Origin of the sequence: Escherichia sp. AM3 (genome assembly GCF_032029835.1) — a bacterium.
Classification (GTDB): Bacteria; Pseudomonadota; Gammaproteobacteria; order Enterobacterales; family Enterobacteriaceae; genus Escherichia; species Escherichia coli.
The window spans coordinates 1-57,671 of the sequence record NZ_JAVUPQ010000014.1; the positions used below are offsets into that span (position 1 = coordinate 1).

54 protein-coding genes, 1 tRNA gene and 1 pseudogene (1 of these 56 running past the window's edge) are annotated in these 57,671 nt (G+C 51.0%); 13 read left to right on the forward strand and 43 right to left on the reverse strand.

Annotated features, from left to right (window positions below; genetic code table 11):
* Positions 1-114: 114 nt before the first annotated feature.
* Positions 115-1,050: a D-allose transporter substrate-binding protein gene (gene alsB, locus RTW80_RS08220; RefSeq protein ID WP_016241773.1), complete on the reverse strand. Its 936-nt coding sequence runs from the start codon at positions 1,048-1,050 to the stop codon at positions 115-117.
* 58 nt (positions 1,051-1,108) lie between these two features.
* Positions 1,109-1,999: a D-allose utilization transcriptional regulator AlsR gene (gene alsR, locus RTW80_RS08225; protein ID WP_000083216.1), complete on the reverse strand. Its 891-nt coding sequence runs from the start codon at positions 1,997-1,999 to the stop codon at positions 1,109-1,111.
* Between the two features lie 358 nt (positions 2,000-2,357).
* Here alsR and rpiB point away from each other — a divergent pair, with 358 nt between their 5' ends.
* Together rpiB and yjdP are read left to right on the forward strand one after the other, a co-directional pair.
* Entirely contained in the window at positions 2,358-2,807 is a 450-nt protein-coding gene (rpiB, locus tag RTW80_RS08230; RefSeq protein WP_000716794.1) for a bifunctional allose-6-phosphate isomerase/ribose-5-phosphate isomerase RpiB, read from the forward strand.
* 68 nt (positions 2,808-2,875) lie between these two features.
* Complete coding sequence (gene yjdP, locus RTW80_RS08235) at positions 2,876-3,205, forward strand: DDRRRQL repeat protein YjdP (protein WP_000819746.1); 330 nt, start codon at positions 2,876-2,878, stop codon at positions 3,203-3,205.
* A 146-nt stretch (positions 3,206-3,351) separates the two neighbouring features.
* On the opposite strand, the gene phnP is transcribed toward yjdP, so the two are convergent.
* The 16 genes from phnP to RTW80_RS08315 all read right to left on the reverse strand — a co-directional run bounded on the left by phnP (position 3,352) and on the right by RTW80_RS08315 (position 15,234).
* Entirely contained in the window at positions 3,352-4,110 is a 759-nt protein-coding gene (gene phnP, locus RTW80_RS08240; protein WP_000059908.1) for a phosphonate metabolism protein PhnP, read from the reverse strand.
* A gap of 1 nt (position 4,111) precedes the next feature.
* A complete protein-coding gene (gene phnO / locus RTW80_RS08245) occupies positions 4,112-4,546 on the reverse strand; it encodes an aminoalkylphosphonate N-acetyltransferase (RefSeq protein WP_001110490.1) in 435 nt (144 codons plus the stop codon).
* Entirely contained in the window at positions 4,533-5,090 is a 558-nt protein-coding gene (gene phnN, locus RTW80_RS08250; RefSeq protein ID WP_000971886.1) for a ribose 1,5-bisphosphokinase, read from the reverse strand. Before phnN ends, phnO begins: the two co-directional genes overlap by 14 nt.
* On the reverse strand, positions 5,090-6,226 hold the full coding sequence (gene phnM / locus RTW80_RS08255) for an alpha-D-ribose 1-methylphosphonate 5-triphosphate diphosphatase (RefSeq protein ID WP_063119316.1): 1,137 nt from the start codon (positions 6,224-6,226) through the stop codon (positions 5,090-5,092). Before phnM ends, phnN begins: the two co-directional genes overlap by 1 nt.
* On the reverse strand, positions 6,223-6,903 hold the full coding sequence (phnL, locus tag RTW80_RS08260) for a phosphonate C-P lyase system protein PhnL (RefSeq protein ID WP_000611405.1): 681 nt from the start codon (positions 6,901-6,903) through the stop codon (positions 6,223-6,225). The genes phnM and phnL overlap by 4 nt, the downstream gene beginning before the upstream one ends.
* A 110-nt stretch (positions 6,904-7,013) precedes the next feature.
* Positions 7,014-7,772: a phosphonate C-P lyase system protein PhnK gene (gene phnK, locus RTW80_RS08265; RefSeq protein ID WP_001075514.1), complete on the reverse strand. Its 759-nt coding sequence runs from the start codon at positions 7,770-7,772 to the stop codon at positions 7,014-7,016.
* Positions 7,769-8,614, reverse strand: a complete 846-nt coding sequence (gene phnJ, locus RTW80_RS08270) for an alpha-D-ribose 1-methylphosphonate 5-phosphate C-P-lyase PhnJ (protein WP_000002303.1) — start codon at positions 8,612-8,614, stop codon at positions 7,769-7,771. The genes phnK and phnJ overlap by 4 nt, the downstream gene beginning before the upstream one ends.
* Positions 8,607-9,671: an alpha-D-ribose 1-methylphosphonate 5-triphosphate synthase subunit PhnI gene (phnI, locus tag RTW80_RS08275; protein ID WP_001295388.1), complete on the reverse strand. Its 1,065-nt coding sequence runs from the start codon at positions 9,669-9,671 to the stop codon at positions 8,607-8,609. The genes phnJ and phnI overlap by 8 nt, the downstream gene beginning before the upstream one ends.
* The gene (gene phnH / locus RTW80_RS08280) at positions 9,671-10,255 is read right to left on the reverse strand and encodes a phosphonate C-P lyase system protein PhnH (RefSeq protein ID WP_000171628.1); all 585 of its coding nucleotides are present in this window, start codon (positions 10,253-10,255) and stop codon (positions 9,671-9,673) included. Before phnH ends, phnI begins: the two co-directional genes overlap by 1 nt.
* Positions 10,252-10,704, reverse strand: coding sequence for a phosphonate C-P lyase system protein PhnG (phnG, locus tag RTW80_RS08285; protein ID WP_000542790.1), 453 nt, complete (start codon positions 10,702-10,704; stop codon positions 10,252-10,254). Before phnG ends, phnH begins: the two co-directional genes overlap by 4 nt.
* Positions 10,705-11,430: a phosphonate metabolism transcriptional regulator PhnF gene (gene phnF, locus RTW80_RS08290; RefSeq protein ID WP_063119315.1), complete on the reverse strand. Its 726-nt coding sequence runs from the start codon at positions 11,428-11,430 to the stop codon at positions 10,705-10,707.
* A gap of 20 nt (positions 11,431-11,450) precedes the next feature.
* The gene (gene phnE, locus RTW80_RS08295; protein ID WP_001193500.1) at positions 11,451-12,230 is read right to left on the reverse strand and encodes a phosphonate ABC transporter, permease protein PhnE; all 780 of its coding nucleotides are present in this window, start codon (positions 12,228-12,230) and stop codon (positions 11,451-11,453) included.
* A 105-nt stretch (positions 12,231-12,335) separates the two neighbouring features.
* A complete protein-coding gene (gene phnD / locus RTW80_RS08300; protein WP_000992002.1) occupies positions 12,336-13,352 on the reverse strand; it encodes a phosphonate ABC transporter substrate-binding protein in 1,017 nt (338 codons plus the stop codon).
* A gap of 24 nt (positions 13,353-13,376) precedes the next feature.
* Positions 13,377-14,165, reverse strand: a complete 789-nt coding sequence (gene phnC / locus RTW80_RS08305; RefSeq protein ID WP_001193397.1) for a phosphonate ABC transporter ATP-binding protein — start codon at positions 14,163-14,165, stop codon at positions 13,377-13,379.
* Between the two features lie 132 nt (positions 14,166-14,297).
* Positions 14,298-14,741, reverse strand: coding sequence for a VOC family metalloprotein YjdN (gene yjdN / locus RTW80_RS08310; protein WP_001131339.1), 444 nt, complete (start codon positions 14,739-14,741; stop codon positions 14,298-14,300).
* Positions 14,742-14,898: 157 nt separating this feature from the next.
* On the reverse strand, positions 14,899-15,234 hold the full coding sequence (locus tag RTW80_RS08315; protein ID WP_001300891.1) for a zinc ribbon domain-containing protein YjdM: 336 nt from the start codon (positions 15,232-15,234) through the stop codon (positions 14,899-14,901).
* A gap of 401 nt (positions 15,235-15,635) precedes the next feature.
* Between RTW80_RS08315 and crfC the strand changes: the two genes are divergently transcribed.
* The 4 genes from crfC (at position 15,636) to pmrR (ending at position 20,706) form a co-directional block, all read left to right on the forward strand.
* Positions 15,636-17,864: a clamp-binding protein CrfC gene (crfC, locus tag RTW80_RS08320; protein ID WP_312718865.1), complete on the forward strand. Its 2,229-nt coding sequence runs from the start codon at positions 15,636-15,638 to the stop codon at positions 17,862-17,864.
* Complete coding sequence (locus RTW80_RS08325; RefSeq protein WP_063119313.1) at positions 17,861-18,739, forward strand: diguanylate cyclase regulator RdcB family protein; 879 nt, start codon at positions 17,861-17,863, stop codon at positions 18,737-18,739. The genes crfC and RTW80_RS08325 overlap by 4 nt, the downstream gene beginning before the upstream one ends.
* A 263-nt stretch (positions 18,740-19,002) precedes the next feature.
* Positions 19,003-20,505, forward strand: coding sequence for a glycine betaine/L-proline transporter ProP (gene proP / locus RTW80_RS08330; RefSeq protein ID WP_001298520.1), 1,503 nt, complete (start codon positions 19,003-19,005; stop codon positions 20,503-20,505).
* Positions 20,506-20,616: 111 nt separating this feature from the next.
* Positions 20,617-20,706, forward strand: coding sequence for an LpxT activity modulator PmrR (gene pmrR / locus RTW80_RS08335; protein ID WP_000797657.1), 90 nt, complete (start codon positions 20,617-20,619; stop codon positions 20,704-20,706).
* On the opposite strand, the gene pmrB is transcribed toward pmrR, so the two are convergent.
* From pmrB to melR, 7 genes are all read right to left on the reverse strand, one after another.
* Complete coding sequence (gene pmrB, locus RTW80_RS08340) at positions 20,682-21,782, reverse strand: two-component system sensor histidine kinase PmrB (RefSeq protein WP_001052132.1); 1,101 nt, start codon at positions 21,780-21,782, stop codon at positions 20,682-20,684. The two genes, pmrR and pmrB, sit on opposite strands and share 25 nt — an antisense overlap.
* Positions 21,783-22,451: a two-component system response regulator BasR gene (gene basR / locus RTW80_RS08345; protein ID WP_000697915.1), complete on the reverse strand. Its 669-nt coding sequence runs from the start codon at positions 22,449-22,451 to the stop codon at positions 21,783-21,785.
* Entirely contained in the window at positions 22,448-24,091 is a 1,644-nt protein-coding gene (gene eptA, locus RTW80_RS08350; protein WP_001295384.1) for a phosphoethanolamine transferase EptA, read from the reverse strand. Before eptA ends, basR begins: the two co-directional genes overlap by 4 nt.
* A gap of 103 nt (positions 24,092-24,194) precedes the next feature.
* Positions 24,195-25,532, reverse strand: a complete 1,338-nt coding sequence (gene adiC, locus RTW80_RS08355) for an arginine/agmatine antiporter (RefSeq protein WP_000093154.1) — start codon at positions 25,530-25,532, stop codon at positions 24,195-24,197.
* 136 nt (positions 25,533-25,668) lie between these two features.
* A complete protein-coding gene (adiY, locus tag RTW80_RS08360) occupies positions 25,669-26,430 on the reverse strand; it encodes a DNA-binding transcriptional activator AdiY (protein ID WP_001217060.1) in 762 nt (253 codons plus the stop codon).
* Between the two features lie 324 nt (positions 26,431-26,754).
* Entirely contained in the window at positions 26,755-29,022 is a 2,268-nt protein-coding gene (gene adiA / locus RTW80_RS08365) for an arginine decarboxylase (RefSeq protein ID WP_001381593.1), read from the reverse strand.
* A 198-nt stretch (positions 29,023-29,220) separates the two neighbouring features.
* Positions 29,221-30,129 carry a transcriptional regulator MelR gene (gene melR / locus RTW80_RS08370; RefSeq protein WP_001090758.1) on the reverse strand — a complete coding sequence of 303 codons (909 nt, stop codon included), beginning with the start codon at positions 30,127-30,129 and terminating at the stop codon, positions 29,221-29,223.
* 282 nt (positions 30,130-30,411) lie between these two features.
* On the opposite strand from melR, the gene melA reads away from it, so the two are divergent.
* On the forward strand, positions 30,412-31,767 hold the full coding sequence (gene melA / locus RTW80_RS08375) for an alpha-galactosidase (RefSeq protein ID WP_000986601.1): 1,356 nt from the start codon (positions 30,412-30,414) through the stop codon (positions 31,765-31,767).
* A gap of 102 nt (positions 31,768-31,869) precedes the next feature.
* Positions 31,870-33,291: a melibiose:sodium transporter MelB gene (gene melB, locus RTW80_RS08380; RefSeq protein ID WP_000028114.1), complete on the forward strand. Its 1,422-nt coding sequence runs from the start codon at positions 31,870-31,872 to the stop codon at positions 33,289-33,291.
* Positions 33,292-33,429: 138 nt separating this feature from the next.
* Here the strand turns inward: melB and RTW80_RS08385 are convergent, their stop codons facing one another.
* The 5 genes from RTW80_RS08385 to RTW80_RS08405 all read right to left on the reverse strand — a co-directional run bounded on the left by RTW80_RS08385 (position 33,430) and on the right by RTW80_RS08405 (position 40,164).
* The gene (locus RTW80_RS08385; RefSeq protein ID WP_000198740.1) at positions 33,430-34,059 is read right to left on the reverse strand and encodes a DUF2238 domain-containing protein; all 630 of its coding nucleotides are present in this window, start codon (positions 34,057-34,059) and stop codon (positions 33,430-33,432) included.
* Between the two features lie 122 nt (positions 34,060-34,181).
* Positions 34,182-35,828 carry a class I fumarate hydratase gene (fumB, locus tag RTW80_RS08390; protein ID WP_000066696.1) on the reverse strand — a complete coding sequence of 549 codons (1,647 nt, stop codon included), beginning with the start codon at positions 35,826-35,828 and terminating at the stop codon, positions 34,182-34,184.
* Positions 35,829-35,905: 77 nt separating this feature from the next.
* Entirely contained in the window at positions 35,906-37,246 is a 1,341-nt protein-coding gene (gene dcuB, locus RTW80_RS08395; protein ID WP_000899522.1) for an anaerobic C4-dicarboxylate transporter DcuB, read from the reverse strand.
* 570 nt (positions 37,247-37,816) lie between these two features.
* On the reverse strand, positions 37,817-38,536 hold the full coding sequence (gene dcuR / locus RTW80_RS08400; RefSeq protein ID WP_000611288.1) for a two-component system response regulator DcuR: 720 nt from the start codon (positions 38,534-38,536) through the stop codon (positions 37,817-37,819).
* Entirely contained in the window at positions 38,533-40,164 is a 1,632-nt protein-coding gene (locus RTW80_RS08405; RefSeq protein ID WP_001216477.1) for a sensor histidine kinase, read from the reverse strand. The genes dcuR and RTW80_RS08405 overlap by 4 nt, the downstream gene beginning before the upstream one ends.
* 180 nt (positions 40,165-40,344) lie before the next feature.
* Between RTW80_RS08405 and yjdI the strand changes: the two genes are divergently transcribed.
* From yjdI to ghoT, 4 genes are all read left to right on the forward strand, one after another.
* Positions 40,345-40,575 (forward strand): 4Fe-4S mono-cluster protein YjdI, encoded by a 231-nt coding sequence (gene yjdI / locus RTW80_RS08410; RefSeq protein ID WP_000371704.1) that lies wholly within the window; start codon positions 40,345-40,347, stop codon positions 40,573-40,575.
* Between the two features lie 11 nt (positions 40,576-40,586).
* Positions 40,587-40,859, forward strand: a complete 273-nt coding sequence (locus RTW80_RS08415; RefSeq protein WP_000405647.1) for a GNAT family N-acetyltransferase — start codon at positions 40,587-40,589, stop codon at positions 40,857-40,859.
* A gap of 226 nt (positions 40,860-41,085) precedes the next feature.
* Positions 41,086-41,382, forward strand: coding sequence for a type V toxin-antitoxin system endoribonuclease antitoxin GhoS (gene ghoS / locus RTW80_RS08420; RefSeq protein WP_000398619.1), 297 nt, complete (start codon positions 41,086-41,088; stop codon positions 41,380-41,382).
* A gap of 27 nt (positions 41,383-41,409) precedes the next feature.
* A complete protein-coding gene (ghoT, locus tag RTW80_RS08425) occupies positions 41,410-41,583 on the forward strand; it encodes a type V toxin-antitoxin system toxin GhoT (RefSeq protein ID WP_001173343.1) in 174 nt (57 codons plus the stop codon).
* A 118-nt stretch (positions 41,584-41,701) separates the two neighbouring features.
* Here ghoT and lysS read toward each other — a convergent pair whose 3' ends face one another.
* The 12 genes and pseudogenes from lysS to aspA form a co-directional block, all read right to left on the reverse strand.
* Positions 41,702-43,219 carry a lysine--tRNA ligase gene (gene lysS, locus RTW80_RS08430; protein WP_001295087.1) on the reverse strand — a complete coding sequence of 506 codons (1,518 nt, stop codon included), beginning with the start codon at positions 43,217-43,219 and terminating at the stop codon, positions 41,702-41,704.
* Between the two features lie 236 nt (positions 43,220-43,455).
* Complete coding sequence (dtpC, locus tag RTW80_RS08435; RefSeq protein ID WP_000856835.1) at positions 43,456-44,913, reverse strand: dipeptide/tripeptide permease DtpC; 1,458 nt, start codon at positions 44,911-44,913, stop codon at positions 43,456-43,458.
* Between the two features lie 58 nt (positions 44,914-44,971).
* Positions 44,972-47,119: a lysine decarboxylase CadA gene (cadA, locus tag RTW80_RS08440; protein WP_001295383.1), complete on the reverse strand. Its 2,148-nt coding sequence runs from the start codon at positions 47,117-47,119 to the stop codon at positions 44,972-44,974.
* Positions 47,120-47,198: 79 nt separating this feature from the next.
* Positions 47,199-48,533, reverse strand: a complete 1,335-nt coding sequence (gene cadB / locus RTW80_RS08445; RefSeq protein WP_000092909.1) for a cadaverine/lysine antiporter — start codon at positions 48,531-48,533, stop codon at positions 47,199-47,201.
* 364 nt (positions 48,534-48,897) lie between these two features.
* Positions 48,898-50,436 carry a lysine decarboxylation/transport transcriptional activator CadC gene (gene cadC, locus RTW80_RS08450; protein WP_001187173.1) on the reverse strand — a complete coding sequence of 513 codons (1,539 nt, stop codon included), beginning with the start codon at positions 50,434-50,436 and terminating at the stop codon, positions 48,898-48,900.
* Between the two features lie 259 nt (positions 50,437-50,695).
* Positions 50,696-50,855 (reverse strand): annotated as a pseudogene (locus RTW80_RS31300) (integrase); the annotation flags it as partial.
* Between the two features lie 197 nt (positions 50,856-51,052).
* Positions 51,053-51,128 (reverse strand) — tRNA-Phe (locus RTW80_RS08455).
* Between the two features lie 106 nt (positions 51,129-51,234).
* Complete coding sequence (locus RTW80_RS08460; RefSeq protein WP_001188520.1) at positions 51,235-51,810, reverse strand: transcriptional regulator; 576 nt, start codon at positions 51,808-51,810, stop codon at positions 51,235-51,237.
* Between the two features lie 36 nt (positions 51,811-51,846).
* The gene (dsbD, locus tag RTW80_RS08465; RefSeq protein WP_000068902.1) at positions 51,847-53,544 is read right to left on the reverse strand and encodes a protein-disulfide reductase DsbD; all 1,698 of its coding nucleotides are present in this window, start codon (positions 53,542-53,544) and stop codon (positions 51,847-51,849) included.
* The gene (gene cutA, locus RTW80_RS08470; protein WP_000883400.1) at positions 53,520-53,858 is read right to left on the reverse strand and encodes a divalent cation tolerance protein CutA; all 339 of its coding nucleotides are present in this window, start codon (positions 53,856-53,858) and stop codon (positions 53,520-53,522) included. The genes dsbD and cutA overlap by 25 nt, the downstream gene beginning before the upstream one ends.
* Positions 53,859-53,973: 115 nt before the next feature.
* Positions 53,974-55,275 carry an anaerobic C4-dicarboxylate transporter DcuA gene (dcuA, locus tag RTW80_RS08475; protein ID WP_000961959.1) on the reverse strand — a complete coding sequence of 434 codons (1,302 nt, stop codon included), beginning with the start codon at positions 55,273-55,275 and terminating at the stop codon, positions 53,974-53,976.
* Positions 55,276-55,392: 117 nt separating this feature from the next.
* Positions 55,393-56,829 (reverse strand): aspartate ammonia-lyase, encoded by a 1,437-nt coding sequence (aspA, locus tag RTW80_RS08480; protein ID WP_000069437.1) that lies wholly within the window; start codon positions 56,827-56,829, stop codon positions 55,393-55,395.
* Positions 56,830-57,165: 336 nt separating this feature from the next.
* On the opposite strand from aspA, the gene RTW80_RS08485 reads away from it, so the two are divergent.
* Positions 57,166-57,642 (forward strand): FxsA family protein, encoded by a 477-nt coding sequence (locus RTW80_RS08485; protein WP_001267448.1) that lies wholly within the window; start codon positions 57,166-57,168, stop codon positions 57,640-57,642.
* Positions 57,643-57,657: 15 nt separating this feature from the next.
* Here RTW80_RS08485 and yjeH read toward each other — a convergent pair whose 3' ends face one another.
* Positions 57,658-57,671, reverse strand: the 3' end of a protein-coding gene (yjeH, locus tag RTW80_RS08490; protein ID WP_000015853.1) for an L-methionine/branched-chain amino acid transporter. Its footprint extends 1,243 nt past the window's final position; 14 of the gene's 1,257 nt are visible here — the last part of the coding sequence; its start codon lies off the right edge, out of view — the gene reads right to left on this strand; its stop codon occupies positions 57,658-57,660.

Consider the following 57,671-nt stretch of genomic DNA (forward strand, 5'->3'; position numbering starts at 1 on the left):
GCTGATAGAAACAGAAGCCACTGGAGCACCTCAAAAACACCATCATACACTAAATCAGTAAGTTGGCAGCATCACCGACACTTCATTAGCATCATCATCCGGCATCATTCAGTTTTATTGAGTGACCAGGATTGAATCGACCAGTTTAAATTCCGGTGCTTTATCCAGCGGGATAACCTTGCCGGATTTCTCAGCGTCAACCATCAGCTTCAGACCCGTTGCGCCGATATCCGCCGGGTTCTGGGCAACCGTCGCGGTCATTTGTCCGGCTTCCACCATTTTGCGGGCTTCCGGAATGCCATCTGTACCGACGACCAGCACTTTTCCCGTTTTTCCGGCGTTTGCGACTGCCTGAGCAACACCCATTGCCATCGTGTCATTCGCGCAATAGATCGCTTTAATATTCGGATTACGTTGCAACACGTTAGTGGCGACATCCAGTGCTTTAATGCGGTCCCAGTCGGCAGGCTGGCTGGCGACAAGCTTGATCTGGCTTGCTTTTTTGAAGGCTTCGGTGGCACCATTACGACGCGCTTCACCGGAGGCGTTACCGGCTTTACCCTCAATGATTGCGACTTCACCACCTTCAGCGCCCAATTTGTCAATAATGAACGACGCGCCTTTCGCCCCGACAGCAACGTTATCGGTGGTGACAAAAGCTTCCACATTGCCGCCAGCTTTTTTCAGATTATCCATGTCGATTTTTTCATCGAGATTAACCAGATAAATGCCTTTTTTCCATGCGCGGGCGACAGGCATGACCAGATTCACTGAGGATAATGGAGCGAAGGCGATACCTTTGTAATTTTTATTACTGAGATCTTCAAATAACTGCAATTGAGATTGAAAATCGCCTTCTGAAGGAGAGGCAAAAATATCAACGCTGACGCCCAGTGTTTTTGCTTCATCTTCAATGCCTTTTTTCATATCTACCCAAAATGGGTTGGAGAGGGTTTTCAATACGACAGCATATTCGGCGGCAGCAAAAGCGCTGGTTGACAACATTAAGCCCACGAGTGTGTCGCTGAAATATTTCAGATATTTATTCATAATAATGTTCTCACGGTAAGGGGACAGGTAACTCCGCGATGGCGGAATTACCTTTTTCTTATTTCAGTGCGCCTGGTGAGAAGAAATCAACAATTGCGCCGGTTTTTTGCATATTAATATTAGCTTGTTCAATGTTGAGCTGGGCGACAGAGACAAAAAAAGCGTCCAGCAAAGTTAGTTGTAATATTCTTGCCGAGGCATTACGACCTAATAACGGCGTTTCCGGGGCTGGTGAGCAAATAATATAATCGGCCAGTTTCGCTATCGGTGAATGGTAGCTATGGGTTATACAAATAATCTTTGCCCCGTTCTTTTTTGCCAGTTCTACGGCCGCTTTTACATCACTGGTTCGCCCGGAATGGGTCACTACCAGCACAACATCTCCTTCCTGTAACAACGAAGCGGACATCATCATGATGTGAGCATCAGGATAGGCCTGACAGCGTACGCCAATGCGCAAGAACTTGTGCTGTACATCAGCACAGATAGCATTTGATCCTCCGGCACCGTACAAATCCCGCTGTCTGGCCTGATAGAAAAAGCGGGCGGCACGGTGGATCTCATCAACGTTGACGATCGACTGACCTTCCATAATGGTGCGTAAAGTGATGTTAAATACCTTATTCACCACATCCTGCGGCGCTTCATCAAAAGCCAACTCGGAAGGCAATACCTGTTCTGACTGAGAAAAATAATCTTCCAGCGCACTGCGTAAGTTACGAAAGCCGCTAAACCCCAGCAGCTTTGATACCTTAACTATCATCGCTTCAGATACCGCCAGAGCTTCTGCGACATCTTTAATTGCGGGTGCACAACTCAGGTTACCGGGTTTGAGTAACCACTCCACGATGCGGCTTTCATTTTCTGTCATTCCTTCCTGCTTCATTCGCAGGTAAGGCGCTAACCCTATACCGTTCGGAAGCGCTGAATCAAACTCTGACTGGCTCATCACGTTCTCTTGTCCTTGAATTGAAGACGCCACTATATCACCACAGCAAGAACAGAAAAGATGCTGGCTACTTCACAATAAAATAAAATTTATAAAGTTTATTTTATTGTGAACAATGGCGAGTGGCTTAAAATTTTATTTCATTTAATTAGTTTAAAAACATGATGTTATTTGTTTTTCTGGTTTTTTAGATGATAGATGTTGCTGGATGGTGAGTGTCTTTAACGCTATTGCGCTGTCAGATGTAACTCTGTAAAACAGATCAGGAAGGCGTAATTCATCGATTTTGGGTGTTTTTAATTCATTAACATCACAAATGTTTTTTGATTGTGAAGTTTTGCACGGACGGGGAAGATGAATGAAAAAGATTGCATTTGGCTGTGATCATGTCGGTTTCATTTTAAAACATGAAATAGTGGCACATTTAGTTGAGCGTGGCGTTGAAGTGATTGATAAAGGAACCTGGTCGTCAGAGCGTACTGATTATCCACATTACGCCAGTCAAGTCGCACTGGCTGTTGCTGGCGGAGAGGTTGATGGCGGGATTTTGATTTGTGGTACTGGCGTCGGTATTTCGATAGCGGCGAACAAGTTTGCCGGAATTCGCGCGGTCGTCTGTAGCGAACCTTATTCCGCGCAACTTTCGCGGCAGCATAACGACACCAACGTGCTGGCTTTTGGTTCACGAGTGGTTGGCCTCGAACTGGCAAAAATGATTGTGGATGCGTGGCTGGGCGCACAGTACGAAGGCGGTCGTCATCAACAACGCGTGGAGGCGATTACGGCAATAGAGCAGCGGAGAAATTGAGATTCATCCACTACTTGCATGGATGAGTAATGATTAATGTGGATAGAGTTTCTTTTTGAGGTTGGCTAATGAAACGCTTTCCGCTATTTCTTTTATTCACCCTGCTCACGCTGTCCACCGTTCCGGCCCAGGCCGATATTATCGACGACACCATTGGCAATATTCAGCAGGCGATTAATGACGCTTATAACCCTGACCGTGGGCGAGACTATGAAGATTCGCGCGACGACGGCTGGCAGCGTGAAGTGAGCGACGATCGGCGCAGACAATATGACGACCGCCGCCGCCAGTTTGAAGATCGCCGCAGGCAGCTGGACGATCGCCAGCGCCAGCTTGATCAGGAGCGTCGGCAACTGGAGGATGAAGAGCGGAGAATGGAAGATGAGTATGGGCGATGAGGTTGGGTATGGAGCAGGCATCGCCCCTCACCCCAATGGGGAGAGGGAGAAAACGAGCGCAATATTCAATATCGAGCACAATCGGTCCCCTCGCCCCTCTGGGGAGAGGGTTAGGGTGAGGGGGCCAGCGCGCACATTCCCTCTCATCACGCCACCCCAATCTCCATCCCATCAAACCCCACCTCAAACCCTGACGGTAGTGCGTTTTCCATCAGCCACGCATCAAACTGGTGGCTGATATGGGTCAGAATCACCCGTGGCGAGCGGATAACCTGATTCAGCGCAAGCACGGTATTTAAATCACAGTGATTACGCGGTGCATCCGCGCGCGGCGGGTGACTGCAATCCATCACCATTACCTGCGGCTGATTATTGCGTAAAAATTTCAGCGTTTTTTCCGGCAAGCCTGCGGTGTCAGACAGCCACGCCACCCGGCTGTGTGCCGTTTCCAGCAGATAACCGAAGGTCAGTTTTGAGTGGTTGAGCGGCAGGGGCGTGACCTGTAACCCCTGCAAATCAAACACCACAAACGGTTCCACCGTGTGGCTGAAATCAAGCAGGCCCGGATGTTTAAACAGATCGTCGCAGCCCTGTTCATCCGGCGGGCCGTAAACCGGGATCGGATCGCCAACGCCCCAGCGCAGCGGAAACAGCCCCTGGACGTGATCCATATGATAATGCGTCAGCAAAAACTGCTGGAACGATCCGGGCGACCAGCGATCGGCGAGATCGTGCAGCCCGGCGTCGATCAGGGTGATTGCGTCGTTAAACTTCACTACGCCGCTGCACGGTTGGCGGCGATACTGCGGCGAGCGCCGCGCTCTGGCGCAGGCCGCACACTCGCAGCCCCATGCCGGAACGCCCTGTGCGCCGCCGGTGCCGGTGAGCGTGAGGGTCAGGCTCATGTTACAGCGCCTTGGTGAAGCGGAAGTGGCTCTGCTCGTAGCCTTCGCGCAGATAGAAACGGTGCGCGTCGTGGCGCTTCACGTTGGTCGAAAGTTCGGTCATTTCGGCCCCGGCCTGGCGGGCTTCTTCTTCTGCCCACGCCAGTAACTTACTGCCGACGTTCAGACCGCGCGCCTGCGGCATTACCACCAACTCCTGAATTTCGCCGATCCAGTTGACATGATGCAGATGAAACTGCAAATGCAGGCCGATCATGCCGACAACTTCGCCATCAAGCAGCGCCAGATGGTAGCGCATGTTTGGGTCGCGCAGATTGGCGTTAAAACCCACGCGAAACGCGTGGTGGTCAAACTCCGCCTGTTTTAGCTCACAAATCAGCGCGTAAACCGCGTCGGTGTCGTACTGCGTGGCCGGGCGAAGCTCACAAGCAGGCATGGTGTTTCTCCTTCTGATGGATCAGCGTCAGCAGCGTGTCGACCGACTGGCGCAGGCTGCCGTCATTGTTGAGCGTATGGCAATCCTGTGGAGTATAGCGGGCGGCGCGCGCCAGGCGGGCGTTAATTTCACTGGCGTTTTCACGGCCACGGTTTTCCAGGCGCTGGCGGAGGATCTCCGGCGAAACCTGTAAACAGACGGGCAGCAGCGCCGATTGATAGCGCGCCCGCGCCTGCGGCAGATGGGCGCGTGAGCCGTTGACCAGCACGTCGAATCCGGCGTGCAGCCAGAGATCAATCTCGACGCCGACGCCATAATACAGACCGTTAGCGTGCCAGCTTAAGGCCAACAGATTTTGCCCCGCGCGGGTAAAAAACTCCTGCTCGCTCAGGGCGATATGGTTTTCACTTCCGGCGCTGGCATCGCGCGTGATGTAGCGATGCGCCACCAGTAACTGAGTTTGTTCCCGCAGGCGGAGTTCCGCCAGCAGGCTGTCTTTCCCGGAGCCGGACGGCCCCATTAACCAAATCAGTTTTCCCATCATCAGAACACCCTTTTACCCTGACGCCAGACGTGGTCGATATGAATATGATTGTCCTTGCGATGCGCCAGCACCAGGTCGGCGCGTTTGCCCTCGCCAATCACCCCGCGATCCTGGAGATTAAGCGCCTGCGCTGGATTTTTAGTCACCAGCTTCACCGCCTGCGGCAGCGTAAAGCGGTTGCTCTCGTCATCGGCGACGCGAAATGCCGCATCGAGCAGGCTGGCGGGGTAGTAGTCGGAAGAGAGGATATCCAGCAGGCCAAGCTGCGCCAGTTCACTGGCCGCCACGTTGCCGGAGTGCGAGCCGCCGCGCACAATATTCGGCGCGCCCATCAGCACGTTCATGCCATGCTTGCGCGAGGCTTCCGCCGCTTCGAACGTGGTGGGAAATTCGGCGATCACGCTGCCAAGCTGGTGAGATTCAGCAACGTGGGCGTGGGTGGCGTCATCGTGGCTGGCAAGCGCAATTTTTCGCGCGCGGCACAGGGCGGCGATGGATTCGCGATTCGGCTGCGACCAGCGTGCGGCGAGCGCCAGTTGCTCTTCTTCGTACTGCTGCATCTGCGCATCAGTGAGGGAGTATTTGCCCTGATAATATTCGCGATACTTCTCGCGGTTGGAGAACTGGCGCTGGCCCGGCGAGTGGTCCATCAGCGACACCAGCGTCACCGGCTCGCGCTGCACCAGTTTTTCAAACAGCGGCAGCGTGGTGTGATGCGGCAGTTCGCAGCGCAGATGCAGACGGTGCTCGGCGCGGTTGACGCCGCGTTTCTGCGTCTCTTCGATGGCGTTGATCATCTTCTCCAGATTCTCCAGCCGATCGCCGCCGTCGCGCACGTCGCCAATTGCCACGGCATCCAGTACGGTGGTGATGCCGCTCGCCACCATCAGCGCGTCGTGGCTGCTCATCGCCGAGTGGGCAGGCCAGTCAACTTTCGGGCGCGGGGTGAAGAATTTATCCAGATTATCGGTATGCAGCTCAATCAGCCCCGGCAGCAGCCAGCCGCCTTCGCCGTCCATCGCCTCCGGCAGGCGGCTCTGGCTTTCGGCAAAGGCGCGGATTTCGCCGTTCTGCACCTCCAGCGAACCGCTTACCACCTCGTTTTCCAGCACCAGCTTAACGTTATTGATAATCATGAAGAGGCTCCCATTGGGTGCAGGCGGTCGGCGACGTCATTACGTACAGCTTCGTCATGGAAGATGCCTACGATGGCTGCGCCACGGGTTTTGGCTTCGCGAATCAGTTCCACCACCGCGGCGCTGTTTTTGGCGTCCAGCGAGGCGGTAGGTTCGTCAAGCAGCAGAATGGGGTAGTCGACGATAAAGCCGCGGGCGATGTTGACGCGCTGCTGTTCGCCACCGGAAAATGTCGATGGTGCCAGGTGCCACAGGCGTTCCGGCACGTTCAGGCGGGTGAGAAGACGCGCGGCTTTAGCGGCGCAGGCTTCACGCGGAACGCCGGTATCGAGCAGCGGCTGCATCACCACTTCCAGTGCTGAGATACGCGGGATGACGCGCAGAAACTGGCTCACCCAGCCGACGGTGGTTTTGCGGATTTCCACCACTTTGCGCGCTGGCGCGGTGACCAGGTCTACCCACTCGTCACCGTGTTTGATCTGGATTTGACCTTCGTCGGGTAGATAGTTGGCGTACAGCGAGCGTAGCAGAGTTGATTTGCCGCTGCCGGAATGGCCGTGGAGCACCACGCATTCGCCCGCGTTGACGGTGAGCGAGGCGCGATTGAGGACGGGCAGGCGCACGCCGTTTTGCTGGTGCAGGATGAAGGTTTTACTGACGTTTTGTACGTTAATCATTTTTCGCCTCGTGGTTCGGGTGTCGGATGCGACGCTGACGCGTCTTATCCGACCTACGGGGAGCGCATTTGTAGGCCGGATAAGGCGTTTACGCCGCATCCGGCACCGGCTCAATTCTGCAAAACCGATGACACCAGCAGCTGTGTATACGGATGATGCGGGTCGTCGAGCACGCGGTCGGTTAACCCACTCTCCACCACTTGCCCCTGCTTCATCACCAGCAAACGGTCCGCCAGCAGGCGGGCGACGCCTAAATCATGGGTGACAATCACCACCGCGAGGTTCAGCTCCACCACCAGGCCGCGCAGCAGGTCGAGCAGGCGGGCCTGCACCGACACATCCAGCCCGCCGGTCGGTTCATCCATAAACACCAGCTTCGGATGCGTCACCAGGTTGCGGGCAATCTGCAAACGCTGCTGCATACCGCCGGAAAAGGTGGTCGGCAGGTCGTCGATCCGGTTGGCGGGAATCTCCACCTCTTCCAGCCACTTCTGCGCGGTGGCACGAATATCGCCGTAATGACGTGCCCCGGTCGCCATCAGCCGCTCGCCGATATTGCCGCCTGCCGACACCTGGCGGCGCAGGCCGTCGAGTGGATGCTGATGCACCACGCCCCATTCGGTACGCAGCAGGCGACGGCGGTCGGCCTCGCTCATTGCATACAGCGAACGGTTCTCGTAGTGAATTTCCCCCTGCTGCGGCGTCAGGCGCGCGGAGATCGACTTCAGCAGCGTGGTCTTCCCGGAGCCGGATTCCCCGACAATGCCCAGCACTTCCCCCGGCCATAAATCAAAAGAGACATCGCTAAAGCCTTTGCCCGGCGCGTAAAGGTGGGTCAGGTTATTGACCGAAAGTAACGGTTGATTCATTGGTTTTTTGCCTCGCTCTGTTGGCGGCAATAATCGGTATCGGAGCAGACAAACATGCGGTTTCCGGCGTCATCCAGCACCACTTCATCAAGATAGCTGTGGGTCGATCCGCAGATGGCGCATGGCTCATCCCACTGCTGAACGGTGAACGGGTGATCGTCGAAATCGAGACTTTCCACGCGGGTAAACGGCGGCACCGCATAGATGCGCTTCTCGCGCCCCGCGCCGAACAGTTGCAGGGCGGGCATCATGTCCATTTTTGGGTTATCGAATTTCGGGATCGGCGACGGGTCCATCACGTAGCGCCCATTTACCTTCACCGGATAGGCGTAGGTGGTGGCGATATGACCGAAGCGGGCGATATCTTCATACAGTTTCACCTGCATCACGCCGTACTCTTCCAGCGCGTGCATGGTGCGGGTTTCCGTTTCGCGCGGCTCGATAAAGCGCAGCGGCTCGGGGATTGGCACCTGGAAGATAATTATCTGATCTTCGGTCAGCGGCGTTTCGGGGATGCGGTGACGCGTCTGGATAACCGTCGCATCGTCCGTACGTTCCGTGGTGTTTACCCCGGTCACGCGCTTGAAGAAGTTGCGAATCGACACGGCGTTGGTGGTGTCATCCGCGCCCTGGTCAATCACCTTCAGCACGTCGCTTTCGCCAATCACGCTGGCGGTAAGCTGAATGCCGCCGGTTCCCCAGCCGTACGGCATCGGCATCTCGCGCCCGCCAAACGGCACCTGATAACCGGGGATCGCCACCGCTTTTAAGATGGCGCGGCGGATCATGCGTTTGGTCTGCTCGTCGAGGTAGGCAAAGTTGTAGCCGCTCAGATTAGCCATGGTTCTGCTCCTGTTGCAGACGTTTGAGTAGCTCCAGTTCGGCCTGGAAATCGACGTAGTGGGGGAGTTTGAGGTGTGAGACAAAGCCTGCGGCTTCGACGTTGTCGGCATGTGCCAGCACGAACTCTTCATCCTGCGCCGGGCCTGTCGCGTGCTCGCCGTACTCCGGGGCTTGCAGAGCGCGGTCGACCAGCGCCATCGCCATCGCTTTGCGCTCGCTCATGCCGAACACCAGCCCGTAGCCGCGCGTGAAGTGCGGCGGCTCACCCGGCGGGTCGATAAAACCGTTAACCATTTCACACTCAGTCATCAGCAGTTCGCCGACGTTCACCGCAAATCCCAGCTCTTCCGGCACAATCGACACGTCGATATAGCCGCTGCGGATCTCGCCTGCGAACGGGTGATTGCGCCCGTAACCGCGTTGGGTGGAGTAGGCCAGCGCCAGCAAATAGCCTTCGTCGCCGCGCATCAACTGCTGCAAACGGGAGGAGCGTGAGCAGGGGTAAACCGGCGGCGTGCGGGTGATGTCATCCGGCTGTGCGCCGCTATCCTCTTCAAACTTCGCCAGCCCCTGACGCGCCAGCAGGCTGAAAACGTGCGGCGACGGCTGCTGTTCGCTGTCGGCGGTGGTCAGCGTCGGCGCTTCGCCGTTTGCCAGCAGGGTAAAATCGAGCAGGCGATGGGTGTAGTCGTAGGTTGGGCCAAGCAGCTGGCCGCCGGGAATGTCTTTATAAACGGCGGAGATACGGCGTTCGAGACGCATCCCGGTGGTGTCGAGCGGCTCGCTTACCGCCAGCTTCGCCAACGTGGTGCGGTAGGCGCGCAGCAGGAAAATCGCTTCAACGTTATCGCCGCTGGCCTGTTTCAGCGCCAGCGCCGCCAGTTCGCGGTCGGCAATGCCGCCTTCGGTCATCACGCGATCTACCGCGAGGTTAAGCTGCTGTTCAATCTGGGCGACGCTCAGTTCGGGCAAATCGGTATCGCCTCGGCGTCGGCTCTCTTGCAGGGCGTGGGCGGCGTCGATCGCCTTCTCGCCCCCTTTCACGGCAACGTACATCAGCACACCTCCACATGAGTGGTTCGCGGAATAGCCAGCAGGCGCTCGCCACAGGTCAGGATCAGGTCGATGCCGAGCGGGAACGGATGCGGGCGCTCGGTGAGTTCGTGCAGAATGCACTCCGGCAGCTGCGGAGCGATCATTCGTTCTTCGGCAATACCCGCACCAGTAAGGCGCAACATGCGTCCGCCGCTCAGGCTGGCGACCTGTAAAATCAGCGTCGCACCCGCTTCCGGCGCAACGGCGGTGCCGGTGGAAAGGGCGTTGAGCTGTTCGCTGGAAATCGCCTCATCCGTCACCGCGAAGGTCGCCTGTTCCGGCTGGCTGACCAGCGGCGCGTTGGTATGAAAACGCAGGCTCTGGTTGACGATATCGTTATTTAATGGGGTAGAAAGCCACACCGGCGTGTCGTTATCGGCCAGCGTCAGCAGCACGCTGGTGGTGGCGATATTCAGCGGTTGCCAGCCGCGTTTGAGCTGATGCAGGGCGACAATCACGCCCGGCTCGCTCATGGCCTTTAACAGGCGACGAAAACTGTGCTGGGCATCCTGCACGGGAAGCATAAAAGCGGTTTCCAGGGTCATGCGTTGTCTCCGCGAACCATCGTAAAGAAGTCGACCCGGCTGGCGTTCACTTCGGCCTGGCGTGCGGCAATGCGTGCCATACGGTCAGCGTCCAGCGGGGCAATAAGGGTTTCTGATAAGTTTTGAAAGTGGCGAGATTGCTGCATCAGCGCGTCAATCAGCGCGCAGCGTTCGGCGTGCTGTTTATCACGCCCCTGCACCCAGCTGTAGCCGAGCGTGCCGTCAGTCAGGCGCACGGCGGCGCGGGTCAGCGTGGCGTCGCCGGCAAAAAAACGTTCGCCGGTGCCGCCCATCCGCGCCTGAATCTGTACCAGGCCAGTTTCAGCGGCGCGGATCACCTCATAGTCGGCGGTGATGTTTAGCGCGTTCAGGCGTGCTGCCAGTTCAGCCGGTTGGCTGTGCGCCAGCACGGACATCCAGTGCTGGCGGGTCGCGGTATCTGCGTGCATTCAGTGCTCCATAGTGAATTCAATCATGTCGGCGCGCGTCAGGCTGACGGAGTACTCCGCCGGGCTGCTTTCACCGTCACGGTGGTTAAGGGTGCGCACGCACAGCAGCGGCGACATATTCGGGATTTCAAGACGCTGGCACTCTTTGGCCTGGGCGCGGCGGGCGCTGATCCGCGTCTGGCTGCGGCGCAGCGCAATTCCGGTTTGCTCGCGCAGAAAATCGTGCAGCGAGCCGCTGTCGAAGCGTTGCAGCGTCGGCCAGAGGGTGAGGTCCGCGAAGTAGTGGTCGATTAAACAGAGCGCGACGCCGTTGACACGACGCAGGGTGCGCAGGTGGATGACGTTCTCCCCCTCGGTAATCCCCAGTGCGTCAGCGACGTGGCTGGACGCGGGGCGCAATACCGAAAGCAGTTTTTCGCTGGTGGGATGGCTGCCCTGATCCAGCAGATTCTGGCTAAAACGCGCCTGGGCGTTGAGCGGGTAATCGAACGGGCGCATCAGCACCAGCACGCCGACGCCCTGACGGCGCTGTACCCAGCCTTTTTCTATCAGTTGGTCGATGGCGCGGCGCAGGGTGTGGCGATTCACCTCAAAGCGCGCTGCCAGTTGCTGCTCGGCGGGAAGATAGTCGCCGCAGCGGTAGTGTTGACGAAGCTCCTGCTCAAGTTTTGCGGCTATCTCTTGATAGCGTGTTGGGTAGCTGGTCGGATGTGTAGACAAGTGCATAGATATCAATGCCTCGCTTATCAGATAAAGTGCTTACGCAACCGTTGAGAGAGGAAATCCAGCAGGCTGACCGTGACGATGATAAGCACCATCAGGGCGCAGGTTTGTTGGAACTGGAAACCGCGAATCGCTTCCCACAGGGTGACGCCGATCCCGCCTGCGCCGACCATGCCGACGACGGTCGCCGAGCGGACGTTGGATTCGAAGCGATAGAGGGAGTAGGAGATCAGCAGTGGCATCACCTGTGGCAGCACGCCGTAGAGGATCTCTTCGAGCTTGTTGGCACCGGTGGCGCGAATGCCTTCCACCGGGCCAGGTTCAATTGCTTCTACCGCTTCGGAAAGCAGCTTGGAGAGCACGCCGGTGGTGTGGATAAATAGCGCCAGCACGCCAGCGAACGGTCCGAGACCGACGGCGACCACGAACAGCATGGCGAAGACCATTTCGTTAATGGCGCGGCAGGCGTCCATCAGGCGGCGAACGGGCTGGTAAACCCACCACGGCACCAGGTTTTCGGCGCTCATCAGGCCAAAGGGGATGGAGAGAACCACCGCCAGCGCGGTGCCCCAGACGGCGATTTGCAGCGTGACGGCCATTTCGGTGAGGTAATCCTGCCACTGGCTGAAATCGGGCGGGAAGAAGTCGGCAGCGAAGGTTGCCATGTTGCCGCCGTCTTTAATCAGCGTGAGCGGGGCCATTTCCGCGCCCTGCCACGAGACGACCAGCACGGCGAGAACAACGGCCCAGCTCAGAAGCGAGAACCAGCTGCGCTTGGGTGGGGCGATGGTGATGGTTTGCATGTTTGGCTCCGGTCTGTAGGCCGGATAAGGTGCTTGCACCGCATCCGGCATCAACGCCTGCACATTGTCGGATGCGACGCCGGGGCGTCTTATCCGACCTACGATTTACTGCACCGCTTTACTCACCGAACTCATCGCGCTTAGCGCGTTGTTCAGGCGGTCCAGGTCATCCAGCTGCGCCTGAATCTCGGTGGTTTTTGCCAGCTTGTCCTGCTCATTCAGTCCTTTATTGCTTTTCACGCCCTGCATCTCTTTAAACAGCGCGAGCTGGCGAATCGGCACCAGTTGCAGGTCGCTGGAAGCGCGGAATGGCGCCCAGCCCAGGCGTTCCAGCACCGCTTTTTCTTCCGGCGTTTTGCCGTAGTTCATAAAGAAGTCGTAGATCTTGTCTTTGGTGGTTTCGGAAAGATTCTTGCGCCAGACGATCGGATCGCCTGGGATCAGCGGCGACTTCCAGATCACCTTCAGTTCTTTCAGCTTCTCTGGCGCGGAGGTTTTCAGCTTGTCGAGGTTTTCGGTGTTGTTGGTGGCAACATCCACCTGCTTGTTGGCGACGGCCAGCGCGTTGGTTTCATGCCCGGCGTTGACGGTGCGCTTGAAGTCGCTGGCGGAGATATTGTTTTTGGCAAAGACGTAGTAACCGGGGACGAGGAAGCCAGAGGTGGAGTTAGGATCGCCATTGCCGAAGGTGAGATCTTTCCGCTTCGCCAGCAGATCGTTCAGGTTGTTGATCGGACTATCTTTGTTGACGATCAACACGCTCCAGTAACCCGGCGATCCGTCCGCCGCGACGGTCTGAGCGAAGACCTGGCCGTTGGCGCGATCCACCGCTTCCATTGCCGACAGGTTGCCGTACCAGGCGATATCCACTTTATTGAAGCGCATTCCCTGGATAATGCCTGCGTAGTCTGGGGCAAAGAAGGCGTTCACCTTCACGCCCAGCTTCTTCTCCATATCCTGTAAGAATGGCGTCCATTGCGGTTTCAGGTTTTGCTGTGATTCCGTTGAAATAATGCCGAAATTCAGCGCCTTTTCCTGCTCTTCGGCGTGTGCCGGGCTTAACAGGGTGCTGAGGCTGAACATGCTGGTGAAGGCCAGCGAGGCAATTATCTTAGCGTTCATTCGTTTTCCTCAATGATGGGGATGTCAGGCAGCTTTCGCGTTCTCTTCGATGCGATTAATGCTGCGGTAGAGATGGTCAAAACGTTCGTTATCAAACTGTTGGCTGCTGCCGTCGTAGAAAACGTGCCCCTGGCGCAGGGCGACGATGCGTTCGCAGTAGCGCAGGGCGTAATCCACCTGATGCAGCGTGACGACCACGGTGATGCCGTCGTTCTGATTGATGTCGCGCAGGGTGTCCATCACGATGCGGGCGGATTCCGGGTCCAGCGAGGCGATGGGTTCATCGGCCAGAATCACCTTCGCCTGCTGCATCAGCGCGCGGGCAATCGCCACACGCTGCTGCTGTCCGCCGGAGAGGGTGGAAACGCGTTGATGGGCAAAATGCACCATGCCAACGCGGGTCAGCGCCTGTAACGCGCGTTGTTTCTGCTCGCGGGTAAACCAGCTAAAACAGGTGCGCCAGAACGGCGTGCTGCCGAGCGCGCCAATCAGCACGTTCTCCAGTACGCTCAGGCGGTTCACCAGGTTGAATTGTTGGAAGATGTAGCCGGTGTTGGCGCGGCTTTTGCGGATATCACGCGCCAGACGGCCTTCGCGCTGGACTGTGCGGCCCAGCAGCTCGATATGGCTGCCGGCGGATTTATCGCCGGTAATCAAACCGCTTAAGTGACGTAAAAGGGTGGATTTGCCGGAACCCGACGGCCCAAGCAGAGCCACCATTTCACCGTGATGAATGTTCAGATCAACCGCATGCAGCGCCTGATGCTGATTGAAGGTTTTGGCGAGCTTCTCGACACGGATAATCGTTTGCATGATGCAGCCTCCCTAAAAAAGTGGCTCCATCGTGGCGGATTATTGTGACGATTTGGTTAATTAAAAGTGACTAACAGATGAAGAGTTAACGGGCATTCGATGACAGTGCGGGAGGGCGGGCCTCCCGGCGGGTTATTGCGTTGGTTGTTGTTTGACGACATTAATCATCCACGGTACGCCAAATTTATCGGTGACTTTGCCAAAGCCATGCGCCCAGAAAGTTTCCTGCCAGGCCATTTCGATTTTTCCGTTAGCGGCAAGATTGTCAAACCAGCGTTTTCCTTCTTCGACCTGTTGCGAATCGAGCACCAGCGTAAAGCCGGAGTAGCTGGCTTTTCCTGACGGCATGGCATCGCTCATCATGATGTCGCTTCCGGCAATGCGCACGTTGGCATGAGCGATGGCGGTATCGGGAAATTGCATTCCGGAAGGGCAGTTCTCGGCGCTGTCCTGCGCTGATTTTGGCATTTCGCCGAAGCTGATTTTATAGAGCAGTTCCGCGCCCAACGTACGTTGATAATAGGCAATCGCGTCGGAACAGTTACCGGCAAAAGAGAGGTAGGGACTTAACGGCATGATGGTGACCTCAGTTAAGAGAAGCCAGTTAAGTGTAGTTCGAAATTTATACAGATGAGAGGCGGCCTGATAAGACGCGCGAGCGTCGCATCAGGCAGTCGGCACTGTTGCCGGATGCGGCGCGAGCGCCTTATCCGGCTTACCGATCACAATACAATCAGTTCTTTTTCACAAACTCAGATTTCAGTTTCATCGGACCAAAACCGTCGATTTTGCAATCGATGTTATGGTCGCCTTCAACCAGGCGGATGTTTTTCACTTTGGTGCCAATTTTCAGCATCGAAGAGCTACCTTTCACCTTCAGATCTTTAATGATGGTAACGCTGTCGCCGTCAGCCAGCAGATTGCCGTTAGCATCTTTAACGATCAGCTCGTCGCTTTCCTGTGCAGGTTCTGCGTCGTTCCATTCGTAGGCACATTCCGGGCAGATGTACATGCCGTTATCTTCGTAAGTGTATTCGGAGTTGCATTTTGGGCAGTGTGGTAATGACATGTGGATTTCCTCAAAAGTCAGCAGGGCAAAAGCGCCAAAAAACGGCAGATTGCCGAAAAAGGCCGCAATTATACACAAAATCCCTGAGTTTGTCGGGGGTACTGCTGATTTTAGACGACGATCGTTTTCATTTGAAAGGAAACGCAAAAAGAAAATAATCTTTTTGCCTCCATTTATTATTTAAGATAAGGTTAATGCTCTACTTGTTCTTTTTTTAATTCACATGATATTTTTATCTTTCTGACGTTTTAAACGTATCAGAAGACGTTATTTATTCTGATAAAAAACAACACTCTAAATATAAAATTATTTCTTGCAGTAATTATAAAAGCCGAAAACAGAACTCAAAAACAATCTGGCTAAATAAAAGTAATAAAATTTGCTTTAAGGAAGAATTTTCTATGTACACACAGACCCTGTATGAGTTAAGTCAGGAGGCTGAACGCCTGTTACAGCTTTCTCGCCAACAGTTGCAGTTACTGGAAAAAATGCCTCTCTCTGTACCCGGAGACGATGCGCCACAACTGGCTTTACCCTGGAGTCAGCCTAATATCGCCGAACGTCACGCGATGCTGAATAATGAGTTGCGTAAAATTTCCCGACTGGAAATGGTGCTGGCGATTGTCGGTACCATGAAAGCAGGGAAATCAACCACCATTAATGCCATTGTTGGTACGGAGGTTCTGCCTAATCGTAATCGCCCAATGACTGCGCTGCCGACGCTTATTCGCCATACGCCCGGGCAAAAGGAACCGGTACTGCATTTTTCACATGTCGCGCCAATCGATTGTTTAATTAAAAAATTACAACAGCGCCTGCGTGATTGCGATATTAAGCATCTGACCGATGTGCTGGAAATAGCTAAAGATATGCGTGCGCTTATGCAGCGGATCGAAAATGGCGTCGCTTTCGAAAAATATTATCTGGGTGCCCAGCCTATTTTTCATTGTCTGAAAAGTTTGAATGATTTAGTGCGACTGGCGAAGGCGCTGGGCGTCGATTTTCCTTTTTCTGCTTACGCCGCCATTGAGCATATTCCCGTGATTGAAGTGGAGTTTGTCCATCTGGCGGGGCTGGAGAGTTATCCCGGTCAGTTGACGTTACTGGATACCCCCGGGCCAAATGAAGCCGGGCAACCGCATCTGCAAAAAATGCTTAACCAGCAGCTGGCACGCGCCTCGGCGGTACTGGCGGTGCTGGATTATACGCAACTGAAATCGATCTCCGATGAAGAGGTCCGTGAGGCGATTTTGGCGGTGGGGCAATCGGTGCCGCTGTATGTGCTGGTCAATAAGTTCGATCAACAGGATCGTAACAGTGACGACGCCGACCAGGTGCGGGCACTGATTTCCGGGACGCTGATGAAAGGCTGTATTACGCCACAGCAGATATTTCCGGTGTCGTCGATGTGGGGCTACCTGGCGAATCGGGCGCGCTATGAGTTAGCCAACAACGGTAAGTTACCAGCGCCAGAGCAACAACGCTGGGTGGAAGATTTTGCCCATGCCGCGCTCGGCAGGCGCTGGCGTCATGACGATCTGGCGGACCTCGAACATATTCGTCATGCTGCCGATCAGTTGTGGGAAGATTCGCTGTTCGCCCAGCCAATTCAGGCGTTGCTTCATGCCGCTTACGCTAACGCCTCGTTGTATGCTCTGCGATCTGCTGCGCATAAACTGTTGAATTACGCGCAGCAGGCGCGGGAATACCTGGATTTTCGTGCGCACGGGTTAAACGTCGCTTGTGAACAATTGCGGCAAAATATCCATCAGGTCGAAGAAAGTTTGCAGCTATTGCAACTCAATCAGGCGCAGGTGAGCGGCGAGATTAAACATGAAATCGAGCTGGCCCTGACCTCCGCCAACCACTTTCTGCGTCAACAACAAGATGCGCTGAATGCGCAGTTAGCCGCCTTGTTTCAGGATGATTCGGAGCCGTTAAGCGAGATTCGTACCCGCTGTGAGACACTGTTACAGACGGCGCAGAACACCATCAGTCGCGACTTTACGCTGCGTTTTGCCGAGCTGGAATCCACCCTTTGCCGGGTGTTAACCGATGTTATTCGCCCCATTGAGCAACAAGTCAAAATGGAATTGAGCGAGTCAGGGTTTCGTCCTGGGTTTCATTTTCCTGTTTTTCACGGCGTAGTTCCCCACTTCAACACTCGCCAGCTGTTCAGTGAAGTCATTTCGCGCCAGGAAGCAACGGACGAGCAGAGCACGCGTTTAGGCGTTGTGCGTGAGACTTTTTCGCGCTGGTTGAATCAGCCCGACTGGGGACGGGGAAATGAGAAATCACCGACAGAAACGGTTGATTACAGTGTGTTGCAACGAGCATTAAGCGCAGAAGTCGATCTCTATTGCCAACAAATGGCTAAAGTTCTGGCAGAGCAGGTCGATGAATCTGTTACGGCAGGCATGAATACTTTTTTCGCTGAGTTCGCTTCATGTTTGACGGAATTACAGACGCGTTTACGCGAAAATCTGGCTCTGCGTCAACAAAATGAATCGGTGGTCAGGCTGATGCAGCAGCAATTGCAGCAGACTGTGATGACTCACGGCTGGATTTACACCGACGCCCAGCTGTTACGCGATGATATTCAAACACTTTTCACGGCAGAACGATATTGACCAAGACGTTACTTGACGGCCCCGGTCGCGTGCTGGAGTCGGTTTATCCCCGCTTTTTAGTGGATCTGGCGCAGGGTGATGATGCCCGCCTTCCACAAGCCCATCAGCAGCAGTTTCGTGAACGACTGATGCAGGAACTTCTTTCGCGTGTGCAGCTTCAGACATGGACGAACGGCGGCATGTTAAATGCGCCGCTTAGCCTGCGTCTGACATTGGTGGAAAAACTGGCGTCGATGCTGGATCCCGGTCATCTGGAACTGACGCAGATCGCGCAGCATCTGGCGCTGCTGCAAAAAATGGATCACCGCCAGCACTCTGCTTTCCCGGAGCTCCCCCAGCAAATTGCCGCCTTGTATGAGTGGTTTTCAGCCCGTTGTCGCTGGAAGGAAAAGGCGTTAACGCAACGAGGCCTACTGGTGCAGGCAGGTGATCAGAGCGAGCAAATTTTTACCCGCTGGCGTGCTGGGGCGTATAACGCCTGGTCGTTGCCTGGGCGCTGTTTTATCGTTCTGGAGGAGTTGCGCTGGGGGGCATTTGGCGATGCCTGCCGTCTGGGAAGCCCGCAAGCGGTGGCGTTGTTGCTGGGTGATTTGCTCGAGAAAGCGACACAACATCTGGCAGAGAGTATCAATGCGGCACCGACCACGCGTCACTATTACCATCAGTGGTTTGCCTCTTCGACCGTTCCGACGAGCGGGGAGCATGCTGATTTTTTAAGTTGGCTGGGAAAGTGGACCACGGCAGATAAACAACCCGTTTGCTGGTCAGTGACCCAACGCTGGCAAACTGTCGCGCTGGGGATGCCACGACTCTGTTCAGCGCAGCGTCTGGCGGGGGCAATGCTCGAGGAAATCTTCTCTGTAAATTTGGCGTAAATAATCAGTTACATCAATGAGTCCTAAACGAAATCCATGTGTGAAGTTGATCACAAATTTAAACACTGGTAGGGTAAAAAGGTCATTAACTGCCCAATTCAGGCGTCAACTGGTTTGATTGTACATTCCTTAACCGGAGGGTGTAAGCAAACCCGCTACGCTTGTTACAGAGATTGCATCCTGCAATTCCCGCTCCCCTTTTGCGGCCGTCGCGCTGATTTTTCTGGCGTTTGCGGAAATGGGCCAACTCTGCGAGGAAAGCTATGCTGAAAAGGAAAAAAGTAAAACCCATTACCCTTCGTGATGTCACCATTATTGATGACGGTAAACTGCGTAAAGCCATTACCGCAGCATCACTGGGTAATGCAATGGAATGGTTTGATTTTGGTGTTTATGGTTTTGTTGCTTACGCATTAGGTAAAGTTTTTTTCCCAGGGGCTGACCCCAGCGTGCAGATGGTTGCTGCACTTGCCACTTTCTCCGTTCCCTTTCTGATTCGACCGCTTGGCGGGCTCTTCTTTGGTATGTTGGGCGATAAATATGGTCGCCAGAAGATCCTCGCTATCACTATTGTGATTATGTCGATCAGTACGTTCTGTATTGGCTTAATACCGTCCTACGACACGATTGGTATTTGGGCACCGATTCTGCTGTTGATCTGTAAGATGGCACAAGGTTTCTCGGTCGGCGGTGAATATACCGGGGCGTCGATATTTGTTGCGGAATACTCCCCTGACCGTAAACGTGGCTTTATGGGCAGCTGGCTGGACTTCGGTTCTATTGCCGGGTTTGTGCTGGGTGCGGGCGTGGTGGTGTTAATTTCGACCATTGTCGGCGAAGCGAACTTCCTCGACTGGGGCTGGCGTATTCCGTTCTTTATTGCTCTGCCGTTAGGGATTATCGGGCTTTACCTGCGCCATGCGCTGGAAGAAACTCCGGCGTTTCAGCAGCATGTTGATAAACTGGAACAGGGCGACCGCGAAGGTTTGCAGGATGGCCCGAAAGTCTCGTTTAAAGAGATTGCCACTAAATACTGGCGCAGCCTGTTGACATGTATTGGTCTGGTTATTGCCACCAACGTGACTTACTACATGTTGCTGACCTATATGCCGAGTTATTTGTCGCATAACCTGCATTACTCCGAAGACCACGGGGTGCTGATTATTATCGCCATTATGATCGGTATGCTGTTTGTCCAGCCGGTGATGGGCTTGCTGAGTGACCGTTTTGGCCGTCGTCCGTTTGTGCTACTTGGTAGTGTTGCCCTGTTTGTGTTGGCGATCCCGGCGTTTATTCTGATTAACAGTAACGTCATCGGTCTGATTTTTGCCGGGTTACTGATGCTGGCGGTGATCCTTAACTGCTTTACGGGCGTTATGGCTTCTACCTTGCCAGCGATGTTCCCGACGCATATCCGATACAGCGCGCTGGCGGCGGCATTTAATATTTCAGTGCTGGTTGCCGGTCTGACGCCAACGCTGGCGGCCTGGCTGGTCGAAAGCTCGCAGAATCTGATGATGCCTGCCTATTACCTGATGGTAGTGGCGGTGGTTGGTTTAATCACCGGCGTAACCATGAAAGAGACGGCAAATCGTCCGTTGAAAGGTGCGACACCGGCGGCGTCAGATATACAGGAAGCGAAGGAAATTCTCGTCGAGCATTACGATAATATCGAGCAGAAAATCGATGATATTGACCACGAGATTGCCGATTTGCAGGCGAAACGTACCCGCCTGGTGCAGCAACATCCGCGAATTGATGAATAAGCTGAAACGGATGGCCTGATGTGACGCTGTCTTATCAGGCCAATTGAACTCTTAAGGTTCACTTAATCTCTGACGCGCATACTCTCCTCCAGGTTAACGGAGGAGAGTGCAATGAAAAACCGTGTTTATGAAAGTTTAACTACCGTGTTCAGCGTGCTGGTGGTCAGCAGCTTTCTTTATATCTGGTTTGCCACGTACTGATCTTTCTTCAGCCGTACCCAGGCCCGCGTGCCGGAAGTCTCTTGCCGGTTTTGCAGGAAAAACTGCCCGTGATGCAACTGTGTAATGCGGCTGACAATACTTAACCCCAGACCAATCCCGCCATAACGGCTGTCCATACGTACAAACGCTTTACTCAACTCCCCGCATTTACTCTCATCAATACCTGGTCCTTCATCTTCAACTGCCATGACCGCTCCGTCATCTTCTTGCAGCTTAATCATAATGTTGCTGCCTTGCGGGCTGTAACGATGGGCGTTTTCTACCAGGTTTCGCAATAACATCCGCAGCAGGGTTGCATCACCCTGAACGGTGATGTCGGCGGCGCTCTCTGGCAATAGCAGGGTTTGCTGTCGCTGGTCGAGCATGGTACTGAGTTCGTCATACGAGGGGAGAATGACATCTTCCAGCAGTTTTACATGTTGATAATTACCGGAAGAAAATGACTGTCCGGCACGCGCCAGTTGCAGCAGCTGGGAGACGCTCTCCATCATCTGATCAAGCCGTGCCACTAACGGTGCTACATCAATGTGATGCGTTTTCGCCAGCAGTTCCAGATGCAAACGCACCCCCGCCAGTGGCGTTCGCAGTTCGTGCGCGACGTCAGCGGTAAACAACCTTTCGTTATCCAGCGTGCTGGTCAGGCGACTGACCAGATCGTTTAACGCCGAAACCACCGCTTCGATTTCGAGGGTGGCGCTGTGAATGGCAATGGGCGTTAAGTTGTCGGCGGTGCGCGCTTCCAGCTCTTTTTGCAGCTCCGCCAGCGGGCGGGTGATGCGGCGTACCGCCTGATAGCAGATAAATAGCGTCAGGCTGACCATAAAGACGCCGGGGACAATCAGGCTGGCGACCGCCTCGCGGATCTCACGCATGATGTGGCGATCGTTGTTGCGATTGTCGCGTAGCGCCTGCTCAAACAGCTGAATCTGCTCGGTACTTTCATGCCATAGCCAGAAGACGCTGATCAGCTCAAACACCAACAAAATGGCCCCGATGGTCAATATCAGCCGTTGGCGCAGCGATATTGGTCGGCGCAGAAAACGCATCAGATTCAATTAGTTTTCCTCATTCGCGACCAGCATATAGCCAAAGCCGCGCACGGTGCGGATACGGGCTTTGCCCACTTTGTCGCGCAGATTGTGGATATGCACTTCCAGGGTGTTGGTCGAGGGTTCATTGTCCCAGTTATAGATGTCGTTGTAGAGAATTTCCCGATGCACCGGACTGCCTGCTTTGAGCATTAACCGTGACAGCAGAGCATATTCTTTGGGCGTCAGAATCAACTCTTCACCGCCCATCCATACCTGACGGCGACCCATATTCAGCGTCAGATTGCCAACAATCAGCTCACTTTCGCCCTGATTATTATGGCGTCGTAGCAGGGCTCGGATACGGGCGTGTAACTCTTCCAGCGCAAAGGGCTTCACCAGATAGTCATCGGCACCGACATCCAGCCCGGCGATTTTGTCGGTCAGCGTATCGCGAGCGGTGAGGATCAGTACCGGCAGGGTGTATTTTTTCTGCCGGATACGGGCGAGAAAATGCAGTCCATCTTCGTCGGGTAACCCTAAATCCAGTACCACCAGGCTGTAATGACCGGCCTCAAGGCTTTGTTCCGCCATCCGCGCGGTTGTCACGCCATCGCACGCGTAGCCTTCGGTTTGCGCCGCCAGAATCAGTCCCTGCAATAACAGCGTATCGTCTTCAACAATCAGAATTTTCATTTACTCACTCTCCTGCAAGTTTGCAGAATATCATCCGCAGCCTGGTAATACTTCGTCTCAACGCCAGTTAATCCCAATAGCGTGGAGAATAAATTGTCTTGTGAATAGTGTTGCGTTTGCGCCTGTTTTTGCAGGCAGTTCTGGTCAACCTGATACCGTTTTTGATAATCCTCCGACAGCCACAGCAGCATTGGCACCTGTTTTTGGCTATCCGGGGCGATGGCATAAGGCAGACCGTGCAGATAGATGCCATTTTCACCTAACGATTCACCGTGGTCAGAAAGATAAACCAGGCTGGTGGTAAATTTATCCTGATGTTCTTTAAGCAGATTAATCGCTTTATCAACAATATAGTCGACGTAAACCAGCGTGTTGTCGTAAGTGTTCACCAGTTGCTCTTTGGTACAGGTCTGGATCTCATTGGTGTCGCAGGTTGGGGTAAATTTCCTGAACTGAGGCGGATAGCGGTTGTAATAGGTCGGACCGTGGCTGCCGATGGTGTGTAAGACAATCACGCCATCACCTTGCAGGTTATTGATGTACTCTTCAAGCCCGTGGAACAGCACTTCGTCATAGCATTCGCCGTTGATGCACTGATCAGGTAGATTCAGCGCGGTGACGTTCTGGTGAGGCACGCGGTCGCAGGCACCTTTACAGCCGCCATCGTTGTCATTCCACAGCACGTTGATGCCCGCTCGCTGAATGATATCCAGCACGCCTTCCTGGTGCTGTGCCAGCTCTTCTTTGTAGTGCTCACGCGGCATATCCGAGAACATGCACGGTACTGAAACTGCCGTTGCCGTGCCGCAAGATGCGGTATTAGGGAAATAGACCACGTTATCTTTCGCCAGCCGCGGGTTAGTTTCACGCGGGTAGCCGTTGAGGGAGAAGTTCTCCGCCCGCGAGGTTTCGCCGACAATCAGGATGGTCAAATTTTTACGTTTTTCGTTCTGCATTAACGGGTTGCGGTGCGCGTCTTCACCAATTCGCACCAGCGGCAGATTTGCCAGTCGCTGATGGGAGTACCATGACCAGCTGGCAACAATGCTGTTAGAGGGGCTTAAGGATTTCACCAGCTCTTTGTTATTGCGGAACAACGAGGCGTAGTCTTTATAAAACAGTGCGGCGACCAGCAAAATCAGTAGTACAGAAACCAGAATATTGGCTCCACGGAAAAGAACACTGCGCAGACGCGAGGTGGCAGGTTTGATTTTTATCCAGCAGGCAATCAGCGCAGCAAGCACGCCGCTGAATCCCAGCGTTAATAACATTTGCGGTGTCATCAGCGCATAACTTTCTGCCGGAGTGGTATCAATAATATTGGCAATCATCGAGCGGTCGATGACGATGCCGTAAGTCATTATGAAATATTGTGCAGCCGCGCCAACCAGAATAAACAGGCAGGCCAGTGGTCGATTAAGCCATAAGAAAGAGCTTAGTGTCAGGACAATATTAATCACGCTGAAAGCGACGACCGGCATCGACAAGAAAACCAGTACGTTATGCAGCGAATCCAGCGGCAGCGCCTGCAACACCTGTTTAAAAAAGGCAATATTCAGGCAGATAGAGATATAAAAAGCGGCCAACAATAGCCAGGCGAGTAAATTCAAAGAGGGTCTTTTTAGTAGGCGCTTCAACATCACGGTGTTTCCATCGAACAAAGTGCGCATATGCTCGCAAAGCAAAATTAAGCCAACCTTAAGTTCTTAAGGTTGGCTTTTATGTTTGCTGGATTAAGGGGAATTAATCTTTGCTTATTGGTGCATCTAAGGGATACGGGTTTTTATGTAGCCGGTTGTAATTCAGCGCATACATGGCGGTGATGACCATCAGGGTGACAAATGACCACATAACCTCTTTCGCTCCGGACCCCACCACGGCCCAGATGCAGTAGAGGAAGGCAATGGTAGTAACTGCCAGATATGCCGGGCGTGCTTTACCAAAGTGACCGTGTCCGAGCAGCAGTAACGCCGCACAGGTGTAAAGATATGGCACCAGTGTAAAGATGACCGAGACGGAAGAAACCAGACCGAACTCTTTGGTCGCGTTTGGTGAAATGCTGCTGAGCTGGAAGATGGTCATCAAAATACCGACGATAATCAGCCCCGCCACTGGCGTACCCGCTTTATTTACACGGGCAAAAATCGGTGGGAACAGTCCGTCATCGGCAGCGGCTTTCGCCGTTTGACCCGCCAGCAACGTCCAGCCGCCCAGTGAACCTAAGCAACCCGCAGCTGCGCAGAAGGAAACAATGGCCCCGGCGGTGTCACCCAACGCCATCCGTGCGGCATCACCGAATGGCGAAGCAGAAACGCGCAGTGCGGCATTAGGGATCATCCCCATAATCGCGGTGGTAGAAAGTACATAGCAAACGGCGGCAATCAATACCCCACCAATGGTGGCGATAGGGACATTGCGTTTCGGGTTTTTCACCACACCTGCGGCAACGGAGGCACTTTCCACACCGATGAACGACCACAGCGTAACGTTAAGGGTACTTTGAATTGCACCGAAGGTGCCCAGGCCGCTGACGTTCCATGCCGCCATATAGGTTTCACCACGGAACCAGAACCAGCCAAATACGGCAATCCCGACGATGGGGATCAGCGCCAGCACGGTGGCAACTGCCTGCACACGGGTGATCATTTTCGGACCGACAATGTTCAGCAGGACGAAGATCCACAGCACCACGACGCAGGTGATGGTTAATACCAATGGATCTTTCAGAATCGGGAAGAAGTAACTTAAATATCCTACGCCAATGACCACCATGGCGATATTGCCGATCCAGCAGGCCAGCCAGTAGAGGACGTTGGTTTGATAACCGAGAAACGGGCCAAAGCAGCGGCGGGCGTAAGCGTAAGAACCACCAGGACTTGGGTCGAGGAACGACATTTTGGCGTATACCATCGAGAGCCCCAGTGCACCGATAATCGTCACCAACCATCCATAAATGGCAATCCCGCCAGTAGAGGCCAGGTTTGCAGGTAACAGAAAAACACCTGACCCCATAATATTCCCCGACACCATCAGGGTGACGGGGATTAAGCCCACTTTGTGAGCATCAGCATCCGAAGACATAATTAAACTCCTGCGAAGGCGAGCTTCGTGACAATAAATTACGTCATATCATACGCCTGCATTCGATAGTTGAATTATTATCGACCGGGTTATCGCTGATGCCGTTATTAATATAGCTCTTCGTTAAGGTTAAAAATCAGGCGACAGTGCGTTCTCTGTGCTGACTAACATAATGCAGCGGCGTCATACCGTAGAAGTCTTTAAAGACAGAAATAAAGTACGACGTACTGTTGTAGCCGCAGGACTGTGATACCTGAGAGATATTTTTACCGTCCATCATTAATTCATTTACGGCATAACGCATGCGGCAGGTGGTGATTATTTGGCTATAACTGGTGTTTTCGCTTTTCAACTTTTTCTTTAACAGACTTGGGCTAAGACATAAACAACTGGCTACCATACTAAGATTCCAGTCTTTGTGAATATCGCTTTCAATAATTTGATAAACGCTGTCACTTACACAATTACGTAACATATACATCATTAATGAAACGAATTTTTTACTGTCGAGAAAACGGGATAGCACCGTGAATAATAATGCGCGTGTTCGTTCCTTTTCTGACTCAGTTTCTGCGGGCATCATGCTGTGTTGCGCGGCAACGCGAAAGACGTCTGGCGTCAGGCATGGCAGGGTGAGTATGGGCGTAGCGCTACGTTGCCATACTGGTATTTGCGAGAGATCTTTATTCAGAAACCGGAGGTAATCTTTGATGATGTCGTGACTAATATGAGCAACCAAAGTGTTGTTAAGAGAGGAGACGTCGATAATATTATTTTCACAATTTAATAACGCCATATGGTTAGCTTTAAGGCTAATAGGTTCTTTCCCATTCACCCTTATCCAGACATCTTTTTCAGTCAATAAAACAATACAAGGTTGGTCGCTGCAAATCCTCATACATGTACTCCTGAGTGCGAATAAAAGACCAGTTCTCGCTAAAGCAAAGCGATACCGGGAAATGGTTATATAATTGTATGATGAATATAAACATGCATAAAAATAACGAGTTTTACTAATAGTACAAATTTTTATAGTAATTTCTCATGTACATATTTTTTTACAGGATAAATAACAGGCAAAAAAAAGCGCGGGGTGGGGCCGCGCAAAAAGTATGACATTTTTGTTTGCAGCAATTTTTATGAAAACGTTGCCATACTCAAAAGGCCTAAGGCCAGGCGGCGTAATGTTATTTAAACAATTACGCCTTCAGCGGAATAGTGGTTACGCTTTCACGCACATAACGTGGTAAATACCGTCAATAATTTCAGTCCCTTCAGTTTCGTGTTCAAATCCAGGGAAATGGTGGTCCCAGGATTGCAGCGAGCGTAAATAACTTACTTGCGGACTGTTTTTATCGCCGAAGTTTTCACCAGACAGCAGCATCGGGATTCCTGGCGGATACGGGATAACTGAGTTTGCCGCGATGCGTCCTGGCAGATTTTCAATGGATACCAGTTCGACATTGTTGTCGACAATCGCGTTGTACGCTTCACGCGGGGTGACTTCCGCCACCGGCAGGCCGGAATAGGCTTCGTTCAACCGTGCGCCAGGGTTGTTTTCTTTCAGCCAGGCAAACATGGTGTCACCCAGATCGTGAATCCCCATGTTCGCGTAAGTGTCAGGATATTGTTCAACAAGTTCCGGCATCACCTGCGCCAGCGGTGTGTTGGCGTCATAGTGGCGTTTGAAGGAGCAAAGGGTGTTAACCAGAGTTCCCCATTTCCCACGGGTTACGCCCATAGAGAACAGGAACATAATTTGGAAGTCAGTGGTGCGGGTAGGTACAATGCCGTGGCGACCAAGCCAGGCAGTGACCAGCGCCGCCGGAACACCGGTTTCTTCCAGTTCACCATCTTCACCCATTCCCGGAGCAAGGATGCTGACTTTAATCGGGTCGAGCATACTCCAGTTATCCGGAATATCTTTGAAGCCGTGCCAGCTTTCGCCCGGATGCATTACCCAGCAGTCCTGAACGGTGGTCAGCAGTTTGGTTGGTGCGTCAGCAAAGTCATAGGTTTTGCCGGTTTGTGGGTCGGTGACGACTTCTTTGTTCCACGGTTTGAAGAACCAGCTACCGTCAGCGGTGAACTCTTTATATAGCCGCGCCATCGCCTGACGGAAATCAACCGCTTCGTCAATCACTTCCTGTGTCAGTGACAGGCCGCTGTTGCCGTCCATCATCGACACCGCCACGTCGTTGGATGCGCAGATGGCATACAGCGGGGAGGTGGTGGCATGCATCATGTAGGCCTGGTTGAAGCGGGAGAAGTTAATCGCCCCACGACCTTCACGTACATGAATATAAGAAGCCTGTGACAGCGCATTCAGCAGTTTGTGGGTGGAGTGGGTGGCGAAAACGGTAGGACCGTTGTGATCGCCAGGTTCGCCGCGCATGGCATAGTGATCGGCATAGATCGGGTTGAAACGTGCATAGCCGTACCAGGCTTCGTCAAAGTGCAGACGATCGGAGGTTTTTTCCAGCAGATCCTGCGCTTCTTTAGCGTTATAACACACGCCGTCATAGGTGCAGTTGGTCACCACGCAGTAAGACGGTTTTTGCCCGGCTTTGTCTTTGGTCAGCGGGCTTTCACTGATTTTCTTCTGCAAGGTTTCAGGTTGCATTTCCTGCGGATAGATTGGCCCGATAATGCCGTAGCGGTTGCGGCTTGGCACCATATAGACCGGTTTCGCGCCTGTCAGCATCAAACCTTGTTCGATGGATTTATGGCAGTTACGGTCAACGACCACGACATCGTTATCGGTCATGCAAGCCTGCATGATGGTGCGGTTAGAGCCGGAAGTACCGACGACTACCGACCAGGAGCGATCGGCACCAAATACGCGTGCGGCATATTTTTCGCTTTCGCCAAATGCGCCAGTATGGTCAAGCAAAGAACCGAGGGAAGTTCGTTCGATGCCCATGTCGGTGCGGAACAGATTTTCACCATAGTAGTCATGGTAGAAACGTCCGGCGGGTGTTTTGGTAAAACCAACGCCGCCCTGGTGGCCTGGCGCTGCCCAGGAATATTCATGGATGTCACTATATTTCATCAGCGCGCTGAACAGTGGCGGCAACAGCTGCTGGCGGTAGCGGGTCATCGCGGCAACGGCGCGTCCGGCGATAAAGTCGGCGGTATCTTCCAGAATCCAGGCGAATTCATCGACAAGCTCCAGCAGGTCGCGATCCATTGCGGCGAGGGCTTTTTCCCGATCGCCCAACAGGAAGACCGGCACGTTTTGTTGGCGCTCATGAAGCTTACCGATCAATTGTCTGACGTTTTGATGTTCGTCCGGATGTTCCATTTGATAGCTGAACATCAGGCAGTCAATGGCTTCGTTTGAAGAGAGAATGGCAAAACCATCATCAAAGGAGGTGGATTTAATCACGGTAACATTTTGCTGGCTTAAAGCATCTGCCAGACGCTCAACGGCGTTACCGACCCAGGTGTCTTGATGGAGAAACTCGCTTTCAACAATTAATACTTTCATCATTGCTTACCCGGTTATGAAGGAATCTTCGTTGCGGGCAAGTATCTTCCGGCCTTTTCGGGCTGTAAAGCGCGTGAAAAACAAACATTTTTGAAATATTTAGTTTTATAAACAATACGTTATGTGATTATTTTAAATTATTTTTACTGCTTATTATCGACGGCTAAACTATTTTTTTGGCTGATACTGATATCGTCTTTAGCCGGGAAACGTCTGGCGGCGCTGTTGGCTAAGTTTGCGGTATTGTTGCGGCGACATGCCGACATATTTGCCGAACGTGCTGTAAAAACGACTACTTGAACGAAAGCCTGCCGTCAGGGCAATATCGAGAATACTTTTATCGGTATCGCTCAGTAACGCGCGAACGTGGTTGATGCGCATCGCGGTAATGTACTGTTTCATCGTCAATTGCATGACCCGCTGGAATATCCCCATTGCATAGTTGGCGTTAAGTTTGACGTGCTCAGCCACATCGTTGATGGTCAGCGCCTGATCATAGTTTTCGGCAATAAAGCCCAGCATCTGGCTAACATAAAATTGCGCATGGCGCGAGACGCTGTTTTTGTGTGTGCGCGAGGTTTTATTGACCAGAATCGGTTCCCAGCCAGAGAGGCTAAATCGCTTGAGCATCAGGCCAATTTCATCAATGGCGAGCTGGCGAATTTGCTCGTTCGGACTGTTTAATTCCTGCTGCCAGCGGCGCACTTCAAACGGGCTAAGTTGCTGTGTGGCCAGTGATTTGATCACCATGCCGTGAGTGACGTGGTTAATCAGGTCTTTATCCAGCGGCCAGGAGAGAAACAGATGCATCGGCAGATTAAAAATCGCCATGCTCTGACAGGTTCCGGTATCTGTTAGTTGGTGCGGTGTACAGGCCCAGAACAGCGTGATATGACCCTGATTGATATTCACTTTTTCATTGTTGATCAGGTATTCCACATCGCCATCGAAAGGCACATTCACTTCGACCTGACCATGCCAGTGGCTGGTGGGCATGATATGCGGTGCGCGAAACTCAATCTCCATCCGCTGGTATTCCGAATACAGCGACAGCGGGCTGCGGGTCTGTTTTTCGTCGCTGCTGCACATAAACGTATCTGTATTCATGGATGGCTCTCTTTCCTGGAATATCAGAATTATGGCAGGAGTGAGGGAGGATGACTGCGAGTGGGAGCACGGTTTTCACCCTCTTCCCAGAGGGGCGAGGGGACTCTCCGAGTATCATGAGGCCGAAAACTCTGCTTTTCAGGTAATTTATTCCCATAAACTCAGATTTACTGCTGCTTCACGCAGGATCTGAGTTTATGGGAATGCTCAACCTGGAAGCCGGAGGTTTTCTGCAGATTCGCCTGCCATGATGAAGTTATTCAAGCAAGCCAGGAGATCTGCATGATGTCTGCACCCAAAATTACATTTATCGGCGCTGGTTCGACGATTTTCGTTAAAAATATTCTTGGTGATGTGTTCCATCGCGAGGCGCTGAAAACGGCGCATATTGCCCTGATGGACATTGACCCCACCCGCCTGGAAGAGTCGCATATTGTGGTGCGTAAGCTGATGGATTCAGCAGGGGCCAGCGGCAAAATCACCTGCCACACCCAACAGAAAGAAGCCTTAGAGGATGCCGATTTTGTCGTGGTGGCATTTCAGATTGGCGGTTATGAACCTTGCACGGTGACTGATTTCGAGGTCTGTAAGCGGCATGGTCTGGAACAAACCATTGCCGATACGTTGGGGCCGGGCGGTATTATGCGCGCGCTACGTACCATTCCGCATCTGTGGCAAATTTGCGAGGACATGACGGAAGTCTGCCCCGATGCCACCATGCTCAACTATGTTAACCCAATGGCGATGAATACCTGGGCGATGTATGCCCGCTATCCGCATATCAAACAGGTCGGGCTGTGCCATTCGGTGCAGGGAACGGCGGAAGAGTTGGCGCGTGACCTCAATATCGACCCAGCTACGCTGCGTTACCGTTGCGCAGGTATCAACCATATGGCGTTTTACCTGGAGCTGGAGCGCAAAACCGCCGACGGCAGTTATGTGAATCTCTACCCGGAACTGCTGGCGGCTTATGAAGCAGGGCAGGCACCGAAGCCGAATATTCATGGCAATACTCGCTGCCAGAATATTGTGCGCTACGAAATGTTCAAAAAGCTGGGCTATTTCGTCACGGAATCGTCAGAACATTTTGCTGAGTACACACCGTGGTTTATTAAGCCAGGTCGTGAGGATTTGATTGAGCGTTATAAAGTACCGCTGGATGAGTACCCGAAACGCTGCGTCGAGCAGCTGGCGAACTGGCATAAAGAGCTGGAGGAGTATAAAAAAGCCTCCCGGATTGATATTAAACCGTCACGGGAATATGCCAGCACAATCATGAACGCTATCTGGACTGGCGAGCCGAGTGTGATTTACGGCAACGTCCGTAACGATGGTTTGATTGATAACCTGCCACAAGGATGTTGCGTGGAAGTAGCCTGTCTGGTTGATGCTAATGGCATTCAGCCGACCAAAGTCGGTACGCTACCTTCGCATCTGGCCGCCCTGATGCAAACCAACATCAACGTACAGACGCTGCTGACCGAAGCTATTCTTACGGAAAATCGCGACCGTGTTTACCACGCCGCGATGATGGACCCGCATACTGCCGCCGTGCTGGGCATTGACGAAATATATGCTCTTGTTGACGACCTGATTGCCGCCCACGGCGACTGGCTGCCAGGCTGGTTGCACCGTTAAAACGCGACTAAACGCTACTGCGCCGGGGGATTTATTCCGGCGCACACCTCTGACGATACCAATAACAGAAGGCGGGCGTTGGTAACAGCGACCCGATACCCTATGAGCATTTCAATGACTACAAAACTCAGTTATGGATTTGGAGCGTTCGGGAAGGATTTTGCGATCGGCATTGTGTATATGTACCTCATGTATTACTACACCGATGTCGTCGGGCTGTCTGTGGGTTTGGTCGGTACTTTGTTTCTGGTGGCGAGGATCTGGGATGCTATTAACGATCCGATTATGGGATGGATTGTAAATGCTACGCGATCGCGATGGGGTAAGTTCAAACCCTGGATCCTGATCGGTACGTTGGCAAACTCTGTAATCTTATTTCTCCTCTTTAGTGCGCATCTGTTTGAAGGTACTACTCAGATTGTCTTTGTTTGCGTGACCTACATCCTCTGGGGCATGACTTACACCATTATGGATATTCCCTTCTGGTCGCTGGTTCCAACCATAACGCTCGATAAACGTGAGCGCGAACAACTGGTTCCTTATCCGCGTTTTTTTGCCAGTCTGGCAGGCTTTGTTACGGCAGGTGTGACGCTACCATTTGTTAATTATGTCGGCGGTGGCGATCGGGGATTTGGCTTTCAGATGTTCACACTGGTACTGATCGCCTTTTTTATTGTTTCAACCATCATCACTCTGCGCAATGTGCATGAAGTCTTTTCGTCAGACAATCAACCGTCTGCTGAAGGAAGCCATCTGACACTTAAAGCCATCGTTGCGCTTATTTATAAAAACGATCAGCTTTCATGCCTCTTGGGTATGGCTCTTGCTTATAATGTAGCCAGCAACATTATTACCGGCTTTGCTATCTATTATTTCTCATATGTTATCGGTGATGCGGATTTGTTCCCCTATTATCTGTCGTATGCGGGAGCTGCTAACCTGGTGACGTTAGTATTCTTCCCACGCTTAGTTAAATCATTATCCCGACGCATTTTATGGGCCGGAGCATCTATTCTTCCGGTGTTAAGCTGTGGTGTTCTCCTGTTAATGGCATTAATGAGCTATCACAACGTCGTCCTCATTGTGATTGCGGGTATTTTGCTGAATGTGGGAACGGCGCTTTTCTGGGTATTACAGGTCATCATGGTGGCAGATACCGTTGATTACGGTGAATATAAACTGCACGTACGCTGTGAAAGCATCGCTTACTCCGTGCAGACTATGGTGGTGAAGGGCGGTTCAGCCTTTGCGGCTTTTTTCATTGCGGTTGTGTTAGGGATGATTGGCTATGTACCGAATGTTGAACAGTCTACGCAAGCCCTATTAGGTATGCAGTTTATTATGATTGCTCTACCGACTCTGTTTTTCATGGTAACGCTGATTCTCTACTTCCGTTTCTATCGCCTCAATGGCGACACGCTGCGCAGGATCCAGATTCATCTGCTGGATAAATATCGCAAAGTACCGCCCGAGCCTGTTCATGCTGATATTCCGGTCGGTGCAGTGAGTGATGTGAAAGCCTGACGTGGACAATAGCTAACGAAAATGGCCTGATGCGATATGTTTATCAGGCCACGTCTTAATGTAATGCTTTGGATTTGCAAATTTTGTAGACCGGATAAGGAATTCACGCCGCATCCGGCATCAACAAAGTGCACGTTGTTATCCGGTTATCAAGCCAAAGCGCCGTAGCTGACGGCAATGAAAGCGAGCGAGGAATATCACCGTGGTTAATGCGCCAAGCAGCGCGCAGAACATATCGGATTGCGTGTCCCACTGGTCGCCCTGGGTGCCGAGAAAATCATCCGCTCCCTGGCCCATTGCCAGCGCCGCCCACCACTCGATTAATTCATACATCGCGCTTATCGCCAGCGCCACGCAACAGACCAGAAACGCCACCATTTTACGTCCGCGAACGTACATCCCGCGCACAAGGATCTCACGTGCCACCAGTGCAGGCACCAGCCCCTGGAAAAAATGCCCCAGCTTGTCATACGGATTACGGCTCAACCCCAGCCATTCCTGCACCTCAAAACCAACGGGGACTTTCGCGTAGGTGTATTGCCCGCCGACCATCAGGATGATGGCGTGAAAGAAAATGAGCGTATAGAGCAGCGGCGTTAACGGATAACGTTTAGCGGTGGCAAGCAGTAGCGGCACGACAATAATCACCGGTGTCACTTCCATCAGCCAGGTGAGTTTGTCATGGGCCGAAATGCCGGTATAAATCAGGATTAACGTTAGCGCCAGTGCGCCGGTGTTAAGAATTAACGGCTTGAGTGTGCGGGTCATGGTGAGTTCGCAAGTCAGGGAAAATACTGACTATTCACCAGCAAGCGTGAAATTACAATCGCAAAAGAGGTGGCCCAGGGGGATCACCTGGCAGCATGCTGCCAGGCGCTGGGCCGAAGAGGTTACTTAGTGCAGTTCGCGCACTGTTTGTTGACGATCTGCTGGAAGAAGTCGTTACCTTTGTCATCGACCAGGATAAACGCCGGGAAATCTTCTACTTCGATTTTCCAGATAGCTTCCATACCCAGCTCCGGATAAGCGACGCATTCCAGATGCTTGATGCTCTGCTGCGCCAGTACCGCCGCCGGACCGCCGATACTACCGAGGTAGAAGCCGCCGTGTTTATGGCACGCGTCGGTAACCTGCTGACTGCGGTTACCTTTCGCCAGCATGATCATGCTGCCGCCGTGGGATTGCAGCAGATCCACGTAGGAGTCCATACGACCTGCGGTAGTTGGGCCAAGTGAACCTGATGGATAACCGGCAGGGGTTTTCGCCGGACCCGCGTAGTAGATCGGGTGATCTTTGATGTACTGCGGAAGTTCTTTACCGGCGTCAATCAGCTCTTTCAGCTTGGCGTGTGCAATATCTCGGCCCACGATAATGGTGCCGGTGAGCGACAAACGAGTGGAAACCGGATATTGAGAAAGCTGGGCGAGGATCTCTTTCATCGGGCGGTTAAGGTCAACTTTCACCGCTTCGCCTTCACCGGCCTGGCGCAGTTCTTGTGGAATGTACTGGCCTGGATTGTGTTCCAGTTTTTCGATCCAGATACCTTCGCGGTTGATTTTCGCTTTAATGTTACGGTCAGCGGAGCAGGAGACGCCCATGCCTACCGGGCAGGATGCGCCGTGACGTGGCAGACGGATAACGCGAATGTCGTGCGCGAAGTATTTACCGCCAAACTGCGCGCCAAGACCGAGTTTCTGGGCCTCTTCCAGCAGTTCCTGTTCCAGCTGGACATCGCGGAACGCCTGACCATGTTCGTTCCCTTCCGTCGGCAGTTCATCGTAATAGTGAGCGCTTGCTAACTTGACGGTTTTCAGGTTGGTTTCTGCAGAAGTGCCGCCAATCACAAACGCGATATGGTACGGCGGGCAGGCTGCGGTACCGAGGGTGCGCATTTTCTCGACGAGGAAGTTTTTCAGTTTACCCGGCGTCAGCAGAGCTTTGGTTTCCTGGTAGAGATAGGTTTTGTTGGCAGAGCCGCCGCCTTTCGCAACGCAAAGGAATCTGTACTCATCGCCATCTACCGCGTACAGGTCGATTTGTGCAGGCAGGTTAGTGCCGGTGTTGACCTCTTTGTACATGTCCAGCGCCGCATTCTGTGAATAGCGCAGGTTATCTTCGATATAAGTGTTATAGACGCCTTTCGACAGCGCTTCTTCATCACCGCCACCGGTCCACACGCGCTGACCTTTTTTACCGACGATGATCGCGGTGCCGGTATCCTGGCAGGTCGGCAGCACGCCTTTGGCAGCGATTTCGGAGTTTCTTAAGAATTGCAGCGCCACGTACTTGTCGTTTTCGCTGGCTTCTGGATCGTGAAGAATAGCCGCGACCTGTTTCTGGTGTGCCGGGCGGAGCATGAAAGAAGCGTCGTGAAAGGCTTGCTGCGCCAGCAGGGTCAGGGCTTCTGGTTCCACTTTCAGGATGGTTTCGCCGTCGAAGTCGGCAACGCTAACGTAATCGGAAGTGAGTAGATAGTATTCGGTATTGTCTTTCCCCATCGGGAAAGGTGCCTGGTAGATAAAGGGTTTGTTTGACATAGCTTCCAGCCTGTAACTCTGTATTTGTTATTCGAAAATGGCGTGCCGCGTAGTCACGGGCGGCACGCAAAGTGCATTTATAAGAACCCGTACATCGCGGCGAAGATCCAGCCGAAGACGCACGATACGCTCACACCAATCAACCCCGGCAGAATAAAGCTGTGGTTGATGACGAAGCGACCGATGTGGGTGGTGCCGGAACGGTCAAACTGAATCGCTGCCAGATCGCTCGGATAAGTCGGCAGGATGTAATAACCGTAGCAAGCCGGTGCTGAAGCCACGATGTATGCCGGATCAACGCCGATCGCCAGCGCGACCGGAACAATCGCCGCCAGCGCCGCAGCCTGAGAGTTTACAAACTTGGAAACCAGCAGCAGAACAATGGCATAGGCCCACGGATACTCTTTCACCATTTCACCCAGTACGCCCTGAATTTCAGACATATGCGCACCGAACATGGTTTCTGCCATCCATGCGATACCGTACACCGCCACGATGGCGATCATACCGGAACGGAAGACTTCGTTTTTTGAGATAGACGCGGGATTGGTTTTGGTCAGGATAATAATCAGCGCCCCGGTCAGCAGCATAAACATCTGAATAACCAGTACCATCGACAGCGGTTTGCCGCCGAAGGATGGACGCAGGTCCGAATCAGCACCAAGAAGTGCGACTACAGCGATTGCCCCGAGGAAAATCCACATTGCCAGCCAGTTGCTTTTCGGCAGTTTTTTATCGAGCAGCGTCGCGGTATCACCGTAAACATACTCACGGTTTTCCGGTACGGAGATGAATTTCTGGAACTCTTCGTCTTTATCCAGATCTTTACCGCGGAACCAGCTGAAGATACCGATCGCCAGGATACCGATTAACGTCGATGGAATGGTGATTGCCAGCAGGTCGAGGAACTCAAGATGGCGACCATCAAAGGTGACATTACCCAGCATTGCAACCAGAGACACGACCGCAACCGACACCGGACTGGCGATAATCCCCATCTGTGCACCGATAGAACTTGCCGCCATCGGACGTTCCGGACGGATGTTGTTCTTAATGGCGACGTCGTAGATGATCGGCAGAATGGTGTAAACCACATGACCCGTACCGCAAAGAATGGTCAGTGTACAGGTCACAAACGGCGCGACAATTGAGACATATTTCGGGTTGCGGCGCAGCAGCTTCTCGGCAATTTGCAGCATGACATCAAGACCGCCCGAAGCTTGCAAGGTCGCCGATGCCGCAACCACCGCAATGATAACCAGCATGACATCAACCGGTGGTTTACCTGGCTGAAGGTGGAAGACGAAGACCAGAATGACCAGACCGATACCGCCTAATAAACCCAGCGCGATACCACCCTTTCGGGCACCATAAAACAGACATATCAGTATTATGATAAGTTGGATAGTAAATAACATGTGTGAACCCTCGCGATAATCCTATTTAAATTTTTGCTGAATAGATCACAGTCACGTTCTGTTTTGTATGAACTGTTTTCAGAGCCTGACTAAATATCCGTTTGGTCGTTACCGGCTTTAGCAAATACCTCACAGTGAATATTGGCTGATTAAAGCAGCGGCAAATTTATGCACTGTGATAAGCGGCTTTTTCAGAGAGAAAGACTCTCTGGCGATGGGTTTATAGTTTGTACTGCGCAGATGTTAATGTTTTGTTTGCTTCTATCTTATTGATATTTATTGGTCTATTTTTTGTTCTCAGGGCAGATGTCATTAGGTTTATAGATTAATCTGATCTACCCATTTGTGGGTAAAAATACACATAATGCGGGTGACATAATAGTTAATTAACTTTTGTTAGCGTTTTGAAATTAAAAACACCGTTCACCTGAAGAGATATTAATTTTTAGCGATGATGGAGGGATAATTATATTTGATCTGGCACAAGTTTTACTGATGAAGGATGTAACTTGTGCCAGGGGTATTTTGCATTACAGTAATAATTATTACTTACAGATAACCAGCGATCCGTTATTGGCAATATTGTTTCAGTAGTGAGTAGTGTTCTGCCTGAATACGGTAACGGTAAACTGGACGCCCCGTGACGCCATAATGGATACTGGTGAACAAGATGTGGCAGTTGACCAGCCAGATGAGGTATTTACGGCAGGAAACACGCGAAATGTTAACCTCGTTGGCTAGCTCGTCGGTTGAAAACTCATAGTCCTGATGCGCGTCAATCCACTGGCACAGCGTGCGTAACGTCTGCGGCGTTAAGCCTTTTGGCAAGCGACGAGGATCCTGTTCGTTGGAGCTGCTGCCGTGGATTAGCTGATCAAGCTCGGCCTGGTCATAATACTGATGTTTTTCCAGCGCCATTTTCTTTTGCCGCCAGCCGGTGAGCGCCTCTTCAAAGCGGGAAGCCTGGAAGGGTTTGATCAGGTAATCCACGACACCGTAATGCAGCGAATCTTTAATGGTTGCCGCATCGGCTGCGGAGGAGATGACAATCACATCACTTTTGCAACGCGCGTTATGCAGGACAGGCAGTAAATCGAGCCCGTTCTCTTTTTGCATATAGATATCGAGCAATATCAGGTCGATAGGCGTATCGCTATTGAAGATAATCTCTTTGGCTTTCTCCAGCGTCGAGGCTGTTCCACAGCATTGAAAGCCTGGGATTTGTGCTACGTATCGGCGATTCAGCTCCGCGACCATTGCGTCGTCATCGATAATTAATACATTGATCATCTGTTCGACCTCTCCCCGTCCCAGGGTATCTGGACAAAAAATTGTGTGAAAATCCCGGGTTCCGATTCCACGGCGATGCTGCCGCCGAGATTTTCTACCTGTTGTTTGACAAGTGCTAAACCGACGCCTCGCTCGCTTCCTTTTGTCGAGACACCTTTGTCAAAAATGTGATCGATTTTGTCGGGTGCGATCCCCGGTCCATCATCGTTAACTTCGCAGTGCAGCCAGCCGTGACGGTAGTGCAATGTTACGCTAATTTCGCCACCGGGTTCCGGCCCTAATGCTTCCAGCGCGTTTTCTATCAGATTTCCCAATGTGGTAATCAGCGTCGCGACCTGGTCCTCACTGCCGCTGTCTGGCAGCTGGCTTTCACTGTTTAAAATCAGCGTATGGCCTAAATCGGTCGCGCGGTTAATCTTGCTGATTAAAAAACCAGCGATAACCGGAGATTTGATCTTACCCAGCAGAGAGCCAATCTCTTCCTGATAGTTATTGGCTGTTTTGAGAATGTAATCTTCCAACTGCTTATAACTCTTCAGATGCAATAATCCGAGAATCACATGCAATTTATTCATAAATTCGTGGGATCGTTCACGAAGTGCATCAGCATAGTTGACCAGACCGTCGAGTCGCTGCATCAGTTTACGAACTTCAGTTTTGTCCCTGAAGGTTGAAATGGCACCGATGATAACGCCATTACTGCGCACCGGAACGGTGTTGATCAGTAATAGCCGGTCTTTAATCGTAATCTCTTCGTCGCGGCGCGGCGTACCGTCGCGTAACACTTCCGAGACATCTACTACCTGTGACCACGAGTGGCTTAGCGTCGACAGTTTCTCATCGTCCTGCGACTTACGGTAATTCAGCAATTCTTGTGCGGCATCGTTGATCAGCGTGACCTCGCCGCGATCGTCCACGGCAACGACGCCTTCTTTGATAGACTGCAACATGGCCTGGCGTTGCTCAAACAGCGTGGAGATTTCGTAGGGTTCCAGGCCGAAAAGGATTTTTTTCAGTACTTTAACCAGAATGCAGGTGCCAATCAGTCCGACCAGCATGCCAAATAGTACCGACCAGATAATGCTCCAGCGACTGTCATTGATTTGTTGGGTCACGCGGCTTAACTCAAGGCCGATCGCCACCACGCCAATTTGTTTATGATTTTCATCGTAGATGGGGGTAAATACGCGTAAAGCCTGCGCCAGAAAACCGCGATTGATAGCGACATTTTCTTCGCCATTCAGCGCTTTAAGGATGTCATCACCTTTAAATGGCTGACCAATACGCTGGGCTTCAGGATGTGAGTAGCGAAGACTTTGCATATCGGTAACGACAATAAACAGCAGATCGTTGCGTTTGCGCACGGCTTCCGCGATGGCCTGGATTCCACTCTCCTGCGGTTTTTTCTGCAAGCCCTGACGGATTTCCGGCGAGTCGGCGAGAGTACGCGCCACTGCCAGTGCCTTGTTGGCCAGCCCGTCTCGCGTCATATCACTGATTTGCGAGAAGTAAATCAGATGCACCACCAATAGCACCGAGAACAGTACCGCGCTGACCATTAAGATCACTGTGGTACTCAATTTCATCGGACGTTTGCGTAACATGCGGTAGGGCAATGAATGTCTCATCAGCTTCCTTGTGTGACAAATTTCTTAAGCATTATCTCTGATGAGGCGGGTAATTCAAAGGGAGTAAGAATGATTGGCTATATAGGGGAAGAGACTCTGGCAACGGAAACTGCCAGTGCTGTATGAAGATTCCGGGGCTATGCTTATAGTGAAAACCATACTGATGAGAGAGGGAAGGTCATGGATCAGGCGCTACTTGACGGGGGTTATCGCTGTTATACCGGCGAAAAGATCGATGTCTATTTCAACACTGCGATATGTCAGCATTCTGGCAATTGCGTACGTGGCAACGGCAAGTTATTTAATCTCAAACGAAAGCCGTGGATCATGCCGGATGAAGTCGACGTTGCCACTGTGGTTAAAGTGATTGATACGTGCCCGAGCGGCGCGCTGAAATACCGTCATAAATAAGCGAGGGTAAAATGGAAATACGCGAAGGCCACAATAAATTTTACATTAATGACGAACAAGGCAAGCAAATCGCTGAAATTGTCTTTGTGCCGACCGGAGAGAATTTAGCGATTATCGAACATACCGATGTCGATGAAAGCCTGAAAGGGCAAGGGATTGGTAAACAGCTGGTTGCGAAAGTCGTGGAAAAAATGCGTCGGGAAAAACGAAAAATTATCCCACTATGCCCATTTGCGAAACACGAATTTGATAAAACGCGGGAGTATGATGATATTCGCAGTTGATGGGAGAGTACAGAGTCACGATATTTTTCATGCTCTCCGCGGAGTGATGCAGGAGAGCATCTGAAGGGTAGGGGGATGCACAAAGAATGGGCAGAGAGCGCGTTTTTTTGTCCCAAGTCATCCCCTTTACTGAGCAAAAAAAAGAATATCTCCTATATGAGAATCATCAATCGGGGTTAATAAGTTTTGCGTCCCCAGAGCATTCAATATTGATAGGAGTCATATTATGGAAGGTAAAAACAAGTTCAATACTTATGTTGTTTCTTTTGATTATCCATCATCTTATTCCTCAGTGTTCTTAAGGTTAAGATCATTGATGTATGATATGAATTTCTCTTCTATCGTGGCTGATGAATATGGGATACCACGACAATTGAATGAAAATTCCTTCGCAATAACGACATCGTTAGCCGCAAGTGAAATCGAAGATTTAATCAGGCTTAAATGCTTAGACTTACCGGATATTGATTTTGACCTCAACATTATGACAGTTGATGACTATTTCCGTCAGTTTTACAAGTAGCCAGGAAGGATAAGAAGAATATAAAAAATGGCACTATTCTCTAAAATATTAATTTTTTATGTGATTGGTGTGAACATATCCTTTGTCATTATCTGGTTTATCTCACATGAGAAAACACATATTCGTTTACTTAGTGCATTCCTGGTCGGAATAACCTGGCCAATGAGTCTGCCTGTGGCATTACTTTTTTCTCTCTTTTAGGAGCTGTAGTTGAGTGGACCCGCTGGTTATCGTGAAACGAAGCGTCTCTCCTCAAAACTGGATTTGCGGAACGACGAACGAAGCAGTCGCCTGACTGCTTCGTTCATTAAAGTGAAATTTATTTCTGTGGGCGCATCGCCGGGAAGAGAATAACGTCGCGAATAGTATGGCTGTTTGTAAACAGCATAATCATTCGGTCGATACCAATACCCAGACCAGCGGTTGGCGGCAGACCATATTCCAGCGCAGTCACGTAATCTTCGTCATAGAACATGGCTTCGTCGTCACCTGCAGCTTTAGCGTTAACCTGTTCCTGGAAACGTTCAGCCTGATCTTCTGCGTCGTTTAATTCGCTAAAACCATTACCGATTTCACGACCACCGATGAAGAATTCAAAACGGTCGGTGATTTCCGGGTTAACATCATTACGGCGTGCCAGCGGGGACACTTCTGCCGGATATTCCGTAATAAAGGTTGGCTGAATCAGATGTGCTTCTGCCACTTCATCAAAGATCTCTGTGACAATACGTCCCAACCCCCAGCTTTTCTCTACCGTAATTCCGATAGATTCAGCTAATGCTTTAGCAGCATCAAAATTATCCAGGTCGGCCATATCGGTTTCTGGACGATATTTTTTGATTGCTTCGCGCATGGTGAGTTTTTCAAACGGTTTGCCGAAATCAAACACATGCTCGCCATAAGTGACTTTAGTGGTACCCAGAACCTCTTGTGCCAGGGTGCGGAACAGTGACTCTGTCAGTTCAATCAAATCGTGGTAATCCGCATACGCCATGTAGAGTTCCATCATTGTGAACTCAGGATTATGGCGAACAGAAATACCTTCATTACGGAAGTTACGGTTGATTTCGAATACCCGTTCAAAACCGCCTACAACCAGACGTTTCAGATACAGCTCCGGCGCGATACGCAGATACATATCTAAATCCAGAGCATTATGATGGGTAATAAACGGGCGAGCAGATGCCCCACCTGGAATTACCTGCATCATCGGGGTTTCTACTTCCATAAAGCCGCGCGCGACCATGAATTGACGGATAGCGGCCAGAATTTTTGAACGGACAACAAACGTTTGACGGGATTTATCGTTAGCGATGAGGTCCAGATAACGTTGACGATAACGGACTTCCTGATCCTGCAGACCATGGAATTTATCTGGTAAAGGACGTAGTGCTTTAGTCAGCAGGCGCAGCTCAGTACAGTGAATGGAAAGCTCACCCGTTTGCGTCTTAAACAGCGTACCGCGGGCACCGATAATGTCACCCAGATCCCATTTTTTAAACTGATCGTTATAAACACCTTCTGGCAGGCTATCTCGTGCAACGTACAGTTGAATACGGCCACCGACATCCTGCAACGTTACAAAGGAGGCTTTCCCCATGATACGACGGGTCATCATTCGGCCAGCAACCGAGACTTCAATGTTTAAGGATTCCAGTTCCTGGTTATTCTTCGCATCAAACTCTTCGTGCAACTGGTCAGAGGTATGGTCGCGGCGAAAATCATTGGGAAACGCCACACCTTGCTGACGTAGTGCCGCCAGTTTTTCGCGGCGATTTCTCAGTTCATCGTTAAAATCAATAGCCTCATTGGCTCCCCGTGTTTCTTGTTCAGACATTTTGGTTCCTCTAAATCCAGCTTTCAATTTAGCGTAGATAAAGAGACAGATCGGTACACTGTATTATCTGCCTCGACTATTAGTAACTCAGTTTATCTTATCGAAACTAACGCTTACCTCAAGTTGATATCACTAATAAATAACCATCAAAATGGTTTAAATGACTTATTAATCTCGATTTACTAGTGTGATAAACTGAAAGTTAATTTATTCATAACCAATTGTTTTTAGGACAGTTAATCGTTGCTCTCCTGTATCATATTCGTCGGCGTGCTAAACAGAAAACGGGTAGCAAAGGCCAATACGACGATGATCGCGACACAAGCCAACGTCCACTCTCCCATCTGAGAAAAGAATCGCTGGTAAGCTGCAATTGCCATACCGCTAATTTGCGACTCTGTCGTCTGCTGTGCCACGACGCCTGCCAGCCAGTTGGCGACCGCGCCTGTTGCCAGCATATAAATACCGGTTAATACGCCAGACATTTTCAGACGCGTGATTTGCGCAATCGCCACCGGGTCAATAAAGAGTTCGGCAAAGCCCATTAGCGCCAGCCCGGATATCATCACGCCCATTGACGCTTGACCGCCAGCCGCTGCATGTCGGGCATCAAATGCCAACAACATAAAGCCACAAGCCATCAGCAGTAAGCCAAAGGCAAACTTCAGCCAGACGCGCAATGTTGAGTTGCCGCGGCTTTCTGGCGACGCCAGCCAGGCCAGTACAACCCCAGCGAGCATCACCGCAATTGCATTCACCGACTGGAATAGTGCTGTAGGTACTTCAATATTGAATGCCTGACGATTCACAAAGCGATCGATAAACAAGCTGATGGTACTGCCGCCCTGTTGTGCCAGTACCCAGAACAATGTCCCGACAAACATCAACAATACAATTTGCCAAAGAGCACGGCGGTGTTCGGGGAATTTGATCATCATGCGGGCAATGATTTGTGCGGCAATGAGGCAAACGATCGCCAGCAAATATCCGGACCAGTCGTTCTCCAGCAGCAGGGTAAAAAATACTGGGGCTAAACAGAGCATCACCACCAACCAGCTCCATACCGGTAAGGCAAATTTGACGCTAGTGAGCGCTTTTTTATCCATACTACGCGTGGACTGGAAATGACGATGACCGCTTAAGAAAATCAACAAACCGATAAACATGCCGCCACCCGCAAGGGCAAAGCCAACATGCCATCCATACCACTGAGCAGCCAGGCCGCAGGCGATTGGGGCGGCGATAGAACCGATATTGCCCGCAGCATACAGCAGCGAAAAACCGCCATCACGTCGATGATCGTTCTCGTCGTAAAGCTCGCCAAGCAAACAGCTGATGTTTGATTTGAATAAACCGTAGCCACAAATAATGATTGCCAGCGCCAGATACAGGCTAAAGGTTGAATTTGTATCAATGCCCAGCACCACATGGCCAAGGGTCATTAACAGCGCGCCGGCAATCACTGCAGTGCGGTTGCCGAGCAGGCGGTCGGCAAGCCAGCCGCCGAGAATAGGGGTAACGTAAACCAGAGAAGCATATGCGCTGAACAGGCTGATGGCATGGTTATCATCAAAACCAAGCTGATGGGTGAGATAGAGAATGAGTAAGGCACGCATGCCGTAAAAACTGAAGTACTCCCAGATTTGGATCGCCACGATATAGTATATCGCGCGCGGCTGTGAGGGTGTTTTCATGTGTTCTCCTTATGAGCAAAAAAGGGAAGTGGCAAGCCACTTCCCTTGTACGAGCTAATTATTTTTTGCTTTCTTCTTTCAATACCTTAACGGTATAGCGGCCATCAGCCTGACGGTATGCACCGTGAATATCGGTTTCAAAGCCCGGATAGTGAGCGCCGATTTCACACAGCATCTGCAGGAACTCCAGAACCGGACGGCTTTCTTCGGTGATCATTTCACCCGGCATTACCAGAGGAACTCCCGGCGGATACGGAAGGATCATATTGGCGTTAATACGACCGACCATTTCGTCGAGGTAAACTTCTTCGGTCATACCGTGCAGCTCTTTCTGGAACGCAGCATACGGAGTCATTACCATCGTCGGCAGCACTTCAAATGCGCGATACATCAGATCCGGCAGATTGTGGTGAACAATCAGTTTGTGGATATTCTGAGCCAGTTCCTGAATACGCATGTTTTCATAGAATTCAGGATCTTCACGATACAGAGACGGCAGCATGTTTTTCACACGCAGGTTCAGGTCGAACGCACGTTTGAAGTCAGTCAGAGCACGCAGCAGGCTCAGTGCTTTGGTCTTATCGATACCGATGCTGAACAGGAACAGCAGGTTATACGGACCGGTTTTCTCAACAACGATGCCATGTTCGTCGAGGTATTTCGCCACGATGCTGGCCGGAATACCAAAGTCGCTCATGGTGCCGTCTTTTTCCATCCCCGGAGTCAGCAGGGTGACTTTGATCGGGTCAAGATACATGTGCTCGTTATCGATGTTTTTGAAGCCGTGCCAGGTGCTGTCAGAACGCAGCGGCCAGCATTCAGTGGTATCGATATGATCCGGCTGCCATACATCAAAGAACCAGCCATCAGATTCCGTTCTCAGACGTTTGATCTCTTTACGGAATTTGATCGCACGTTCAATGGAACCGTTGATCAGACGCTTACCTGCATTGCCTTTCATCATCGCCGCAGCGGTTTCAGTGGACGCCACGATACCGTAGTGCGGAGAAGTGGTGGTGTGCATCATGTAAGCTTCGTTAAAGGTTTCTTCGTTTACGTCACCTTTAACGTGGATCATGGAAGCCTGAGAGAACGCCGCCAGCAGTTTGTGAGTAGACTGGGTTTCGTAAATCACTTTCCCTTCTACACGGCCACCGCTCATACCGCATTTACCTTCGTAAATCGGTGAGAAGTTGGTGTAAGGTACCCACGCGGAGTCAAAGTGGATGGATTTCACATCCAGTGTTTTCTTGATGAAGTCGGTGTTGTACAGCAGACCATCATAGGTAGAGTTAGTAATTACAGCATGTACCGGCCAGGTTGCGTTTGGTGTTTCTTTCACGCGCTTAGCAATGGTAGCGTGCTGGAATTCACTCTGTGGGATACCACCAAGAATACCGTAAGCGTTACGGGTCGGGCGGAAATAGATTGGCGTAACATCGCTCATCATCATCAGGTGGGTCAGCGATTTGTGGCAGTTACGGTCAATCAGAATGGTGCTGCCTGCTGGAGCAGAGTACATACCAACAATTTTGTTCGCAGTGGAAGTACCGTTGGTCACCATGTAGCTGCGGTCTGCGTTAAAGACGCGAGCGATATACTGTTCTGCTTCTTTGTGTGGACCACTGTGATCCAGCAGAGAACCCAGTTCAGATACTGAAATGGAAATATCAGATTTCATGGTGTTCGGACCAAAGAAATCATAGAACAGGCTACCTACCGGGCTTTTCTGGAATGCAGTACCGCCCATGTGACCAGGAGTACAGAAAGTATATTTACCTTCACGAACATATTTAAACAGTGCTTTAGTCAGCGGAGGCAGAATAGTGTTGATATATTCGTCAGTGGTCTGCTTGATCTTATTAGCAATATCTTCAGCAGCACCCAGCGCATATTCAAAGAAGCTAATCTGTAAACGCAGGTCATTCAGGCTTACATCGAGAGTGGAATACGTATTAGCGAACGCGTACAACGGCAGGTTCTCGTTCATTTTGCTAATTTCTTCGCACAGCTCGAGATTATATTTATCCCAGTCAAAAATAACGCCGCACAGACGCGCATTGTTTTCGATCAGTTTTAATAAGTCGTCACGGTCGTTCGGGTAAACAATCTGGAAGTTCAGACGTTCAAGCGCGCGATGAAGTTCACGGATGGGTTCTTCTTTAAAATAAACCCCCATGTGATTCAATATTGCAATAACGTTCATAGTCATATCTCCAGGTAAAAAAGGCCCCTCCCAACACATGGGACAAAATGAAAGGAGGAGCCTCGGAAAATACTTTTAATTAATGTGCGTTAGACGCGGTGTGGTTATCCATTGAGTGGCTCTGGCGCTCGTGCATTTTGCGAGCGTAGAACATCAGGATAATCAGGCTGACGATGAAGGTACCTGCCAGCTCGAAGGAGCTTGCGCCCATCAGCGCGATGAAGCAGAACACGCAACCCAGTACAGAGCAGATCAGGCTGACAAAGTTGCGGATGTTAACGCCTTCAAAACGAATCAGGTCAACGCAAGAGTAGAAATACGGCAGCATAGTCAGCAGTACTGCGATACCGGTCAGTTCACCGAACAGGTCAGATGCTTTACCACCGGCAGAGTTCATCAGAGTGATAAGGATCATCAGGGCAGTCATTTTCACTGCAGCCAGCAGCAGACCTTTTTTCGGAATACCGTTGCTGTCGACTTCACCATAAACTTTCGGGAAGTTACCGTCGTTAGCGGCACGTACACCTGCCTGGCCTACCAACATCATCCAGGAGCCCAGAGAAGTCAGGCACGCAAAGGCGGTGAATGCAGAAACCAGCGGCGCAGCCCAGTTACCGAGGATAGTTGAAGCACTGATTGCAAACGGAGCACCGGAAGCCGCCATTACAGAAGACGGATACATACCGGAAAGCACCTGAGTCGCAGCGATGTAAACAATACCTGCTAAACCAGTACCCAGCATGGTTGCCAGCGGAACGGTACGTTTCGGGTTTTTAACCATACCAGTACTTACAGCTGCGGATTCAACACCCACGAAGGCCCACAGGCAGAGCAGAATACTTTTAATGATCGCATGACCATCAGTGGTATCCGCAGTATTCCAGTTAGCTGCATAAGTTGCCGCATCAAACCAATGCCAGCCAACAATAGCAGTCATCACCACAGGAATAAGAACCAGCACCAGACCAATAGTGGTTAAACGGCTTACCCAAGTACCGCCGAGCATATTTACAAAGGTAAATACCCAGACGATAGCAATACAGGCGATACCCGCCGGAACAGGATCATTTAATACTGGGAAGAAGGTGGAAAGATAAGATACAGCGGTAATACCAATCGCCAGGTTACCAATCCAGTTAGCATGGTAATAAAGAACACCTGTCTGAAAACCAAATGCAGGGGAAATTTCTCCGGCATAAGCAATTGGGCCACCTTGTTGCGGGTTTTTTGTTGCCAGTCGGGCATATACATACGCCAGCGACATTGCACCAATAATAGAGATAATCCAACCCCAGATAGCAATACCACCGATACTTGCTAGGTTCGCAGGTAATAATGCAATACCGCTCCCCATCATATTACCGGCAACAACACCGGTACAGGCAAATAGCCCGATCTTCTTGGCAGAACTCATGCTCTTCTCCTAATTTCATTTTTGAATTTGGAGTCCGGGTCATGATGTATAACTATTTCCTGACCAGACCAAACTGGCGATAAGATTACTCACGAAAAAAGGATTAATCCTAAAGATTAGGTGAAATAACACAAAAGTTTCTGTAAGTGAGAACTTGAGGTTTTTTATTAACACATCAGGATCGCAAGTTGATATCATGAAAAGATAAACATTTAATGTTTACAATGGATTGCGTGACATTCTCTGGTTAAATTTATGTAATAAAAATTATGCGGCAAATAAATTGCCGCAACATATTATACCAACAGGAACATACAAAAACTCAACAACAAATATTTCCGAGCATAAATCAACCCGGAGTTACTTATTCTGAAGCAAGAAATTTGTCGAGATAAGGTACAACATAAGGAACAGAAGTCTGGAATATACCATTTTCAATCCAGTAAAGGGTGTTTGCCCCTGGGCGTAAATTAAAGGCGGTGAGATATGCATCAGCTGCTTCCCGGTTCATCCCCTTCATTTCATAAACCTTGCCAAGCAACACATAATTTAGCCAGGACATTTCAAGATCAATGCCAGTATTTATCGCCTGGTAAGACTCATCTGTTTTACCTTTTACCAGAGCACTGACCGCTTTTATTTGATATATAATGGACAGGTTGTTCAATTCCGGCAGTGTAACAATGTTATCTATTTCTGTGTTCAGTGCTGCTAATTGTTTTTCATCTAAAGGATGTTGAGAATGGCGCACGATATCAACTAATGCTTTTTCTGCTCTCGCGTAGGTAAATTCTGGGGATGATTGAACAATCTCACCTAATAATTCACTGGCACGGTTCAATGATTTATCATCGCCATGCAGTAAATAATCATGTGCCTGATAAAAATTAGTTAATAACGCACCACGATGCGGCAAAATTTTCTGGAGCGTCTCCTGCATTCGTTGTGGCCACGGTTGGTTTAACGCTTTTGATAAACTCTCCAGTAAATCATTTTGAATCGCCAGCTGATTACCGTTAGTGATGACATAACGTTTATCCAGCATGGTTGAACCATCTGCATTGTCTACCAATTTTATCGACATAAAGCATTGTTGAGCACGGTATTGGCGCTGATTAACAAACGCAATAGATAATGTTTTACCGGAACTGCTCGGTTCATCAATGTTGTAGTTGATTTTGTCATGCACCATAAAGGTGGAGAAGGTGTTAAGTGATGTCGCCACCAAATCACCCACGCCTATCGCGTAAGAGAGCTGATACGGGGAACTCCAGCTGTTACAACTTTTATTTACCATATTAATGTCAATATCGCGTGGATTGAGCAAAATACGCGATTTGCTCATAGGAAGACGTGTATCAAGACTTGAAAACGCTACCAGTGCTACACAGATACCTAACGACAACAGGAAAAAAAACCATACCCAAAAGGTAGTGAATCGTTTGCTTTTAACTGGGGATTGTTCAGGTGGCGTTGCGGTGTTTTGAATGTTAAGACTGTGGGAGGGAGAATCTGTGGCAGGAACCGCCTCTGGTATAGGGGGAGGCGAAGATAGCATTATTTCCTCTCCCTCTTCTTCGCTGTACCAGATAACCGGCACCATTAATTTATAGCCGCGCTTTGGTACAGTAGCGATATAGACAGGACTATCTTCATCATTATCTTTTAATGACTTACGTAGTTCTGAGATACTCTGCGTCACAACGTGATTGGTGACAATACTTCTCTTCCAGACATTATCGATAAGTTCATCCCTGCTAAGTACTTCGCCACTGTGTTGAGCAAAGAAAACCAGAAGATCGATTAATCTCGGCTCAAGGGTAAGTTGACGCCCATTGCGGCTAATTTGGTTTATGGACGGAGTAACAAGCCATTCGCCAACGCGAACTACAGGTTGTTGCATAATAGAAACTCATTCGAAAAGGGAATGATGCAATGATAATTGCCACAACCTATTTTTACCATCTATAGATGGGTTTATTTACATATTATTGGTGAATGCAAGACGTTATTTTTACCAGCCATAAACTTCTTGATTACATAGTATTACGAAAGGATTTTACTGAGAACCAGAAGTAATATTCCTTACCATCAAAATTCATCATCTTTGCCAAAGAAAAATGTTCAGAAAATAATCCATGGAAAATTGTCCGGAGCACTTACTATTTTAATGGATTGTTAGTCTTTGCATGAGCAAGCGAACTGATACATTTCTCTTTGTTCTCATTCAGAAAATCTCATCAGTCGCCGTTCAGACCGGTGTTGTGCTTTATGGATGCGTTACGCTCCTGATGACGTCATTTGACGTTCAACAGCATCACGGGGCCGCACGACATTTCACGTCAGTTAGTGCTATAGCTCAGGAACAAATTTTCCCGAATTGGGATATGCCCGCAAATTGCTGGTGATGTGGGGAGAATCTGGTTGAGTTCGGTAGAATTGATTTGGAGGCAGAACGCTTAAATCGTGGCGTCCTGAAACGAAAAACGGACCTCCGTGGAGGTCCGTTTATATGAATTTGGTGCCCGGACTCGGAATCGAACCAAGGACACGGGGATTTTCAATCCCCTGCTCTACCGACTGAGCTATCCGGGCAACGGGGCGCATTAAACCGTAATCTGCACATCTCGTCAACCTAATTTCAGTAAAAGCGATTCAACTGCTTAAGATTGCGGCAAATCGCTTCTTTTCTGTGTTTCTGTCAGGTCAATGCACCACCCTGGCGGCAGCGGGCGAAGCGCAGGATATCTTCCGCCAGCCGATGTGCAGTGTCGACATCCGCCTGGCTACGATTCACCAGCATTCGGCTTAAACAGCCTTCCAGCACCAGTTCCATCTGCTTTGCTACCATCGCCGGATCGTCAACTTCCAGTGTGGTTAACAGTTCGTGGGTGAAATCGTAGGCCGCGCTTTTTTGCTGATCGGCCAGTTGATGAATAGGGTGGCCAGGATCGGGATAAAACGTACAGGCAGCGATAAATAGACAGCCCGGATAGCGGTTGTTTTTAACGCACTCCGATAACGCCTGATAACGTGCCAGCAGCTTTTGTTCGGCGGTTTGCGTTTCGTCCAGCATCAGCTGACGACGCCAGACATCTATCTGTTGGCTAAGATAACGCAGCGCATCGTAGAGGATTGCCTCTTTGTCTGGCCAGAAGCGGCGTAGCTCGTCCAGTGGATAATCCACACGTTCAGCAACCATCTCCAGCGTGGTGTTGGCAATCCCTTGTAATTCTAATAATTTCAGGGCTTCTCCCAGTACATCTTCACGTTGCACGCTATTTTCCTCCGTCTTTCCCACTGCAAGTGTCGTTCACGGTTGGCGATCGCGCAAATGTGCGCTGAAGGTTTCAGCATCCATAAAGCCCGTGACGCGTGCTTGTGGATGCTCCTGGCCTTGTCCGTCAAAAAAGAGAATTGTCGGTAGGCCAAGGACATTAAGATGCTTTAACAGCGCCACATCTTGTGCGTCGTTAGCAGTGACGTTGGCCTGAAGTAAGACCGTGTCTGCTAACGCTTTTTGCACCTGCGGGTCGCTGAAGGTGTATTTCTCAAACTCTTTACAGGCGACGCACCAGTCGGCATAAAGATCTAACATCACCGGTTTGCCTTTGGCTTCAACGAGCGCCTGATTTAACTCATCTACCGTTTTGATTTGTGTAAAGTTGAGATGCGTCTGAGTTTGCGCGGTATGCGTCGCACCAAATGCCCAATCCTGAAGTGGGCGCACGCTAACCAATGCCGCTGCCAGCAGAATAATTTGCACAATACGCATCCAGCCGCGTTTAGCCTGTAGGCTGGTGATAAAGGCCCAGCCAAAGAATGCGACACCCAGCGCCGACCACAAGCGTAATCCCCATACATCACCAATCACTCGCTCCAGCAGGAAGACCGGCAGTGCGAGGATCACAAAACCAAACGCGGTTTTGACTTGTTCCATCCACGGGCCGCTTTTCGGCAGCAAGCGGTTACCAAAGACGGTAATTAGCATCAGCGGCAGGCCCATGCCCAACGCATAGAGATAAAGCGTGCCGCCGCCCAGCCACATGTTCCCGCTTTGGGCGATATACAGCAGAATCGCGCTAAGCGGTGCGGTGGTGCATGGTGAACAGATCAGTCCGGCAATCGCCCCCATAACAAACACACCGCCAGGTGAGCCGCCCTGTTGGCGATTGCTCATCAACGTGAGACGTGTTTGCAGCGAAGAGGGGAGTTGTAGAGTAAACAAGCCAAACATTGACATCGCCAGCAAGGTAAAGACGATGGCGAGGCCAATGAGCACGTATGGGTGCTGTAGCGCCGCCTGGAACTGTAACCCTGCGGCGGCAACTACCAGACCCAGCGCCGTGTAAGTCAGTGCCATCCCCTGCACATAAATAAAGGTCAGCAACAATGCTCTGGCAGTGGAGAGCCGCTGTTTACCACCCAGCACGATGCCAGAAATCAGTGGGTACATTGGCAGCACGCATGGCGTAAAGGCGATACCAATACCGATCAACAACGCCCAGAGCGCGGAAAAGGGCAATTGCGCGGTGTGCTGCTCTTGCTGCGGAACAGACACAGGCTGTGACGCTGCGTTGTTGGCTACCACTTCGCTTAACGGAACGGTTTTGGTTTCTGGCGGATAACAGAAACCGGCATCAGCACAGCCCTGGTAGGTGACAGTTAACGTCGCTCCCGCACTCGCCTGGTTGATGGTTACGGGAAGCGTCAGCCGATCGCGGTAAATCTCGCTTTTGCCGTAAAACTCATCTTCATGCCAGACGCCTTGCGGCAGCTGCACGTCGGCAATTTTCGCGTGTTCCGGCGTAATGCGGATCTGTTTACGGTAGAGGTAGTAACCGTCTTTGATCTGCCAGGTCAGATTCAGGTCATGTTGGTTTTGCTGAAAATCAAAAGCAAAGGCTTGATCCGCGGGGACAAAATGTGAACGTCCCGGCGCGTCGAATAATCCGGCAAAAACGGAAGTGCTGCAAAGTAGCAGGATCAGCGTAAAGATGCGTTGAGCCATGAGAGGTAATCTGTGTCTCCGTGTGTAACAGGTAAAACCAGAAGTTCCGGGGTTTGATATGGATGATGAGACTTCAGGCATTCCAGCAGTGCCTGCTGGTGAGATACGGTAGTTTTTAAAATCATCTGCACTTCGTATTCTTGCTCCAGCTTACCTTCCCAGTAATAGAGAGAGGTAGCGCCGGGGATCAAGGTCGCGCAGGCCGCCAGTTTTTCCGCCAGCACTTTGGCGGCTAAATCCTGGGCTGTCGCTTCATCTGGTGCCGTACATAGCACCACGACAGACGCGGTATTCGAACTTTTTTCATCAAGCATAAACACCTCGCAAGAACAGATGGAACCGCAAGAGAGAGGTCACTATACAACGGACGGGGGAAGGATGTTAGTCGGCGGGAAAGAAAGCGGGGCGTGAACGCCCCGCGATTGGTCATTACAGCATGAAGCTACCCAGCACGAAGCCGAAGCAAACGGCCAGGGCAACACCCAGAGTACCCGGGATGAAGAACGGATGGTTGAAGACGAATTTACCGATACGGGTAGTACCCGTGTCATCCATCTGTACCGCAGCAACCAGCGTCGGATAGGTCGGCAGAATGAACAGACCAGACACCGCAGCGAAAGAAGCAACAGCGGTCAGCGGAGAAACGTTCAGTGCCAGAGCCATCGGCATCAGTGCTTTTGCGGTTGCAGCCTGAGAGTACAGCAGAGCAGAAGCAAAGAAGAAGATGACGGCCAGCAGCCACGGATGACCCTGAATCACTTCACCAGCGGTATCTTTGATCCAGTCGATGTTGTTGGAAACGAAAGTATCGCCCAGCCACGCAACACCCAGGATACAAATACAGGCGCTCATACCTGCTTTGAAGGTGCTGGAGTTGAGGATGTTGTCGGTATCGACTTTACAGATAACGGTGGTCAGAGTTGCAACGCTGAGCATGATGATCAGGATTGCGTTGGTGGTGTTCATCAGCGGTTTTTCAACCAGACCCATGCTTGGGCTGTTGATGATTGCATAGATAACCACGCCAACTACGCCCAGCAGGAACAGCCAAACGGACGTTTTTGCACCGGATTTGATTTCAATCTGCTTTTCACCGCGCAGTTCAACCAGGCCCTCTTCCAGACGCTTGCGATAAATCGGATCGTCAGAGAGTTTGGAGTTGAACAGCATAGTGACCAGAAAGGACATCACCAGAACCGCCAGCAGGGTGGACGGGATGACCACGGAGAGCAGATGGAGGTAGCTGATGCCATGACCTTCCATCACGGAAGACATGTAAACCACTGCCGCTGAGATTGGCGATGCGGTGATCGCAATCTGCGCGGATACCACTGCAGTAGACAGCGGACGGCAAGGTTTAACGCCTTGTTCCTTCGCAACTTCAGCGATAACTGGCAGTGTCGCCAGAGAGATGTTGCCAGTACCAGCAAAGATTGTCAGGAAATAGGTCACGATAGGTGCGAGGATCGTGATGTATTTCGGGTTACGGCGCAGCAGCTTTTCTGTCTGATGAACCAGATAGTCCAGACCGCCAGCAACCTGCATGGCAGAAATAGCGGCGATAACCGCCATGATAATGGAAATGACATCGAACGGGATGTTACCGGGTTTAACGCCAATAGCGGCAAGAACCAGCACCCCCAATCCGCCTGCAAAACCAATACCTATTCCCCCCAATCTGGCGCCCAAGAAGATCGCCAGCAAAACTATGATGAGTTCTACAACTAGCATATTAGCCTTCCTTGTTTTTTAACAAGTTGATATTAGATTGTTGTTTTTAAGTTACTGCTCACAAGAAAAAAGGCACGTCATCTGACGTGCCTTCTTTATTTGTACTACCCTGTACGATTACTGTTCGCTTTCATCAGTATAGCGTTTTGCTTTGTAAGCCGGGTGCATCAGATTCTGTACGGAGAAAATATCGTCAAGTTCCGCTTCAGTCAACAGACCGCGTTCCAGAACGACTTCACGTACACTCTTACCGGTTTCGGCACAGATTTTACCCACGATGTCACCGTTGTGGTGACCGATGAACGGGTTCAGGTAAGTAACGATACCGATAGAGTTGTAAACGTAACCTTCGCACACTTCTTTGTTAGCAGTGATGCCGTTAATGCATTTTTCCAGCAGGTTGTAGCAAGCGTTGGTCAGAATGTGAACGGATTCGAACATAGCCTGGCCAATGACCGGCTCCATAACGTTCAACTGCAGCTGACCTGCTTCTGCTGCCATGGTAACAGTGGTGTCGTTACCGATGACTTTGAAGCATACCTGGTTAACCACTTCCGGAACAACCGGGTTTACTTTAGCTGGCATGATGGAAGAGCCCGCCTGCAGTTCCGGCAGGTTGATCTCGTTCAGGCCGGCACGTGGACCAGAAGAGAGCAAGCGCAGGTCGTTACAGATTTTGGACATCTTCACAGCCAGGCGTTTCAGCGCGCCGTGAACCATAACATAAGCGCCGCAGTCAGAGGTCGCTTCGATCAGGTCTTCAGCCGGTACGCATGGGAAGCCAGTGACTTCAGCCAGTTTTTTCACTGCCAGCGGAGAGTACTCTTTCGGCGTGTTCAGACCAGTACCGATTGCTGTTGCGCCAAGGTTAACTTCCAGCAGCAGTTCAGCGGTACGTTGGATATTTTTCACTTCTTCTTTCAGCAGGATGCTGAAAGCGCGGAATTCCTGACCGAGGGTCATCGGTACTGCGTCCTGCAGCTGGGTACGACCCATTTTCAGGATGTCCTGGAATTCGACAGCTTTACGTTCAAAGCCTTCACGCAGTTGGTTAATCGCATCTACCAGCTTAATCAGGGAAGAGTAAACTGCGATACGGAAACCGGTCGGGTAGGCGTCGTTAGTGGACTGACATTTGTTAACATGGTCGTTCGGGTTCAGGTACTGATATTCACCTTTCTGGTGACCCATCAGTTCCAGACCGATATTGGCCAGCACTTCGTTGGTGTTCATGTTTACGGAAGTACCTGCGCCGCCCTGGTAGACGTCTACCGGGAACTGATCCATGCATTTTCCGTTGTTCAGGACTTCATCACATGCGGCAATGATGGCATTCGCTACACTTTTAGGAATGGTTTGCAGCTCTTTGTTTGCCATAGCTGCGGCTTTTTTAACCATTACCATACCGCGAACAAATTCAGGAATATCACTGATTTTGTTGTTGCTGATATAGAAGTTTTCAATCGCTCTCAGAGTGTGAACACCATAGTAGGCATCAGCTGGAACTTCCCTGGTACCCAACAGATCTTCTTCGATACGAATGTTGTTTGACATGTGAACCTTCTTTTTCAAGCTGCCAATGATTTGCTTTAAACACACAGAATATATGTGGTTTCGAATGTTTTTCGACCGACGATTATCCCCTGCATCGACCGAATACCCGAGATCATATGCTGCTTGAGGATTTCTACCGTAATCTGGATCACTTTAAGTGTCGGTTTTTACCCCTTAATTATTAATTTGTGAAATAGATCACCGCTTTGGGATTACTACCAAAAATAGTTGCGCAAACATCTTGAAATTTTGCTAATGACCACAATATAAGCTGAACGCGATTCGCAACCCATTCAGGTAGCCGGGTTTTACCGGCTGCTATTACAGGAGAAACCTTTGCGCTGGTTACCTTTTATTGCCATTTTCCTTTATGTCTATATTGAGATTTCAATCTTTATTCAGGTTGCCCATGTATTGGGGGTATTGCTGACCCTCGTGCTGGTTATATTCACGTCAGTTATCGGGATGTCACTGGTACGTAACCAGGGCTTTAAGAATTTCGTGCTGATGCAGCAAAAAATGGCGGCGGGTGAAAACCCAGCGGCGGAGATGATTAAAAGTGTTTCGCTGATCATTGCCGGTTTGCTGCTTTTATTACCGGGCTTTTTCACCGACTTCCTCGGTCTTCTGCTTTTATTACCGCCGGTGCAAAAGCATCTGACAGTGAAGTTGATGCCGCATTTGCGCTTTTCTCGTATGCCAGGCGGCGGTTTTAGCGCCGGGACCGGTGGCGGTAATACTTTTGATGGTGAGTACCAGCGAAAGGATGATGAGCGCGACCGCCTTGATCATAAAGACGATCGCCAGGATTAATGTCGAAACGCCGGATTATGTGGTTATGC

Coding starts and splice junctions, on each gene's coding strand:
- basR (WP_000697915.1), bottom strand. CDS start 22,451: ATGAAAATTCTGATTGTTGAAGACGATACGCTGTTATTGCAGGGACTG.
- dcuA (WP_000961959.1), bottom strand. CDS start 55,275: ATGCTAGTTGTAGAACTCATCATAGTTTTGCTGGCGATCTTCTTGGGC.
- phnK (WP_001075514.1), bottom strand. CDS start 7,772: ATGAATCAACCGTTACTTTCGGTCAATAACCTGACCCACCTTTACGCG.
- phnN (WP_000971886.1), bottom strand. CDS start 5,090: ATGATGGGAAAACTGATTTGGTTAATGGGGCCGTCCGGCTCCGGGAAA.
- dsbD (WP_000068902.1), bottom strand. CDS start 53,544: ATGGCTCAACGCATCTTTACGCTGATCCTGCTACTTTGCAGCACTTCC.
- ghoS (WP_000398619.1), top strand. CDS start 41,086: ATGGAAGGTAAAAACAAGTTCAATACTTATGTTGTTTCTTTTGATTAT.
- RTW80_RS08415 (WP_000405647.1), top strand. CDS start 40,587: ATGGAAATACGCGAAGGCCACAATAAATTTTACATTAATGACGAACAA.
- dcuR (WP_000611288.1), bottom strand. CDS start 38,536: ATGATCAATGTATTAATTATCGATGACGACGCAATGGTCGCGGAGCTG.
- dtpC (WP_000856835.1), bottom strand. CDS start 44,913: ATGAAAACACCCTCACAGCCGCGCGCGATATACTATATCGTGGCGATC.
- crfC (WP_312718865.1), top strand. CDS start 15,636: ATGTACACACAGACCCTGTATGAGTTAAGTCAGGAGGCTGAACGCCTG.
- cadC (WP_001187173.1), bottom strand. CDS start 50,436: ATGCAACAACCTGTAGTTCGCGTTGGCGAATGGCTTGTTACTCCGTCC.
- phnL (WP_000611405.1), bottom strand. CDS start 6,903: ATGATTAACGTACAAAACGTCAGTAAAACCTTCATCCTGCACCAGCAA.
- adiY (WP_001217060.1), bottom strand. CDS start 26,430: ATGAGGATTTGCAGCGACCAACCTTGTATTGTTTTATTGACTGAAAAA.
- rpiB (WP_000716794.1), top strand. CDS start 2,358: ATGAAAAAGATTGCATTTGGCTGTGATCATGTCGGTTTCATTTTAAAA.
- phnG (WP_000542790.1), bottom strand. CDS start 10,704: ATGCACGCAGATACCGCGACCCGCCAGCACTGGATGTCCGTGCTGGCG.
- phnJ (WP_000002303.1), bottom strand. CDS start 8,614: ATGGCTAATCTGAGCGGCTACAACTTTGCCTACCTCGACGAGCAGACC.
- cutA (WP_000883400.1), bottom strand. CDS start 53,858: ATGCTTGATGAAAAAAGTTCGAATACCGCGTCTGTCGTGGTGCTATGT.
- melA (WP_000986601.1), top strand. CDS start 30,412: ATGATGTCTGCACCCAAAATTACATTTATCGGCGCTGGTTCGACGATT.
- phnI (WP_001295388.1), bottom strand. CDS start 9,671: ATGTACGTTGCCGTGAAAGGGGGCGAGAAGGCGATCGACGCCGCCCAC.
- phnF (WP_063119315.1), bottom strand. CDS start 11,430: ATGCACTTGTCTACACATCCGACCAGCTACCCAACACGCTATCAAGAG.
- RTW80_RS08405 (WP_001216477.1), bottom strand. CDS start 40,164: ATGAGACATTCATTGCCCTACCGCATGTTACGCAAACGTCCGATGAAA.
- proP (WP_001298520.1), top strand. CDS start 19,003: ATGCTGAAAAGGAAAAAAGTAAAACCCATTACCCTTCGTGATGTCACC.
- phnD (WP_000992002.1), bottom strand. CDS start 13,352: ATGAACGCTAAGATAATTGCCTCGCTGGCCTTCACCAGCATGTTCAGC.
- fumB (WP_000066696.1), bottom strand. CDS start 35,828: ATGTCAAACAAACCCTTTATCTACCAGGCACCTTTCCCGATGGGGAAA.
- melR (WP_001090758.1), bottom strand. CDS start 30,129: ATGAATACAGATACGTTTATGTGCAGCAGCGACGAAAAACAGACCCGC.
- RTW80_RS08315 (WP_001300891.1), bottom strand. CDS start 15,234: ATGTCATTACCACACTGCCCAAAATGCAACTCCGAATACACTTACGAA.
- alsR (WP_000083216.1), bottom strand. CDS start 1,999: ATGAGCCAGTCAGAGTTTGATTCAGCGCTTCCGAACGGTATAGGGTTA.
- cadA (WP_001295383.1), bottom strand. CDS start 47,119: ATGAACGTTATTGCAATATTGAATCACATGGGGGTTTATTTTAAAGAA.
- cadB (WP_000092909.1), bottom strand. CDS start 48,533: ATGAGTTCTGCCAAGAAGATCGGGCTATTTGCCTGTACCGGTGTTGTT.
- lysS (WP_001295087.1), bottom strand. CDS start 43,219: ATGTCTGAACAAGAAACACGGGGAGCCAATGAGGCTATTGATTTTAAC.
- pmrR (WP_000797657.1), top strand. CDS start 20,617: ATGAAAAACCGTGTTTATGAAAGTTTAACTACCGTGTTCAGCGTGCTG.
- dcuB (WP_000899522.1), bottom strand. CDS start 37,246: ATGTTATTTACTATCCAACTTATCATAATACTGATATGTCTGTTTTAT.
- yjdI (WP_000371704.1), top strand. CDS start 40,345: ATGGATCAGGCGCTACTTGACGGGGGTTATCGCTGTTATACCGGCGAA.
- aspA (WP_000069437.1), bottom strand. CDS start 56,829: ATGTCAAACAACATTCGTATCGAAGAAGATCTGTTGGGTACCAGGGAA.
- phnP (WP_000059908.1), bottom strand. CDS start 4,110: ATGAGCCTGACCCTCACGCTCACCGGCACCGGCGGCGCACAGGGCGTT.
- melB (WP_000028114.1), top strand. CDS start 31,870: ATGAGCATTTCAATGACTACAAAACTCAGTTATGGATTTGGAGCGTTC.
- phnH (WP_000171628.1), bottom strand. CDS start 10,255: ATGACCCTGGAAACCGCTTTTATGCTTCCCGTGCAGGATGCCCAGCAC.
- eptA (WP_001295384.1), bottom strand. CDS start 24,091: ATGTTGAAGCGCCTACTAAAAAGACCCTCTTTGAATTTACTCGCCTGG.
- adiC (WP_000093154.1), bottom strand. CDS start 25,532: ATGTCTTCGGATGCTGATGCTCACAAAGTGGGCTTAATCCCCGTCACC.
- phnE (WP_001193500.1), bottom strand. CDS start 12,230: ATGCAAACCATCACCATCGCCCCACCCAAGCGCAGCTGGTTCTCGCTT.
- alsB (WP_016241773.1), bottom strand. CDS start 1,050: ATGAATAAATATCTGAAATATTTCAGCGACACACTCGTGGGCTTAATG.
- phnO (WP_001110490.1), bottom strand. CDS start 4,546: ATGCCTGCTTGTGAGCTTCGCCCGGCCACGCAGTACGACACCGACGCG.
- ghoT (WP_001173343.1), top strand. CDS start 41,410: ATGGCACTATTCTCTAAAATATTAATTTTTTATGTGATTGGTGTGAAC.
- phnC (WP_001193397.1), bottom strand. CDS start 14,165: ATGCAAACGATTATCCGTGTCGAGAAGCTCGCCAAAACCTTCAATCAG.
- adiA (WP_001381593.1), bottom strand. CDS start 29,022: ATGAAAGTATTAATTGTTGAAAGCGAGTTTCTCCATCAAGACACCTGG.
- phnM (WP_063119316.1), bottom strand. CDS start 6,226: ATGATTATCAATAACGTTAAGCTGGTGCTGGAAAACGAGGTGGTAAGC.
- yjdN (WP_001131339.1), bottom strand. CDS start 14,741: ATGCCGTTAAGTCCCTACCTCTCTTTTGCCGGTAACTGTTCCGACGCG.
- RTW80_RS08385 (WP_000198740.1), bottom strand. CDS start 34,059: ATGACCCGCACACTCAAGCCGTTAATTCTTAACACCGGCGCACTGGCG.
- yjdP (WP_000819746.1), top strand. CDS start 2,876: ATGAAACGCTTTCCGCTATTTCTTTTATTCACCCTGCTCACGCTGTCC.